The sequence below is a fragment of the Pseudomonas sp. GW821-FHT10B02 genome (assembly GCF_059415665.1).
Map to the genome: position 1 here is coordinate 1 of NZ_JBWKNR010000012.1, position 57140 is coordinate 57140.

50 protein-coding genes and 1 pseudogene (1 of these 51 running past the window's edge) are annotated in these 57140 nt (G+C 62.6%); 32 read left to right on the top strand and 19 right to left on the bottom strand.

The genetic code is table 11. The features are described from left to right. Nucleotides 1-155: 155 nt before the first annotated feature. Together AC07OF_RS18095 and aptA are read right to left on the bottom strand one after the other, a co-directional pair. Entirely contained in the window at nucleotides 156-1649 is a 1494-nt protein-coding gene (locus AC07OF_RS18095; protein WP_038614971.1) for a CoA-acylating methylmalonate-semialdehyde dehydrogenase, read from the bottom strand. 72 nt (nucleotides 1650-1721) lie between these two features. Beyond that, entirely contained in the window at nucleotides 1722-3068 is a 1347-nt protein-coding gene (aptA, locus tag AC07OF_RS18100; RefSeq protein WP_038614973.1) for an omega-aminotransferase AptA, read from the bottom strand. A 118-nt stretch (nucleotides 3069-3186) separates the two neighbouring features. Between aptA and AC07OF_RS18105 the strand changes: the two genes are divergently transcribed. The 5 genes from AC07OF_RS18105 (at nucleotide 3187) to AC07OF_RS18125 (ending at nucleotide 7914) form a co-directional block, all read left to right on the top strand. Next, entirely contained in the window at nucleotides 3187-4104 is a 918-nt protein-coding gene (locus AC07OF_RS18105; RefSeq protein WP_038614975.1) for a LysR family transcriptional regulator, read from the top strand. Between the two features lie 64 nt (nucleotides 4105-4168). Beyond that, entirely contained in the window at nucleotides 4169-4831 is a 663-nt protein-coding gene (locus AC07OF_RS18110) for a TetR/AcrR family transcriptional regulator (protein ID WP_157194338.1), read from the top strand. 10 nt (nucleotides 4832-4841) lie between these two features. After that, entirely contained in the window at nucleotides 4842-5426 is a 585-nt protein-coding gene (locus AC07OF_RS18115; protein WP_038614979.1) for an IMPACT family protein, read from the top strand. Between the two features lie 336 nt (nucleotides 5427-5762). After that, the gene (locus AC07OF_RS18120) at nucleotides 5763-6443 is read left to right on the top strand and encodes an SDR family oxidoreductase (protein WP_157194339.1); all 681 of its coding nucleotides are present in this window, start codon (nucleotides 5763-5765) and stop codon (nucleotides 6441-6443) included. A 115-nt stretch (nucleotides 6444-6558) separates the two neighbouring features. Continuing rightward, nucleotides 6559-7914 (top strand): 8-oxoguanine deaminase, encoded by a 1356-nt coding sequence (locus AC07OF_RS18125; RefSeq protein ID WP_157194340.1) that lies wholly within the window; start codon nucleotides 6559-6561, stop codon nucleotides 7912-7914. Between the two features lie 4 nt (nucleotides 7915-7918). Here the strand turns inward: AC07OF_RS18125 and AC07OF_RS18130 are convergent, their stop codons facing one another. Then, nucleotides 7919-8998 (bottom strand): calcium:cation antiporter, encoded by a 1080-nt coding sequence (locus tag AC07OF_RS18130; protein WP_157194341.1) that lies wholly within the window; start codon nucleotides 8996-8998, stop codon nucleotides 7919-7921. A gap of 146 nt (nucleotides 8999-9144) precedes the next feature. Between AC07OF_RS18130 and AC07OF_RS18135 the strand changes: the two genes are divergently transcribed. Beyond that, on the top strand, nucleotides 9145-10098 hold the full coding sequence (locus AC07OF_RS18135) for an adenosine deaminase (RefSeq protein WP_157194342.1): 954 nt from the start codon (nucleotides 9145-9147) through the stop codon (nucleotides 10096-10098). Nucleotides 10099-10160: 62 nt separating this feature from the next. On the opposite strand, the gene AC07OF_RS18140 is transcribed toward AC07OF_RS18135, so the two are convergent. Then, nucleotides 10161-10877, bottom strand: a complete 717-nt coding sequence (locus AC07OF_RS18140; protein WP_157194343.1) for an ArsR/SmtB family transcription factor — start codon at nucleotides 10875-10877, stop codon at nucleotides 10161-10163. Between the two features lie 478 nt (nucleotides 10878-11355). Beyond that, nucleotides 11356-12273, bottom strand: coding sequence for a transcription regulator VimR (gene vimR, locus AC07OF_RS18145; protein ID WP_157194344.1), 918 nt, complete (start codon nucleotides 12271-12273; stop codon nucleotides 11356-11358). Nucleotides 12274-12391: 118 nt separating this feature from the next. Here vimR and AC07OF_RS18150 point away from each other — a divergent pair, with 118 nt between their 5' ends. Together AC07OF_RS18150 and AC07OF_RS18155 are read left to right on the top strand one after the other, a co-directional pair. Continuing rightward, complete coding sequence (locus AC07OF_RS18150) at nucleotides 12392-13405, top strand: zinc-binding alcohol dehydrogenase family protein (RefSeq protein ID WP_157194345.1); 1014 nt, start codon at nucleotides 12392-12394, stop codon at nucleotides 13403-13405. Between the two features lie 126 nt (nucleotides 13406-13531). Further along, entirely contained in the window at nucleotides 13532-13696 is a 165-nt protein-coding gene (locus tag AC07OF_RS18155) for a hypothetical protein (RefSeq protein WP_167335130.1), read from the top strand. Here the strand turns inward: AC07OF_RS18155 and AC07OF_RS18160 are convergent. Both AC07OF_RS18160 and AC07OF_RS18165 read right to left on the bottom strand, forming a co-directional pair. Next, complete coding sequence (locus AC07OF_RS18160; protein ID WP_476446058.1) at nucleotides 13680-14861, bottom strand: multidrug effflux MFS transporter; 1182 nt, start codon at nucleotides 14859-14861, stop codon at nucleotides 13680-13682. The genes AC07OF_RS18155 and AC07OF_RS18160 overlap by 17 nt on opposite strands. A 116-nt stretch (nucleotides 14862-14977) precedes the next feature. Then, a complete protein-coding gene (locus AC07OF_RS18165) occupies nucleotides 14978-15175 on the bottom strand; it encodes a heavy-metal-associated domain-containing protein (RefSeq protein ID WP_038615001.1) in 198 nt (65 codons plus the stop codon). 147 nt (nucleotides 15176-15322) lie between these two features. Between AC07OF_RS18165 and AC07OF_RS18170 the strand changes: the two genes are divergently transcribed. Genes AC07OF_RS18170 through cueR form a run of 3 tightly spaced genes read left to right on the top strand, consistent with a single transcriptional unit; the run spans nucleotide 15323 to nucleotide 18566 of the window. Further along, a complete protein-coding gene (locus tag AC07OF_RS18170) occupies nucleotides 15323-15709 on the top strand; it encodes a hypothetical protein (protein WP_157194347.1) in 387 nt (128 codons plus the stop codon). Between the two features lie 53 nt (nucleotides 15710-15762). Further along, nucleotides 15763-18165: a heavy metal translocating P-type ATPase gene (locus tag AC07OF_RS18175; RefSeq protein ID WP_157194348.1), complete on the top strand. Its 2403-nt coding sequence runs from the start codon at nucleotides 15763-15765 to the stop codon at nucleotides 18163-18165. After that, the gene (gene cueR / locus AC07OF_RS18180) at nucleotides 18162-18566 is read left to right on the top strand and encodes a Cu(I)-responsive transcriptional regulator (RefSeq protein WP_038615006.1); all 405 of its coding nucleotides are present in this window, start codon (nucleotides 18162-18164) and stop codon (nucleotides 18564-18566) included. The genes AC07OF_RS18175 and cueR overlap by 4 nt, the downstream gene beginning before the upstream one ends. 4 nt (nucleotides 18567-18570) lie before the next feature. Here the strand turns inward: cueR and AC07OF_RS18185 are convergent, their stop codons facing one another. Next, nucleotides 18571-19464, bottom strand: coding sequence for a PA4780 family RIO1-like protein kinase (locus tag AC07OF_RS18185; protein WP_038615008.1), 894 nt, complete (start codon nucleotides 19462-19464; stop codon nucleotides 18571-18573). Between the two features lie 183 nt (nucleotides 19465-19647). After that, nucleotides 19648-20436 (bottom strand): AraC family transcriptional regulator, encoded by a 789-nt coding sequence (locus AC07OF_RS18190; RefSeq protein WP_157194349.1) that lies wholly within the window; start codon nucleotides 20434-20436, stop codon nucleotides 19648-19650. A gap of 87 nt (nucleotides 20437-20523) precedes the next feature. Between AC07OF_RS18190 and AC07OF_RS18195 the strand changes: the two genes are divergently transcribed. Then, nucleotides 20524-21543: a bile acid:sodium symporter family protein gene (locus AC07OF_RS18195; RefSeq protein WP_495073292.1), complete on the top strand. Its 1020-nt coding sequence runs from the start codon at nucleotides 20524-20526 to the stop codon at nucleotides 21541-21543. Here the strand turns inward: AC07OF_RS18195 and AC07OF_RS18200 are convergent. Continuing rightward, nucleotides 21530-22807, bottom strand: coding sequence for an acetyl-CoA C-acetyltransferase (locus tag AC07OF_RS18200; RefSeq protein ID WP_157194351.1), 1278 nt, complete (start codon nucleotides 22805-22807; stop codon nucleotides 21530-21532). The two genes, AC07OF_RS18195 and AC07OF_RS18200, sit on opposite strands and share 14 nt — an antisense overlap. 118 nt (nucleotides 22808-22925) lie before the next feature. On the opposite strand from AC07OF_RS18200, the gene AC07OF_RS18205 reads away from it, so the two are divergent. The 6 genes from AC07OF_RS18205 (at nucleotide 22926) to AC07OF_RS18230 (ending at nucleotide 27483) form a co-directional block, all read left to right on the top strand. Then, nucleotides 22926-24278 (top strand): 3-oxoacyl-ACP reductase, encoded by a 1353-nt coding sequence (locus AC07OF_RS18205; RefSeq protein WP_157194352.1) that lies wholly within the window; start codon nucleotides 22926-22928, stop codon nucleotides 24276-24278. A gap of 2 nt (nucleotides 24279-24280) precedes the next feature. After that, entirely contained in the window at nucleotides 24281-25135 is an 855-nt protein-coding gene (locus tag AC07OF_RS18210) for a MaoC family dehydratase (protein ID WP_495073293.1), read from the top strand. Between the two features lie 61 nt (nucleotides 25136-25196). Then, nucleotides 25197-25502: a MazG-like family protein gene (locus AC07OF_RS18215; protein ID WP_495073294.1), complete on the top strand. Its 306-nt coding sequence runs from the start codon at nucleotides 25197-25199 to the stop codon at nucleotides 25500-25502. Next, the gene (locus AC07OF_RS18220; protein WP_157194355.1) at nucleotides 25499-26248 is read left to right on the top strand and encodes a methyltransferase domain-containing protein; all 750 of its coding nucleotides are present in this window, start codon (nucleotides 25499-25501) and stop codon (nucleotides 26246-26248) included. Before AC07OF_RS18215 ends, AC07OF_RS18220 begins: the two co-directional genes overlap by 4 nt. A gap of 19 nt (nucleotides 26249-26267) precedes the next feature. After that, nucleotides 26268-26903, top strand: a complete 636-nt coding sequence (locus AC07OF_RS18225; RefSeq protein WP_495073295.1) for a DUF4136 domain-containing protein — start codon at nucleotides 26268-26270, stop codon at nucleotides 26901-26903. Nucleotides 26904-26922: 19 nt separating this feature from the next. Continuing rightward, nucleotides 26923-27483, top strand: a complete 561-nt coding sequence (locus AC07OF_RS18230) for a DUF4136 domain-containing protein (RefSeq protein WP_157194357.1) — start codon at nucleotides 26923-26925, stop codon at nucleotides 27481-27483. Between the two features lie 10 nt (nucleotides 27484-27493). Here AC07OF_RS18230 and AC07OF_RS18235 read toward each other — a convergent pair whose 3' ends face one another. Together AC07OF_RS18235 and AC07OF_RS18240 are read right to left on the bottom strand one after the other, a co-directional pair. Then, nucleotides 27494-28711, bottom strand: coding sequence for a PAS domain-containing protein (locus AC07OF_RS18235; protein WP_495073296.1), 1218 nt, complete (start codon nucleotides 28709-28711; stop codon nucleotides 27494-27496). After that, entirely contained in the window at nucleotides 28708-28836 is a 129-nt protein-coding gene (locus tag AC07OF_RS18240; protein WP_408635357.1) for a hypothetical protein, read from the bottom strand. The genes AC07OF_RS18235 and AC07OF_RS18240 overlap by 4 nt, the downstream gene beginning before the upstream one ends. A gap of 74 nt (nucleotides 28837-28910) precedes the next feature. On the opposite strand from AC07OF_RS18240, the gene AC07OF_RS18245 reads away from it, so the two are divergent. From AC07OF_RS18245 to AC07OF_RS18255, 3 genes are all read left to right on the top strand, one after another. Continuing rightward, nucleotides 28911-29381, top strand: coding sequence for a prepilin peptidase (locus tag AC07OF_RS18245; protein WP_157194359.1), 471 nt, complete (start codon nucleotides 28911-28913; stop codon nucleotides 29379-29381). A gap of 133 nt (nucleotides 29382-29514) precedes the next feature. Further along, on the top strand, nucleotides 29515-30297 hold the full coding sequence (locus tag AC07OF_RS18250; RefSeq protein ID WP_157194360.1) for a response regulator transcription factor: 783 nt from the start codon (nucleotides 29515-29517) through the stop codon (nucleotides 30295-30297). 68 nt (nucleotides 30298-30365) lie between these two features. Further along, nucleotides 30366-30776, top strand: a complete 411-nt coding sequence (locus tag AC07OF_RS18255; protein WP_157194361.1) for a response regulator — start codon at nucleotides 30366-30368, stop codon at nucleotides 30774-30776. Here the strand turns inward: AC07OF_RS18255 and AC07OF_RS18260 are convergent. Then, nucleotides 30767-32431 carry a ShlB/FhaC/HecB family hemolysin secretion/activation protein gene (locus AC07OF_RS18260; RefSeq protein WP_495073297.1) on the bottom strand — a complete coding sequence of 555 codons (1665 nt, stop codon included), beginning with the start codon at nucleotides 32429-32431 and terminating at the stop codon, nucleotides 30767-30769. The two genes, AC07OF_RS18255 and AC07OF_RS18260, sit on opposite strands and share 10 nt — an antisense overlap. A 119-nt stretch (nucleotides 32432-32550) precedes the next feature. Further along, a complete protein-coding gene (gene pbpC, locus AC07OF_RS18265) occupies nucleotides 32551-34884 on the bottom strand; it encodes a peptidoglycan glycosyltransferase PbpC (RefSeq protein WP_495073298.1) in 2334 nt (777 codons plus the stop codon). Nucleotides 34885-34988: 104 nt separating this feature from the next. Here pbpC and AC07OF_RS18270 point away from each other — a divergent pair, with 104 nt between their 5' ends. Beyond that, nucleotides 34989-35282, top strand: a complete 294-nt coding sequence (locus AC07OF_RS18270) for a hypothetical protein (RefSeq protein WP_038615042.1) — start codon at nucleotides 34989-34991, stop codon at nucleotides 35280-35282. A gap of 18 nt (nucleotides 35283-35300) precedes the next feature. On the opposite strand, the pseudogene AC07OF_RS18275 reads toward AC07OF_RS18270, so the two are convergent. Beyond that, a pseudogene (locus tag AC07OF_RS18275) lies at nucleotides 35301-40202 on the bottom strand (alpha-2-macroglobulin family protein); the annotation flags it as partial. 101 nt (nucleotides 40203-40303) lie between these two features. Here AC07OF_RS18275 and AC07OF_RS18280 point away from each other — a divergent pair. Next, nucleotides 40304-41644 (top strand): MATE family efflux transporter, encoded by a 1341-nt coding sequence (locus AC07OF_RS18280; protein ID WP_191830779.1) that lies wholly within the window; start codon nucleotides 40304-40306, stop codon nucleotides 41642-41644. 126 nt (nucleotides 41645-41770) lie between these two features. On the opposite strand, the gene speA is transcribed toward AC07OF_RS18280, so the two are convergent. The 4 genes from speA to AC07OF_RS18300 all read right to left on the bottom strand — a co-directional run bounded on the left by speA (nucleotide 41771) and on the right by AC07OF_RS18300 (nucleotide 46018). Continuing rightward, the gene (gene speA / locus AC07OF_RS18285) at nucleotides 41771-43684 is read right to left on the bottom strand and encodes an arginine decarboxylase (RefSeq protein ID WP_038615050.1); all 1914 of its coding nucleotides are present in this window, start codon (nucleotides 43682-43684) and stop codon (nucleotides 41771-41773) included. 153 nt (nucleotides 43685-43837) lie between these two features. Further along, entirely contained in the window at nucleotides 43838-44209 is a 372-nt protein-coding gene (locus AC07OF_RS18290) for a translation initiation factor Sui1 (protein WP_010221702.1), read from the bottom strand. A 195-nt stretch (nucleotides 44210-44404) separates the two neighbouring features. Next, complete coding sequence (locus tag AC07OF_RS18295; protein WP_476446067.1) at nucleotides 44405-44941, bottom strand: NUDIX hydrolase; 537 nt, start codon at nucleotides 44939-44941, stop codon at nucleotides 44405-44407. A 3-nt stretch (nucleotides 44942-44944) separates the two neighbouring features. Then, a complete protein-coding gene (locus tag AC07OF_RS18300; RefSeq protein WP_038615057.1) occupies nucleotides 44945-46018 on the bottom strand; it encodes a DUF2333 family protein in 1074 nt (357 codons plus the stop codon). A gap of 280 nt (nucleotides 46019-46298) precedes the next feature. Here AC07OF_RS18300 and AC07OF_RS18305 point away from each other — a divergent pair, with 280 nt between their 5' ends. From AC07OF_RS18305 to dusB, 9 genes are all read left to right on the top strand, one after another. After that, nucleotides 46299-47912: a response regulator gene (locus AC07OF_RS18305; RefSeq protein ID WP_157194366.1), complete on the top strand. Its 1614-nt coding sequence runs from the start codon at nucleotides 46299-46301 to the stop codon at nucleotides 47910-47912. Nucleotides 47913-49205: 1293 nt separating this feature from the next. Then, nucleotides 49206-49985 (top strand): methyl-accepting chemotaxis protein, encoded by a 780-nt coding sequence (locus AC07OF_RS18310; protein ID WP_371262012.1) that lies wholly within the window; start codon nucleotides 49206-49208, stop codon nucleotides 49983-49985. Between the two features lie 167 nt (nucleotides 49986-50152). Beyond that, nucleotides 50153-51943 (top strand): protein-disulfide reductase DsbD, encoded by a 1791-nt coding sequence (locus tag AC07OF_RS18315; RefSeq protein ID WP_495073299.1) that lies wholly within the window; start codon nucleotides 50153-50155, stop codon nucleotides 51941-51943. Between the two features lie 173 nt (nucleotides 51944-52116). Beyond that, nucleotides 52117-52569: a type II 3-dehydroquinate dehydratase gene (gene aroQ / locus AC07OF_RS18320; RefSeq protein WP_038615065.1), complete on the top strand. Its 453-nt coding sequence runs from the start codon at nucleotides 52117-52119 to the stop codon at nucleotides 52567-52569. 98 nt (nucleotides 52570-52667) lie between these two features. After that, complete coding sequence (accB, locus tag AC07OF_RS18325; RefSeq protein WP_157194369.1) at nucleotides 52668-53126, top strand: acetyl-CoA carboxylase biotin carboxyl carrier protein; 459 nt, start codon at nucleotides 52668-52670, stop codon at nucleotides 53124-53126. Between the two features lie 17 nt (nucleotides 53127-53143). Next, nucleotides 53144-54499, top strand: a complete 1356-nt coding sequence (gene accC / locus AC07OF_RS18330; RefSeq protein WP_038615071.1) for an acetyl-CoA carboxylase biotin carboxylase subunit — start codon at nucleotides 53144-53146, stop codon at nucleotides 54497-54499. Nucleotides 54500-54661: 162 nt separating this feature from the next. After that, on the top strand, nucleotides 54662-55540 hold the full coding sequence (gene prmA, locus AC07OF_RS18335) for a 50S ribosomal protein L11 methyltransferase (RefSeq protein WP_476446069.1): 879 nt from the start codon (nucleotides 54662-54664) through the stop codon (nucleotides 55538-55540). A gap of 40 nt (nucleotides 55541-55580) precedes the next feature. Then, on the top strand, nucleotides 55581-56855 hold the full coding sequence (locus tag AC07OF_RS18340; RefSeq protein ID WP_157194372.1) for a DUF3426 domain-containing protein: 1275 nt from the start codon (nucleotides 55581-55583) through the stop codon (nucleotides 56853-56855). 156 nt (nucleotides 56856-57011) lie between these two features. Continuing rightward, nucleotides 57012-57140: the 5' portion of a tRNA dihydrouridine synthase DusB gene (dusB, locus tag AC07OF_RS18345; RefSeq protein WP_038615079.1), read on the top strand. Its footprint extends 885 nt past the window's final position; only the first 129 of its 1014 coding nucleotides appear in the window; the start codon lies at nucleotides 57012-57014; the stop codon falls past the right edge of the window.

The window sequence follows — 57140 nt, forward strand, 5'->3', positions numbered from 1 at the left end:
CAAGGAGTTTTCCGTTCCGACTGCGCCGGAAGTGGGGCGAATTATAGAGAGATTAAACGGGCCGTCAAGGACTTATTCAATAAAACTGTCATAAAGGTCAAAAAGCCCCTAAAACAAAAGGGGAGGCCTGCCGGCCTCCCCTTCTTTACCCGGCCTTACAGGCTAGGGAAGGCGAACTGCGACGCCTCGTGGCTGGCACGTTGCGGCCAGCGCTGAGTGATCGCCTTGCGGCGGGTGTAGAAACGTACACCGTCCGGACCATAAGCGTGCAGGTCACCGAACAGCGAACGCTTCCAGCCACCGAAGCTGTGATAAGCCACTGGCACCGGCAGCGGCACGTTGACGCCAACCATGCCCACTTCGATCTCGTCGCAGAACAAGCGTGCCGCTTCACCGTCGCGGGTAAAGATGCAGGTGCCGTTACCGTACTCGTGCTCGTTGATCAGGCGCATGGCCTCTTCCAGGCTATCTACCCGAACCACACACAGTACCGGCCCGAAGATCTCTTCTTTATAGATGCGCATGTCCGTGGTCACGCGGTCAAACAGCGTGCCGCCGACAAAGTAGCCATCTTCATTACCGGCAACGCGGTAGCCACGACCGTCCACTACCAGCTGTGCACCGGCAGCAACACCGTCGTCAATGTAGCCAAGCACTTTGTCCCGGGCTGCGGCAGTCACCAGCGGCCCCATGTCCAGGCCACAGCTAGTGCCGGCACCAATCTTCAGAGCCTTGATTTGCGGTTCCAGCTTGGCGATCAGCGCATCGGCGACCTGGTCACCCACGCACACAGCCACGGAGATGGCCATGCAGCGCTCGCCGCAAGAACCGTAGGCTGCGCCCATCAGTGCGCTCACGGCGTTGTCCAGATCAGCGTCCGGCATCAGCACGGCATGGTTCTTCGCGCCGCCCAGTGCCTGAACGCGCTTGCCGCGCTTGGTGCCTTCGGAATAGATGTATTCGGCGATCGGGGTCGAGCCGACGAAGCTCAGGGCCTTGACCTCTGGCGCTTCGATCAGCGCATCGACGGCTTCCTTGTCACCGTGCACCACGTTCAGCACGCCCTTGGGCAGGCCGGCTTCGTGCAGCAGCTGGGCGATCAGCAGGGTCGAGCTAGGGTCGCGCTCCGAAGGCTTGAGGATGAAGCAGTTACCGCAGGCAATCGCCAGCGGGTACATCCACAGCGGCACCATGGCCGGGAAGTTGAACGGGGTGATACCGGCAACCACGCCCAGCGGCTGGAAGTCGGACCAGGCATCGATGTTCGGGCCGACGTTGCGGCTGTACTCGCCCTTGAGCACTTCTGGCGCCGCGCAAGCAAACTCGACGTTCTCGATACCGCGCTTGAGTTCACCCGCAGCGTCTTCCAGGGTTTTGCCGTGCTCTTCGCTGATCAGCTGGGAAATACGCGCTTCGTTCTGCTCCAGCAATTGCTTGAAGCGGAACATCACCTGGGCGCGCTTGGCCGGTGGCGTGTTGCGCCAGGCCGGGAAAGCGGCCTTGGCCGAGTCGATGGCCTGTTGCACGGTTTGCTTGCTGGCCAGGGCGACCTTGTGGATAGCCTGACCCGTGGACGGGTTGAAAACATCGGCGGTGCGCTCGTCGGCAGCAACCAGCTCGCCATTGATCAGATGTTGAACAGTGCTCATGCAAAACTCCAGAAAGGGGGTGAACCTGGACGCGAGCGCGCTCGCGTCCTCTTCTTATATAGGTGTAAAGAATCAGCTGACCTGGTTGATGGCCTCACCGACCGCATCGAACAGGCGATCCAGTTCCTGCGGCTGGCTGTTGAAGGTCGGGCCAAACTGCAGGGTGTCGCCACCGAAGCGCACATAGAAGCCGGCTTGCCACAGCTTCATGGCAATCTCGTACGGACGCACGATGGCATCACCGTCACGGGCGGCAATCTGGATGGCACCGGCCAGGCCGTAGTTACGGATGTCGATGATGTTCTTCGCACCCTTCACGCCGTGCAGCACTTTCTCGAAATGCGGCGCCAGTTCAGCGGCAGCCTGTACCAGGTTTTCCTTCTCCAGCAGATCCAGGGCGGCGATACCGGCAGCGCAAGCAACCGGGTGCGCCGAGTAGGTATAGCCGTGCGGGAATTCCACGGCGTATTCCGGGGTCGGCTGGTTCATGAAGGTTTGATAGATCTCGCTGCTGGCAATCACCGCGCCCATCGGGATGGCACCGTTGGTGACTTGCTTGGCGATGCACATCAGGTCCGGGGTAACGCCAAAGGCTTCGGCACCGGTCATTGCACCCATACGGCCAAAGCCGGTGATGACTTCGTCGAAGATCAGCAGGATGTTGTGCTGGTCGCAGATTTCCCGCAGGCGTTTCAGGTAGCCCTTAGGTGGCGGCAGGACGCCGGCGGAACCCGCCAGTGGCTCGACGATCAGTGCGGCAATGTTGGAAGCATCATGCAGCTCGATCAGCTTGAGCATTTCATCGGCCAGGGCGATACCGCCCTCTTCCGGCATGCCCTTGGTAAAAGCGTTGCTGGCCAGCAGGGTGTGCGGAATATGGTCGACATCGAGCAACTGGCCGAACAGTTTACGGTTGCCGTTGACGCCGCCCAGGCTGGTACCGGCGATGTTCACCCCGTGGTAACCACGGGCACGGCCGATCAGTTTGGTCTTGGTGGCCTGACCTTTCAGGCGCCAGTAAGCGCGCACCATCTTCACCGCAGTGTCAGCGCACTCGGAACCGGAGTTGGTGTAGAAGACGTGGTTAAGGTTGCCCGGGGTCAGCTCGGTGATCTTCTCGGCCAGCTGGAACGACAGCGGGTGACCGAACTGGAAGGCTGGCGAGTAATCGAGCACACCCAACTGGCGCGACACGGCTTCCTGGATCTGCTTGCGGGTGTGACCGGCGCCGCAGGTCCACAGGCCCGACAGCGAGTCATAGATCTTGCGCCCCTTGTCGTCGGTCAGGTAGCTGCCTTCGGCGGCAACGATCAGCCGTGGATCGCGCTGAAAATTGCGGTTGGCGGTGTAGGGCATCCAGTGGGCGTCCAGCTTGAGCTGGCTGGCCAGACCGACAGGAGCGTTTTCAGGCAGATTCATCGGGCAAGTCCTCGCAAGGCAATTGGGCAGCGACAAGTGTTGTTGCCACTAAGTTGTCACGGGGATAAAGTCTGGAAAACCCAACTTTTCTAATCTTCAGATAGACGACTACTAAACTATGAGCCGGCGCCCCGATCCCCTCGCGCAAGTCAGCGACTTTGATATCCGTCTACTGAAGATCTACCGCAGCGTAGTCGAGTGCGGCGGCTTTTCCGCGGCGGAGAACGTCCTCGGCATTGGCCGCTCGGCCATCAGTCAGCAGATGAGCGATCTGGAGCAGCGCCTGGGATTACGCCTGTGCCAGCGCGGGCGCGCCGGATTCTCGCTGACCGAAGAAGGCCGCGAGGTGTATCAATCGGCCCTGCAACTGCTCAGTGCCCTGGAGAGTTTCCGCACCGAGGTCAACGGCCTGCACCAGCACCTGCGCGGAGAGCTGAACATCGGCCTGACCGACAACCTGGTGACCTTGCCGCACATGCGCATCACCCACGCCCTGGCCCAGCTCAAGGACCGCGGCCCGGATGTGCGCATCCAGATTCGCATGATCGCCCCCAGCCAGGTTGAGCAAGGGGTACTCGACGGCAGCCTGCACGTCGGTGTGGTTCCGCAAACCAGTCCGCTGTCGGGACTGGAATATCAGCCGCTGTACAGCGAACGCTCGCTGCTCTATTGCGCCGTGGGCCATCCGCTGTTTTATGCCGACGACCGTCAGCTGGACGACGAACGCCTCAATAGCCAGGACGCCATCGCCCCGACGTTCCGCTTGCCGGCCGATGTCCAGGCGCACTATCAGGCACTCAACTGCACCGCCAGCGCCTCGGACCGCGAAGGCATGGCTTTTCTGATCCTCACCGGGCGCTATATCGGCTACCTGCCGGATCACTACGCCAGCTTCTGGGTACAACAAGGGCGACTGCGCGCACTCAAGCCGAACCAGCGCTTCTATGACCTGAGCCTGTGCTGGGTGACGCGCAAGGGGCGACGTCCGCATCTGGTCCTGGAAAGCTTTCTGGAAAGCCTGGCGGCTACTCGCTGAGGCTCGATGCTGTGGTAGGTTAGCCGATCAGAAGTGATACCCATTGCCTTGTCTGGAACCGTCCATGCCCTTCGAAGTCCCTGCGCATCGTGTCATCGCCCCGGGCAAGCCCGCCGGCCGCATTCGTCAGAAGAACGAGCAAGCCATCATCCAGGCTGCCGAAGACGAGTTCGCCCGTCATGGCTTCAAGGGCACCAGCATGAACACCATCGCCCTCAAGGCCGGGCTGCCCAAGGCGAACCTGCACTACTACTTCACCAACAAACTGAGCCTGTATGTGGCGGTGCTGAGCAACATCATCGAGTTGTGGGACAGCACCTTCAATGCCCTGAACGTCGAGGACGATCCGGCAACGGCGCTGAGCACTTACATCCGCACCAAGATGGAGTTCTCCCGGCGCAATCCCCAGGCTTCGCGGATCTTCGCCATGGAAATCATCAGTGGCGGCCAGTGCCTGAGCGACTATTTCAGCCAGGACTACCGCGAGTGGTTCAAGGGCCGTGCCGGGGTGTTCCAGGCCTGGATCGACGCCGGCAAGATGGACCCGGTCGATCCCGTGCACCTGATTTTCCTGCTCTGGGGCAGTACCCAGCATTATGCGGACTTTGCCACCCAGATCTGCCAGGTCACCGGCCGTAGCCGCCTGACCAAGCAAGACATGGAAGATGCCAGCAACAATCTTATCCACATCATTCTCAAAGGCTGTGGCCTGAAACTTCCCGACTGAACCTGCGTTTATGCCTTTTACCCTGCTCGACACCTGCGAATTTCGCGAAGAGATTCGCAAGAGCCGCTTCATTACCCTGGCAGCGCCGATCAACAGCGCTGCCGAGGCCATGAGCTTCATTGAACAGCACAGCGACCTGGCCGCCACCCACAACTGCTGGGCCTGGAAGCTGGGTGCGCAATACCGCAGCAGCGACGATGGCGAACCCGGCGGCACGGCCGGGCGCCCGATCCTGGCGGCGATCGAAGCCCAGGACTGCGATCAGGTCGTGGTCCTGGTGATCCGCTGGTACGGCGGTATTCAGCTGGGCACCGGCGGTCTGGCCCGCGCTTATGGCGGCGGCGCCAACAAGTGCCTGCAGCAGGCAGAAAAGCGCCTGCTGGTCAGCCGCAGCGAAGTCAGCTGCAGTTGCAGTTTCAGTGAGCTGGCCCTGCTTAAATTGCGCGTGGCGGAAGCCGACGGCCTGGTGCTGGAAGAACACTTCACCGCCAATGGCGTTGATTTGTTGCTGGCTTTGGGTGAAGAACAGATCGAGCCGCTGCAACGCCAGCTGGCCGACCTGAGCCGCGGGCGGATTCTGCTGGAGCGACGCTGAACAATTGCCCACATTCACTGTGGGCCCGGCTGTGGATAACCTCTGGGCATTCGCCTGAGCGCCTTGAACCACGTGGCTTTCAGGCAAACGATCATATTTTGATCAAGATTTGATGACAGCCACTCAAGCGTCGATAAATCAGTTAGTTATCCCCATTTATTACCCAGCGGAGGAAGCCTTCAGGCGCTTATACCCAGCGCTTGGGCTTGCTCACAGATACTGTGGAGCAAGCTGTGGATAAGCCGTGTACCCCTGCGTCAACAGCCTGTTCGGCCACGGTTTGACTAGACTGGTTATTCTTTGATCAACGACGTCCCCATTGAAAGGAGTTCCTTCATGCCCTCGAACAAAACCGCCCTGATCATCGGCGCCTCGCGCGGCCTCGGGCTGGGTCTGGTGCAGCGCCTGGTGGAAGACGGCTGGGATGTCACAGCCACAGTGCGTGACCCGGCCAAGGCCACCCAGCTGACAGAGCTACCGAGAGTCCAGGTGGAAACCCTGGAGATGAACAGCGGCACTCAGCTCGACGCCCTGCAACAACGCCTGCACGGTCAGGTCTTCGACCTGCTGTTCGTCAACGCCGGGGTCATGGGCCCAGGCGACCAAAACGCCGAACGCGCACAGTTGGCCGACGTCGGCGACCTGTTCATGACCAACGCCGTATCGCCGATCCGCGTCGCCCAGCGCTTTGCTCCGCAGTTGCGCAACGATGGCGTGCTGGCGTTCATGAGTTCGATCCTCGGCAGCATCACCATTCCCGACGGCAGCGAGCTGTGCCTGTACAAAGCCAGCAAGGCGGCGCTGAACTCGATGATCAACAGTTTCGTCACCCTGCAACAGCCACAGCAGACTGTGCTGGCCATGCACCCGGGCTGGGTCAAGACCGACATGGGTGGCGAGAATGCCGAAATCGACGTGCTCACCAGCACCCAGGGCATGCTCGAACAGGTCAAGGCCAACGCCGGCAAAGGCGGCCTGTACTTCATCAACTACAAGGGCGACAGCCTGATCTGGTGAAACCGTTCACGGTGGGTGTAGACTCGACACCTCGCCCACCGTGGCGGACCTGGATCAGCAGACAGGGCAACACTGAGCTGGCTAACCTGAACCCACTTTCAGAGGAGCCGGCACCATGCCTGCGACCCGTATCTGGTTGAAAAACCCGCTTGCCATCTTCACCGCCAACAGCCTCGATGCCCGTGGCGGCCTGGTCCTTGAAGACGGCCGTATCACTGAAGTCCTGGCCCTCGGCGAAACCCCGTCCAGCCCCTGTGGACAAATCTTCGACGCCCGCGAGCACGTGGTCCTGCCAGGACTTATCAACACCCACCACCACTTCTACCAGACCCTGACCCGCGCCTGGGCGCCGGTGGTCAACCAACCGCTGTTTCCCTGGCTCAAGACCCTCTACCCGGTCTGGGCCCGCCTGACCCCAGCCAAGCTGGAACTGGCCACCCGCGTAGCCCTGGCTGAATTGCTGCTGTCCGGCTGCACCACGGCGGCCGATCACCATTACCTGTTCCCGGATGGCCTGGAAAACGCCATCGACGTACAGGTCGAGGCCGTGCGCAAGCTCGGTATGCGCGCCATGCTCACCCGCGGTTCGATGAGCCTGGGCGAAGCCGACGGCGGTCTGCCGCCGCAGCAGACGGTGCAACAGGGTGAAGTGATCCTGGCCGACAGCCAGCGACTTATCCACAGCTACCACGAACGTGGCGAGGGCGCGCAAATCCAGATTGCCCTGGCGCCCTGCTCGCCGTTCTCGGTCACTCCAGAAATCATGCGCGCCAGTGCCAGCCTTGCCGAAGAGCTGGATGTGCGCCTGCACACCCACCTGGCCGAAACCCTCGATGAAGAAGACTTCTGCCTGCAACGCTTCGGTCTGCGCACCGTGGATTACCTGGACAGTGTCGGCTGGCTTGGCCCACGTACCTGGCTGGCCCACGGGATTCACTTCAACCCGGACGAAATTGCCCGCCTGGGCGCTGCCGGTACCGGCATCTGCCATTGCCCGAGTTCGAACATGCGCCTGGCCTCGGGCATCTGCCCGACCGTTGACCTGACCAACGCCGGTGCTCCGGTTGGCCTGGGTGTCGACGGGTCCGCCTCCAACGATGCCTCCAATATGATCCTCGAAGCGCGCCAGGCCCTGTACCTGCAGCGCCTGCGTTACGGCGCCGAAGCGATCACTCCGGAACTTGCCCTGGGCTGGGCTACCCGCGGGTCGGCGCAGTTGCTTGGGCGTACCGACATCGGTGAGCTGGCGGTCGGCAAACAGGCTGACCTGGCCCTGTTCAAACTCGACGAGCTGCGCTTCTCCGGCAGTCACGATCCGCTTTCGGCGCTGCTGCTGTGCGGTGCCGACCGTGCCGACCGGGTCATGATTGCCGGCCAGTGGCGAGTAATCGACGGCCAGATCGAAGGCCTGGACGTCCAGGGTCTGATCGCCGATCACCGCCAGGCTGCCGCACAGCTGATTGCCGGCTAAGGCGTCAGAGACCAAGAAACGCCAGCATGATGAAGGTGGCGAACAGCACGAAGTGGGTCATGCCCTCGATCGCGTTGGTTTCGCCATCGTTGAGATTGATCGCGCTGACGATCAGGGTGATGGCGATCATCACCGTCTGCACTGGCGTCATGGCCATCTGAAAGGGCTGGCCGGTGTAGAGCGCCATCGCCTCCATCAGTGGCACGGTCAATATCACCGTGGACAGCGATGCCCCCAGGGCGATATTGACCACCGACTGCATGCGGTTGGCCAGCGCCGCGCGCAGTGCGGTGAGGATCTCCGGCGCTGCGGAAATCGTCGCCACCACAATGGCCATCAGCACCGGCGGCGCACCACTGCCCTCCAGGCCGTAATCCAGAGGATGTGACATCGCCTCCGCCAGCACGCCGATAATCATCACCCCGACGATCAGGATGCTGATCGAACGCACCTTGCTTTCCGGGGCCGGTGATGGATCACGGCGTTTTTTCTGCGGGTAGCTGTAGCTGAAGAAATAGCTGTGGGGCCCCACCTGCATACGCAGGAACAATGCGTAGAGCAGCAGCATCGCGGCAATGGTGAACGCCGAATACAGCTTCCAGTGCTCACGCGCAATGAACTCGGGTACCACCATGGAAACGCCCATGGCGGTCATGATCATCACACTGTAAGTGCGTGCCGAATCATCGTTGTAGGGCTGCTCGCCGTGCTTGAGCCCGCCCATCAGCGCTGCCAGGCCAAGGATCCCGTTGATGTCGAGCATCACCGCCGAGTAGATGGTGTCACGTACCAGCGTGGGCGAGGCCTCATTGCTCATCATGATCGCCAGCACCAGCACCTCGACCATCACCGCGGACAAGGTCAGGATCATCGTGCCGTAAGGATCGCCGACATTCTCCGCCAGCCGTTCGGCATGTTGGGCCACGCGCATCGATGCACAGATGATTGCCACCACCAGCACCAGCCCCGCCACTAACGCGAGCGTGTGACCATGCCCCAGCAGCTGTCCCTGCAGCGGCCAGGCCAGGGCCGCCAGCAGCACAGCCAGTATCAACGGTTTTTCCTGGTTCAGGAGGCTAAGCATCGACGGCCTTGAGCAGGTGGTAGTGGGCAAAGTGACTGTAGTCACTGTAGAAGGTTTCCGGCAAAGGCCACCCGGTCAGCTTTCTCGGCCAGCAGCGAACAACCCTGTAGAATGTTGAAAACCGCACCTGATGAGAAACCGACTTTATGTACGACTGGCTTAACGCGCTGCCCAAGGCAGAATTGCACCTGCACCTGGAAGGATCGCTGGAGCCCGAGCTGCTGTTCGCCCTGGCCGAACGCAACAAGATCGCCCTGCCCTGGAACGACGTCGAAGCCTTGCGCTCGGCCTATGCGTTCAACAACCTGCAGGAGTTTCTCGACCTCTACTACCAGGGCGCCGACGTGCTGCGCACCGAGCAAGACTTCTACGACCTGACCTGGGCCTACCTGTTGCGCTGCAAGGCGCAGAACGTGATCCATACCGAGCCGTTCTTCGACCCGCAAACCCACACTGATCGCGGCATTCCCTTCGAAGTGGTGCTCAATGGCATCAGCGCTGCGCTCAAGGATGGCCAGCAGCAGCTGGGCATCAGCAGCGGCCTGATCCTGAGCTTCCTGCGCCACCTGAGCGAAGACGAAGCGCACAAGACCCTCGACCAGGCCCTGCCGTTTCGCGATGCCTTTATCGCCGTCGGTCTGGACAGCTCGGAAATGGGCCACCCGCCGAGCAAGTTCCAGCGCGTCTTCGACCGCGCCCGTAGCGAAGGCTTCCTGACCGTTGCCCACGCCGGTGAAGAAGGTCCGCCCGAGTACATCTGGGAAGCCATCGACCTGCTCAAGATCCAGCGCATCGACCATGGCGTGCGCGCCATTGAAGACGAGCGCCTGATGCAGCGGATCATCGACGAGCAGATCCCGCTGACCGTCTGCCCGCTGTCCAACACCAAATTGTGCGTGTTCGACCATATGAGCCAGCACAACATCCTCGACATGCTCGAGCGCGGCGTGAAGGTCACGGTGAACTCGGATGATCCAGCGTATTTTGGTGGTTATGTCACCGAAAACTTCCATGCCCTGCATACCCACTTGGGCATGACTCAGGATCAGGCCCGGCGTCTGGCGCAGAACAGCCTGGATGCACGGTTGGTGAAGCCGTAGGGATTAATGGCCGCATCGCGGGGCAAGCCCGCTCCTACAGAAGGAGCGGGTTTGTCTCGACGCTAACCGACTGATTTCAGCGTTAGCGGCTGGGCAATCCGGTTGATCTGATGCAGCCCCGCCGCACTGATCTGCAACCTGCGTGACGTCTCACTCTCGCGGATCCAGCCGGATTGCATGAACAGCTTCAGCAAGCTACTGCCCAATGCACCGCCCAGGTGCGGGCGGTGCTCGCTCCACTCGCTGCAGCAGCGGCAACTGCTGAATCTTCTGTGCTGATAGCGGGCCAACGCCTCAATGTAGATGCCATGGCGGGCAAACTGCGTACGTCCTTCCGGGGTCACTTCGATCTGCTGCTCCAGACCCTCCAGCCAACCGGCGTCGAACAGGCGCTGGTAAAGGTCCGCCGCCAGCTCACCGCCCAGATGATCACCGCACAACCGGGCCCGGCGCATGGACAGGGGAATGCCGACATCCTCCCGGGCCGTGAGCATTTCCCGGGTAGTGACCTGAACACTGGCCAGTGCTTCCACAGCAGCGCCGACTTCAGGCCCGGCAAGCCTGAAATACCGCTTTCTGCCGCGCGGCTCAAGCTTGAGCAAGCCACTGGCCGAGAGCCTTGCCAAATGTGCACAGGCCGAAGAAAGCGTCAGGCCGGTTATGTCTGCCAGTTCATCAGAGGGCCGCGCCATTCCGTCGATCAACGCCCAGAGCATCGCGCTGCGTTTGGGATCAGCAAGCAGGCTGGCAATCTGGCTGATACTTGTAACAGGTTTCATATCTCAACTCCCTGCGAGATCACATCTGAAATCGTTTGAATAACCATGTCGGCAGCATTTACTGCGAGGTTCCCGATGTCAGAACGGCTGGAAGTTGTAGGGTTGACTCACCAGCAGTCAGCCAGTGCTGTAAACCAGGCAAAGATTGAGAAGGAGCGATAACTTGCCGGCCGCTGACATGGAAGTTTCTCTCGCTGGAAACGACTGCTGGATCGATTATAAGCCGCCTCGGCGCAACAAACTCCGCGCTTGCCTGCAGGCAACCGGGTAAAACTACCCTGCTCTGCCAAACCATAGCCATAACGTGTTCGCAGAATGCGCTGGTTAACGTGCGATACGTTTGTTGTAGAACCGCACGCCATACCTGTTCGTTTCAACTTATAAATAACTGGCCATAAAAAAATCAGACACTAAGCCTACAGTTAATGCACTCAGAAACTACAAATAAATCGGCCGATTCTGTAGTACTAGTAGCGCGCTAAAGGCTCACACGCTGCAGTTGTTCAAGCAAAGTCTGGCAGCGCTCCCTGAGCAGATTGCGCAGCAACTGCACCGGCTTACCCAATTGCGCTCGATGCGTGCACATCAGGTTCAGCGGTGCGGCTTCGCCCTCCAGGTGCCCCAACAGCACCTTCAAGCGCCCTGCCTGCACGTCGAAGGCCACATCCAGCCAGGATTTGTAGGCGATTCCCAAGCCGGCCAGCGCCCAGCGGCGAACCACATCGGCATCGTCGCAAAAGCGGTCGCCGCTGACAGTTATCCCGGCTTCAGTTGCTCCCCGGCCAAATCGCCAATGATCGTGAACGCGGCTGCCCAACTGGTAGAGCAGGCAATTGTGCTGAGCCAGATGGGCGACTTCCTTCGGTTCGCCATGTCGGGCCAGGTACGCAGGCGAGGCGCACAGCACACGGCGGTTATCAGCGCACAGCGGCAGTGCCACCAGGCTTGAATCTTCCGGTGTGCCATAGCGCAGCGCAATGTCCGCCGCCTGGCGGAACAGGTCGGCATTGCGGTCGCCCAGCAACAGACGCACCGACAGCTTCGGATGCTCGCGCTGCAGTTCATCCAGCCAGGGCAGCAAGACATTGCGCCCGAAGTCCGACGGCGCAGACAGCTGCAACACGCCACTGACGTCATCCTGCCCCCGTGCCAACTGACGCCGCCCTTCATCCAGGCTGGCCAGGGCATTGCGCGCATGTAACAGAAAGCCCTCGCCTTCGGCGGTCAGGCGCAGGTTGCGGGTAGAGCGGGCCAGCAAGCGCGTACCCAATTGCTGCTCCAGGCGTTTGAGTGCGGCACTGGCCACCGCCGGGGAAAGGTCGAGCAGGCGTGCCGCCGCCGACAGGCTGCCCAGTTCGGCGGTGCGAACGAATAGCTGCAGGTCATCGATTCGCACGAAAAGGCCTCGGCATTATCAAAAAAACATTGAAAGTATCTGTCGTTCTAGCGGCTTTTAACAGGAAGTGAAAGCGCCAATGATGGCGTCCAACGATTTACCCTTGAGGACCTCACACATGAAAGCCATCGCCTACTACCATTCCCTGGCCATTACCGACCCGGCCTCCCTGCAGGACATCGAACTGCCAGTCCCTGAGCCAGGGCCACGGGACCTGCTGGTAGAAGTGCGGGCCATTTCCGTCAACCCGGTGGATACCAAAGTCCGCCAGAACGTGCAGCCTGAAGCTGGCATTGCCAAGGTGCTGGGTTGGGATGTGGCCGGTGTGGTCAAGGCGGTAGGCAGCGAGGTCAGTCTGTTTCAGCCAGGCGACAAGGTTTATTACGCAGGCTCCATCGCCCGGGCCGGAGCCAACAGTGAGCTGCATGTGGTCGACGAGCGCATCGTTGGCCATATGCCCAGGACCCTGAGTTTCGCTGAGGCCGCCGCCCTGCCGCTGACGGCGATCACCGCCTGGGAACTGCTGTTCGAGCGCCTGCAGATTGCTCAAGGGCAAGAGGATTCGGGCCAACGTCTGTTGATCGTCGGCGCCGCCGGTGGCGTCGGCTCGATCCTGACCCAATTGGCCAGCCAGTTGACCGGGCTCACTGTGATCGGGACCGCCTCGCGTCCACAGACCCAGGAATGGGTCCGTCAACTGGGCGCCGACCAGGTGGTCGACCATAGCCAGCCGCTCGCCGAAGCGCTCAAGGCGCAGGGTATCGATTACGTCACCCATGTCGCCAGCCTGACCCAGACCGACCAGCACCTGGCACAACTGGTCGAGGCCTTGGCCCCGCAAGGCAAGCTGGCGCTGATCGATGACCCCAAGCAACTGGACGTCGGCCTGCTCAAGCGCAAAAGCCTGTCGCTGCACTGGGAGTTCATGTACACCCGCTCGCTGTTCGAAACCGCCGACATGATCGAGCAGCACAAGCTGCTCAACCGGGTTGCCGAACTGATCGATACCGGTACCCTCAAGACCACCCTGGGCGAGCATTACGGCACCATCAACGCCGCCAATCTGCGGCGTGCCCACGCCCTGCTGGAAAGCGGTGCGGCCAAGGGCAAGATCGTTCTCGAAGGTTTCTGAAACAAGGTGCCCACTGCGATTTCGGAGTGGGCACGACCGTCAGTCCGACAACTGACTCAGGTCATATCCCTGCAGTACGGCAGCGCTACAATTCTTCAGCCAACGCTAAACCGCAGGTATGCCACGATGATTATTCAAGTCAGTGCATCAGCCCAGAAACCCGGCTGCCCATGGCAGGTTCGGCTGGACCAGCAGGTTGTGAACTTTCGCAGCGAGGCCGAAGCCCGCGCCTTCGTCAACACCTTGCAGGCCCGCTTGCAGGCGCCGCACCCGCTCAAACGGGTCGGCTGAGCTGTACCCGACGGGTGGCCGTCGCCATCGCAACCGCCCCCAGCCCACACAGGCTGATGACCAGCGCCATGGGTACTGCGCTGCCATCGTGCAACACGCCGACCAATGCCGCTGCGCCCGCCGCGACACTGAACTGAATACAGCCCAGTAGCGCCGAAGCGCTCCCGGCCCGTGCGCCTTGTCCGTTCATGGCGCACGCCGAGGCATTGGGGATGATGCAACCGAGGCTGGCAATGCAGATGAACAACGGAATCAGCAACGGCCAGAGTTTGGCCGGTTGCAAGGCGCTGATCGCCAGCAAGGTCAAGCCCGACGCCAGGTACACCCAGACTGCTCGTCTGAGCAAAAAGGCTGGCCCGCGCCTGGCCAGCAGCCGCGCATTGATCTGCGCCACCAGAATGAAACCCGCCGCGTTGCTGCCGAACAGCCAGCCATAGTGCTCCGCGGGCACCCCGTAGAGTTTGATGAAGACGAACGGTGAACCGGCGATATAGGAAAACATCCCGGCAATGGCGATGCCACCGGTCAAGGCGTGACCGATGAAGACCCGATCCTTGAGCAGGCGCCCGTACTGGCGCAAGGCACCGGAAAGCGGCTGGCGTGGCTGGCTGGCCGGCAGGCTTTCCGGCAAGCCCAAAGCGACGGCCAGGGTGCACAGGGCACTGAACAGGGTCAGGGCGACAAAGATCGATTGCCAGCCATACACATTGACCAGCACACCCCCGAGCATCGGTGCCAGGATCGGTGCCAGGCCCATCACCAGAACCAACTGGGAAAACACCTTGGCCGAGGCTATCGCATCGCACTTGTCACTGACGATCGCCCGTGACAGCACCATGCCGGCGCATCCGCCCAGCGCCTGGACGAAGCGTGCCGCGATCAACGCATCGAGGTTGGGCGCAAAGGCGCAAGCGAGTGACGCCAGGGTAAACAGGCAGACGCCAACCAGCAGGGGAACCCTGCGACCGAAACGATCGGCCACCGGCCCATAGGCCAGCTGACCAATGGACAAACCCAGGAAGTAGGCGGCCAGAGTGGTCTGGATATGTTTTTCGTCAGTACCGAAGGCCAGCGCCATCGCTGGAAAGCCTGGCAGGTAAAAATCGATCGCCAGGGGCCCGAACGCACTCAGGGCGCCCAGAATCAGGATGGTTCGCAGGTTCATCGGGAATCCATAGCAGGCTAAGCAAGTTTGCTAGTTTAACCGTCCTGCCGGGGTTTCGCTGCGAAGAGTTGGGCCCGCGCAGTGAATCTTTTATCCACCGCGCGGGCCCGCAGGGGTCAGAGCGCTTCGGCCTGATAGCCTTCTTCGCGGATCAGTTGAAGAATCTGTGGCGCCTGCAGCGAACTTTGCACCTTCACTTGTTTCTGCGCGAGGTCGACTTCAACCACGGCTTCTTCATCCTGAGCCTGCACTGCACGGGTCACGGCCTTGACGCAATGGCCGCAAGTCATTCCTTGAACGTTGAACACTTGCATGGGGACTGCCTCCTGTGGGTTTTGACTCAGTTTCAAGCTTGCCACCGGGGCAAGGTCAAGATCCGCTTGACGCTGCCGGGCTGGAAATCATCGCTCGGGTCGGCCAAGCTGCGAGCCTGACGATTGACGATGCAGGAGTTTCATTTCATGCGCAGGGCAGCTTTCGGCCTTTTCGGTCTGCTGGGTATTTTCGCTGGGCTTCCCCAGGCCAGCGCCGCGGGGCCAAGTGACTACAGCATTCTGATCATCTCCCGCGAACGCCTGGAAGTGGCGACCTCGTGCGAGATCGGTGTGTACATCAATGATCAACTGGCCGGGCGCGTGTTCCAGGAGCAATCGACCTCGTTCAACCTGCCGCCGGGCGACCTCGATGTGCGCCTGCGCTACCTGCCTGGCCAGGCGCCAGGGTGCCAGCCAGGGATCGAGAATCAGCGCAGCAACCACTTGAAGCTGTTGGCCGGGCAGATCAATAAATACCGGGTTGCAGCCGATCAGAATGGCCTCACATTGATCAGAGCCGGACTGGGCTATTGACCTTACCCGCATGGCAAGGTTGATGCTGGTGGCCTGTCCAAGGAGGAGTGCCCATGTCTGCATCTACCACTTTCGATCTGCCGATTGTCGGCATGACCTGCGCCAGCTGTGCTGGCCGGGTCGAGCGCGCCCTGCGTAAAGTCAGCGGCGCCGAACAGGTCAGCGTCAACCTCGCCACCGAACAGGCACGCATTCAAGCACCGGCCGATAGCCTGCCGGCCCTGGTCGAGGCGGTCGAACAGGCCGGCTACCATGTGCCCAACCAGAGCCTGGAGCTGCAAATCGGCGGCATGACCTGCGCCTCCTGCGCCGGCAGGGTCGAACGGGCACTGGCCAAAGTACCCGGCGTACAACAGGTCAGTGTCAACCTGGCCAACGAACGTGCGCACATCCAGATGCTCGGCCAGCTCGACAGCAGCCGCTTGATCGACGCCGTCATCCATGCCGGCTACTCGGCCAGCCTGCCGCAAAGCACCCAGGTCAATCAGGCCGATGCCGAACGCCGCCTGCGCAAGGAGCGCTGGTCGGTGGCCCTGGCGGTATTGCTGGCGCTGCCCCTGGTACTGCCGATGGTGTTGCAGCCTTTCGGTATGCACTGGATGTTGCCGGCCTGGGCGCAGTTCGTCCTCGCCACACCGGTGCAGTTCATTCTCGGCGCACGTTTCTATGTCGCCGCCTGGAAAGCCGTGCGCGCTGGTGCTGGCAACATGGACCTGCTGGTCGCCATCGGGACCAGTGCCGGTTACGGCCTGAGTATCTATGAATGGGCCCAGGCCAGCCCCGGGGTGATGCCGCATCTGTACTTCGAAGCCTCTGCCGTGGTGATTGCCCTGGTGCTGCTCGGCAAATACCTGGAAAGCCGCGCCAAACGCCAGACCGCCAGCGCCATCCGCGCCCTCGAAGCCCTGCGTCCGGAGCGCGCCTTGCTGCTGGTCGATGGCCAGGAACGTGATGTGGCGATCAGCGAACTGCGTCTGCACGACCTGGTCGTGGTCAAACCCGGCGAACGCTTTCCGGTGGATGGTGAAGTCATCGAAGGACAAAGCCATGCTGACGAGGCACTGATCAGCGGCGAAAGCCTGCCGGTACCGAAACAGTCGGGTGACAAGGTCACCGGTGGTGCGATCAACGGCGAAGGCCGCTTGATCGTACGCACCCTGGCCCTGGGTACCGAAACGGTCCTGGCGCGCATCATCCGCCTGGTCGAAGACGCACAAGCGGCCAAGGCACCGATCCAGAAACTGGTGGACCGGGTCAGCCAGGTGTTCGTCCCGGCAGTCTTGGTGCTGGCGCTGATTACCCTGGTCGGCTGGTGGCTGGCCGGCGCACCGATTGAAACCGCCTTGATCAACGCCGTCGCCGTGCTGGTCATCGCCTGTCCCTGCGCACTTGGTCTGGCCACGCCAACGGCGATCATGGCCGGTACCGGGGTCGCCGCTCGCCACGGCATTCTGATCAAGGATGCCGAAGCCCTGGAGCGTGCCCATGCGGTCAACCGGGTGGTGTTCGACAAGACCGGCACCCTGACCTCCGGCAGCCCGCGCATCGTCCACAGCAAGGCGGCGGTCGGCGAACCGGCTCAACTCCTGCAACTGGCCGGCGCCCTGCAGCGCGGCAGCGAGCATCCACTGGCCAAGGCCGTACTCGATGCCTGTGCAGAACAAGGGCTGCTCGTCGCCGACATCAGCAACAGCCAGTCACTGACCGGACGCGGGATCGCCGGCAGCCTGGACGGTCGTGAACTGGCCTTGGGCAACCGTCGTATGCTCGACGAGAGCGGCCTGCAAGCGGGCGACCTGCAAGCCAGTGCCAAAGACTGGGAAGCCGAAGGCCGGACCCTGTCGTGGTTGATCGAACGCAGCCCGCAGCCGCGTGTGCTGGGCCTGTTCGCTTTTGGCGACAGTCTCAAGCCCGGCGCCGGACAGGCCGTGCAGCAACTGGCCGGGCAAGGCATCAGCAGCCACCTGCTGACCGGTGACAACCGCGGCAGCGCCATGGTCGTCGCCCAGGCCCTGGGCATCAATGACGTGCACGCCGAAGTACTGCCTGGCGACAAGGCCGCCCACGTCGCACAGCTCAAGCAGTCGGGGGTGGTGGCGATGGTCGGTGACGGCATCAACGACGCTCCGGCCCTGGCCGCAGCCGATATCGGTATCGCCATGGGAGGTGGCACTGACGTGGCCATGCAGGCCGCCGGCATCACCCTGATGCGCGGTGATCCGCGCCTGGTGCCGGCCGCTCTGGAGATCAGCCGCAAGACCTATGCGAAGATTCGCCAGAACCTGTTCTGGGCCTTCATCTACAACCTGATCGGGATTCCGCTGGCCGCTTTCGGCATGCTTAACCCGGTACTGGCGGGTGCGGCGATGGCGCTGTCGAGTGTCAGTGTGGTCAGCAACGCGCTCTGGCTGAAAACCTGGAAGCCCGAAACCCCACCACAGGACAACGCCCAATGAACATCGGCCAAGCCGCTCGCCGCTCCGGGTTGAGCGCCAAGATGATTCGCTACTACGAGTCGATTGGACTGCTCAAGCCGGCCCTGCGCAGCGACAGCGGTTATCGCTTGTACCAACAGGAAGACTTGCATCGCCTGGCCTTCATCAAGCGCTCGCGCGACCTGGGCTTCTCTCTGGAAGAGGTCGCCCGTCTGCTGACCCTGTGGCAGGACCGCCAGCGCGCCAGTGCCGACGTCAAGGCCCTGGCCAGCCAGCATATCGATGACCTCAACCGGCGCATCGAAGAGCTGGTGAGCCTGCGCGATACCCTGAGCGAACTGGTTGCCCACTGCCAGGGCGACGATCGTCCCGACTGCCCGATCCTCAAGGACCTGGCAGCCGGGGGCAGTTGTTGTCACTGACGGCTTACTGCAACCAGGGTGGAGTAGGCTCTTCTTCCTTGCTCGAACCCCGTTCGGCGTCCTCTCTGATGGCGCGCCGACGGGCTTCGTCAAAGCGCGCGGCATCGATTTCGCGCATAACCCCGTCGATATCGGCGCTGTGCTCGTCCTGGGCGAACTGACCGGTAAGCTCGCTTTCCGGCAACAATTCACCAGCCTGGTACAGGGCCCACATTTCCTGGGCGTAACGGGTGTCCCTGAGCTCCGGAGCAAAACGCCCGAAATAGGCCGCCATGTTGCCGACATCGCGCTCCAGCATGCTGAAGGCGTGGTTGTTGCCTGCCGCATCCACTGCCTGCGGCAGGTCGATGATCACCGGGCCATCGGGCCCGAGCAGCACGTTGAACTCCGACAGGTCACCATGCACAAGGCCGGTGCAGAGCATCAGCACAATCTGGCGGATCACGAACGCGTGGTATTCGCGAGCTTGCTCAGGCTCCAGGTACACATCGTTGAGCCGTGGGGCGGCATCGCCGTACTCGTCGGCCACCAGCTCCATCAGCAGCACGCCGTCGAGAAAGTCGTAAGGCCGTGGTACGCGCACGCCGGCATTGGCCAGGCGGAACAAGGCCGCCACTTCGGCATTCTGCCAGGCGTCCTCGGCTTCCTTGCGGCCGTACTTGGAACCTTTGGCCATGGCCCGGGCCTGGCGGCTATTGCGTACCTTGCGCCCTTCCTGGTATTCGGCGGCCTGGCGGAAGCTGCGTTTGTTGGCTTCCTTGTAGACCTTGGCACAGCGCAATTCCTTTCCGCAGCGCACCACGTACACGGCGGCCTCCTTGCCACTCATCAACGGTCGCAGTACTTCGTCGACCAGTCCATCTTCAACCAGTGGTTCAATGCGTTTTGGAGTCTTCATCGGCTTTTGTCGGGGGTCCTGTTCTGCCAGACACGAGATTTTTTGTAGGTCACCGGTGCTGCACCGGATTGTCGCTGTAGCAAGACCGCACTGCGTTGTAACGGCAATCGGTCAGACTTGCCATAGTTTTTGTAAATGTTGGTGCCCAATCGTTCACAAAAATCACCAGATTTCTTTACCGCACTACAGTCGCATGCCTCCCGGGGTGAAACCGAACAGGCTTTTGAACGCTGCAATGTAGGCCGAGGTGGAGTCATAACCGCAGCCCAGCGCAGCTTCGGTGACGCTCTGCCCGGCCTCCAGCGTTGTCAGCGACGATAGCAGGCGCATGCGCTGGCGCCAGCCACGAAAGCTCAGGCCGGTCTCGCGCTGGAACAGGCGCATCAGGGTCTTTTCCGAGGTATTCAAGCGCTGTGCCCACTGCCCCAGGGTTTGTCCCTGGTCCGGGTGGGCGAGCAATTCGTTGCACAGTTCAAGCAAACGTGGATGCTGCGGCAACGGCAAGGAAAAGCCCACCTCCGGCAAGGCCTGCAACTGGTCCAGCAACACCGCCACCAGCCGCGCCTCAGCGCTGTCGCCTTCGGCATAGTCGACCGGCAGCAGACAGAACTGCTTGATCAGCTCGCGCGCCAGTGGCGTGACTTCCAGCACCCGGCACTGCCCCGGCGCCCAGCAAGCTTCTTCACGGCGCACATACAGGCTGCGCATCTCGGCCTGCATCGAGGTCACCACCTCGTGTTCAACCCCAGGCGGAATCCAGACGCCCCACTGCGGCGGCGCGAAGTAGCTGCCCTCGGCGGTGTACACCCCCAGCACACCACTGATCGCGTAGGAGAACTGCACCCAGTCATGCTGATGACGTGGCGTCCAGGAGCCGGCCCCGAGGCTTTCCGCCCGCGCATATAGCGCCCGCGGCAGGCGCTCGAGCACAGGAATCGGACGCGGTGAAGGTTGTTGTCCGTTTATCGGCATCACTTGGCCTTATGTCGCAAGACGGCAATCATGCGTCGAGCGTAGCCTTTGCGCTCAATGATTACAAAATGATTCGAAGGCCCGCCGATGCAAGCGCTCAAACACCTTAAACGCGTGGTAACCGACTGGTTCCTCTGCGGCATGTTCCTCGCCACCTTCCTGGCCTGGCTGTTCCCCGATGTTGGCCGCAGCGGCGGAGCAATGCATGCCGAATACCTGATCAATGGCGGGGTGTTCCTGGTGTTCTTCCTGCACGGTATCAACCTGTCCAGCGAGCAGATTGGCCGCGGCCTGAAGAATGGCCGCCTGCATCTGATGGTGCAGGGTTTTACCTTCGTGGTCTTCCCCCTGCTCTGGTGGCTGGCGGACAAGCTGCTTGGCAGTCATGTACCGGCGCTGCTGATGCTGGGCTTTTTCTATCTGTGCGCCCTGCCCTCGACCATCTCGTCTTCGGTGGCCCTGACCGGCAGCGCTGGCGGCAATGTGCCGGCGGCGATCCTCAATGCCAGCCTGTCCAGTGTCCTCGGGATCTTCATCACGCCCTGGCTGGTCAGCCTGGTGGTCGGCACCGGCAGCAACGGCATCGACCTCGGCGCCACCCTGCTCGACCTCTGTGCCTTGTTGTTGCTGCCGCTGGTGCTCGGCCAGTTGTTGCGTCCCTGGCTGGGGCGCTTCTTCGCCCGGCACAAGCGTTACACCAACATCCTCGACAAACTGGTGATCCTGCTGCTGGTCTATGCCGCCTTCTGCAACTCGATGGTTTCGGGCATGTGGCAGCAGCAAGGCAGTGCAGTATTGCTTACCGCGTTTCTGGGCAGTGCCCTGTTGCTGGCGCTGATTCTCTGGTTGACCACCCGCACTGCCCGGGCCCTGCGTTTGAGCCCGAGCGATGAAGTGGCAGCGGTGTTCTGTGCCAGCAAGAAATCCCTGGCCGCCGGTGCACCGATGGCCGCACTGATCTTCGGCGCGCATCCGGGCCTGGGCCTGATCCTGCTGCCGATCATGATCTATCATCCGCTGCAGCTGATCGTCTGCTCGATCATGGCCGAACACTATGCCAATCGTCCGGCCCCCATCACTGCGGGCACATTGCTCAGCGCTCGATGATCGCCGTCACGCCCTGACCACCGGCGGCGCAGATCGAAATCAGGCCACGGCCCTTGCCGGCGGTGGCCAGCAGTTTGGCCATGTTGGCCAGGATGCGCCCACCGGTAGCGGCAAACGGGTGCCCGGCCGCCAATGAACTGCCCTTGACGTTGAGCTTGCTGCGATCGATCGCCCCCAGCGCTTCGCCCAGCCCCAGGCGGCGCTGACAGTAGTCGGGATCTTCCCAGGCCTTGAGGGTGCACAGCACCTGAGCGGCGAAGGCTTCGTGAATCTCGTAGTAATCGAAATCCTGCAGACTCAGACCGTTGCGCGCCAGCAAACGTGGCACCGCGTAGGCCGGTGCCATCAGCAGCCCTTCCTGACCTTTGACGAAGTCCACCGCAGCGGTTTCACCGTCGACCAGATAGGCCAGCACCTCAAGCTGGTGTTCATGGGCCCACTCTTCACTGCCCAGCAACACCACAGAAGCGCCATCGGTGAGCGGCGTGGAGTTGCCGGCGGTGAGGGTGCCCTTGTCGCTACGCTCGAATACCGGCTTGAGGCTGGCGAGCTTCTCCAGGGTCAGGTCGGCGCGCAGGTTGTTGTCGCGGGTCAGGCCGAGAAAAGGCGTGAGCAGATCGTCATGCCAGCCCTCGGCATAGGCCGCTGCCATGTGTTGGTGACTGAGCAGCGCCAGCTGGTCCTGATCTACTCGGGGAATTTTCCAGGTCTGCGCCATCAGCTCGCAATGCTGCCCCATGGACAGCCCCGTGCGCGGCTCGCCATTGCGTGGCAGCTCCGGCTTCAGGTGCCCTGGACGCAACTGTAGAAACGCCTTGAGCTTGTCTGCCAGGGTCTTGCCGCGATTGGCCTGAAGCAGTATCCGGCGCAAACCTTCATTGACCGCGATGGGCGCATCGGAGGTGGTGTCGACGCCACCGGCAATCGCGCTGTCGATCTGCCCCAAAGCGATCTTGTTGGCCACCAGCAAGGCGGTTTCCAGCCCGGTGCCACAGGCCTGCTGCAGATCGTAAGCCGGGGTTTGCGCCGACAGCCGCGAACCGAGCACGCACTCGCGGGTCAGGTTCATGTCCCGTGAATGTTTGAGCACCGCCCCGGCGGCGACCTCGCCCAGTTGCAGGCCATGCAGCCCGAAGCGCTCGATCAGCCCTTCGAGGGCTGCCGTGAGCATCGCCTGGTTGCTGGCTGTGGCGTAGGCACCGTTGGAACGGGCGAAAGGAATCCGGTTGCCGCCAATGATTGCGACCCGGCGCAATGAGCGCATGCGAAACGTCCTCTTTGCACGAAGCAGTCCGCTACAGCGTAGGTGTTTTTTCAGCGTTCGAACGACCAACGGCCAAAGATGGTCCACACTTTGAAGCTTATTTCAGGGAGAGCCGCACATGAGCGACCGCTATATCGACTTCGCCAACTCCGATCTCGGCCGCCGCCTGGTCGGTGCCGTCGGTTTGCCCAGCCCTGCTCGCCTGGAACGCTGGCAGGCCGGCCGTCTGCGCCCGGTCGAAGGCGCGTTGCTGCTCGGCGGCGGCCCCCTGGCGAACAAAGTCGAGGCGTTTGCCCAACGCCTGACCGATGAAATTTACAGTTTCGCCAGCCCCGACCTGAACGCCACCGAATGGGTCGCGGGCCTTGGCCCCAAGCTCAAGGCCGTGGTGTTCGACGCCAGCGAGCTGGACGACATTGACCAGCTCAAGCAACTGCGCGAGTTCTTCCAGCCGCTGCTGCGCAGCCTGGCGCCCTGCGCCCATGTGGTGATCCTCGGGCGGGCGCCGGAACAGCTTGATGACCCGCTGGCGCAAGTCGCCCAACGCGCCCTGGAAGGCTTCAGTCGTTCACTGGCCAAGGAGCTGCGCGCCGGGGGCACCCTGCAGTTGCTGTACGTCAGTGACGATGCTGAAGACCAGCTCGAAGGCGCCTTGCGCTTTTTTCTCTCGCCCAAGAGCGCCTTCGTTTCCGGTCAGGTCCTGCGCCTGCAGTCCTGCGCCACGCAGGTGCAGGACTGGACCCGGCCGTTGGCCGGGCGCAAGGCGCTGGTCACCGGGGCGGCGCGCGGCATCGGCGCGGCCATTGCCGAAACCCTGGCCCGCGACGGCGCCGAAGTCGTGCTGCTTGATGTACCCCAGGCCAAAACTGACCTTGAGGCCCTCGCCGCACGCCTCGGCGGGCGCAGCCTGGCGCTGGACATCTGCGCCGCCGACGCCCCCGCGCAACTGCTCGAAGGGCTCCCGGGCGGCATCGACATCGTCGTGCACAACGCCGGCATCACCCGCGACAAAACCCTGGCCAATATGACCCCCGAATACTGGGACTCGGTGCTGGCGGTCAATCTCAAGGCGCCGCAGTTGCTGACCCAGGCGCTGTTCGACAGCGGCGCCCTGCATGACCACGCGCGCATCGTGCTGCTGGCCTCGATCAGCGGTATCGCCGGCAACCGCGGCCAATCCAACTACGCCGCCAGCAAGGCCGGGCTGATCGGCCTGGCCCAGGCCTGGGCGCCGAAACTGGCTGCGCGCGGTAGCAGTATCAACGCGGTGGCCCCCGGTTTTATCGAAACCCGCATGACCGCCGCCATTCCCTTCGCCCTGCGCGAAGCCGGACGGCGCATGAGTTCCCTGGGTCAGGGCGGCCTGCCCCAGGACGTCGCCGAAGCCATCGCCTGGCTGGTGCAACCTGGCTCCGGCGCGGTCAATGGCCAGGTGCTGCGCGTCTGCGGCCAGGCCGTGATGGGGGCCTGAACATGACTCGACACTGGCAGGACCTGAGCAGCACAGCGGCACTTTCCAGCCTTTACCTGCGCGCCGCGCGCAAGCGCAAGATCACTGGCGACACTTTGCCCGACAGCGGATTGCGCTGTTACCTGGAGGTTCGGCCGCAGCAGCTCGAGGCCTATCGCAAGCTCTGCCATTTCAGCGACGATGGACGCTTGCCGCCGACCTTCCCGCACGTAATGGCCTTCGCCTTGCAGTTGCAGGTGCTGACGGCCAAGGCGTTCCCCTTCCCCTTGCTGGGCATGGTCCATCTGCACAACAGCATCCGCGTGGTACGCCCACTGGGGGGTGTCAGCCGCCTGCGCTTCTCGGTGCATGTGGAGAACCTGCAGCCACACGAGAAGGGTGCCACCTGCGACATGATTACCGAAGCTGAGGATGGCTTGGGTCTGCTCTGGTCGGAAACCAGCCGTATGCTCTGCCGTGGCGTGAAGCTGAGCGGGGAGCCTGTGGCCACTGCAGAGCCGGTCAACGAGCCTCTGGATGAACTGACCCGCTGGTACGCCGACAGCGATATCGGTCGCCGTTACGCCAAGGTCTGCGGCGACTACAACCCGATCCACCTGAGCGCCACCAGCGCCAGACTGTTCGGCTTCCCCTGCGCCATTGCTCATGGCATGTGGAGCAAAGCCATGACCCTTGCCGCGTTACGCGGACACCTGCCGGTCAGTGGTTACGAGATTGCAGTGGACTTCCTCAAGCCGGTGCGCCTGCCCAGCGAAGTGATCCTCAACGCCAGCCCCACCGCCGCCCAGGGTCAGCTACGCCTGGATGGTCATGGCGAGCTGGTACATATGCACGGCAGCTGGCGGCCACTGGACTGATACGCCGCGCTTGCGTTGCACAGCGGCCCGCCTGAAGCTATGCAGCTTGAGGAGAGCCTTGATGAACCTGCACGAACTGACCCAACGCCTGCACCACATCCGTGACAACAACGACTGGCGTGGCTTTCACAGCCCGAAAAACCTGGCCATGGCCGCCAGTGTTGAAATGGCCGAATTGGTGGAGATCTTCCAGTGGCTGAACGAAGACCAGTCACGCCAGCTGACGCCTGAGCAACTGGAGCACGCCGGCCAGGAGGTCGGCGATGTGGTGCTGTACCTGTTGTTGCTGTGCAGCGAGCTGGGCCTGGACATGGAGCAGGTGGTGCGCGCCAAGCTGGCCGACAGCGAAAGGCGGTTCGCCCGATGAAAGACCGCCATTTCGATGCCCTGGCCACGCGCTTTGCCGAGAAAATCTACGGCGGTGCCAAAGGCGCGATCCGCCTTGCAGTGCTGCAGGCCGACCTCGCCGAGACCCTGCCCGAGCGCCCCTTGCGCGTCCTCGATATCGGTGCGGGCCTGGGGCACATGGCCTTGTGGCTGGCCGAGCGCGGCCATCAGGTCACCCTCGCCGAACCTGCCGCGCCCATGCTCGAAGGCGCCCGCGCGCGATTTGCCGAAGCCGGCCAGCAGGCGACGTTCATCCAGGCCCCCTGGCAAGACCTGCTCGGCCAGCTGACCGAACCCTATGACCTGGTGCTGTGCCATGCGGTGCTGGAGTGGCTGGCGGAACCGGAAACCATCCTGCCGGTGCTGCACCAACTGACCCGCAGCGATGGCTTGCTGTCACTGGCGTTCTACAACCGTGATGCGCTGGTCTATCGCAACCTGCTCAAGGGCCATTTCCGCAAACTGCGCCGCGACGACATGGCCGGTGAAAAGCAAAGCCTGACCCCGCAAAAACCGCTTGATCCACGCACGCTCAGGGTGCAACTTGAAGATCTGTGGCAAGTCGAAACAGAAAGCGGAGTACGGGTGTTTCACGATTACATGCCAAGCGAGTTCCAGGCCAGGGCCGAGTTGCCCGACCTGCTGGAAATGGAACTGGCGCATCGGCGCCATCCCGCCTTTGCCGGGTTGGGGCGTTACCTGCACTGGCTCTGTCGACCACGCTGAATCACGCCGGGAGGGTGACATGCCGTACCGTTTGACCCTGGGCCTGTTATGCCTGGCACTGACAGGCTGCCAGAGCAGCAACCCTTATGTCGCCAGCTCCCGCCCGCTGCCTGCGGCTCCGCCGCAAGCGGCCACTACCTTCGATGCCAGTGCTTATCCTGCACCGCCACGGGACTTTGGCCGCTACCGCAGTTGGGCCTGGCAGGACGGCCAGCTACCGGCTGGCGGCGCCCTGGCGGAACCTGCGCAACTGGCCGAAGCGGTCAGCAACGCCCTCGACCAGCGCGGCCTGCGCCCGGCACGCAATGGCCAGGCGGGCGATCTGCTGGTCAGCGCCAACGTGCAACTGGAGCGCCGCCTGCAGCAGGTGCGCGAAGATTATTACCCCTATGGAGATTATCCCTATGGCGGCTACGGCGCTTATGGCAGCGCCGGCCGTTACCACAATGGCTATGGGGTGTATGCCAGCGCTCCGCTGGTGCGCACTTACGAAGTCGAAGTGATGGTGGTCCGTGTCGACCTGTATGACGCCCGCGACGGTCAGGCCGTCTGGAGCGCCAGCGCCGAGACCGCCAGCCAGGGTTCCCAGGGCGAACGCGAAGAGGCCCTGCGCGAATCATTGAAAAAGGCCCTCAACGGCTATCCTCCCAGCTAAAGGCAATTGGAGATCCATCATGTTGTGCCGTCTCGCTTTACTTTCACTCGTGGTGTTGCTGGGTGCCTGCCAGAGCCACAACATCACTCAGGACTACGACGCCAGCCGTGACTTTACCGCCTACCGCAGCTGGGTCTGGCAGGAACCGGCACTGCAGTACCGCCCCGACGATCCGCGGATCAAGAGCGACCTGACCGAACAGCGCATCCGCCAGGCCGTTACCGGCCAGCTTGATCAGCGTGGTTTGCGCCCGGCCCAGGGCAGCAGCAAGGGCGATCTGAAAGTGCAGACCTACCTCATCGTCGAGCAGCGTCAGCAGCAGATCACCACCAACTATGGCGGCGCCTGGGGAGGCTACTGGGGTAACTACTGGGGCGGGCCGATGTACAACGAAACCCGCAGCGTTGACTACAAGGTGGCGACCATCCAGGTCGATATGTTCGACGCCAAGGATGGCAAGCTGGTGTGGCGTGGCAGTGCCGAGCAGATCATGAACAACTACCCGCCAAGCCCCGAAGAACGCAGCAACGCAATCCAGCAAACCGTGATGAACGCCTTGTCGAACTATCCGCCGCGCTAAAGGCGCTGACCTAGCGTTGCTGGCTCTTGATATCACTGATATCGAGCATGAAACCTTGCAGCCGGCGTTGCTGGCCACTGCCACGCACCTGCCCGCACAAGCGATACCAGCGGGCAGTGGCCGGCAGGTTGTTGTCGAGCAGACGCAGGCTCAAGTGCAAGGCACAACCGTCACGCTGCAGCTCAGCAAGGGCCAGTTGCACCGCATCGCGGTCGCTCGGGTGCACGCGGCTCAGCCACTGATTGATGGTCAACTGGCTCGGCATCCCCAGGCTGCTCGCCAGGCCGGGGTCCAACTGCAGTGTCGCTTCGTTCAAACGCCACTGCCACCAGCCGGCGCCGAGCTGCAGTTGCAGGCTGTCCAGGCGCTCACTGTGTTGTTGCAGATTGAATGCAGCCAAACGGCCAACCAGGGGTTCGGCATAGGCGGCACAGGCACTGAGCGCATCCGCCGCAACCAGTGCCTCAAGCGGGCCGACGCAGATCAGCCAGGCCTGGACAATGTGCCCCTGGGCATAGGGCAGCAGATAAGTATCGAACTGCGGCAGTAGGGCCTGCAGGTCTGCATGATCGGTACTTGAGACCATCTGCCCCGGGGCCAGTCGATCCAGCAGATGTCCGATCGCATCATCACTGGGCCAATGCAGTGGCGCGTTGCTGCTGGCATAAGTCTGCCAGCCCTGCTCCCCCGGCAGCAGGATCCGCCCACCGCTGGCCCGCCAATGACGGACCAGCCATTGCAATTGCTCCTGGGCCACCTGCCCAAGACGCTCGATGCTGCAATTGCGTAGTTCGCAGGCCAAATGGCTCATCAGGTGGCGCTGGCGCTCTGCGCCCAGCGACTGCTGACGGTGTTGCAACAGATCGCCGATGTCGAACAGCTGCAACAGCCAGTTGCCGGGCTGCCCCAGCAGCCAGCCTCGGGTATGCAGCGTACCGCCACCGACCGCCTTGAAATCCAGATCCAGCGGCTGCGCCTGCCAGTCCACGGGCTCTCCCTCAAGCACCACCAGACTGTAGGGCTGCACATAGTCCTGCAATCGCACCTCGCTGTGCGCCGGCAACGCCAGCGCCGCACGCAAGGGGCCGGCCAGGCGCTGTACCCTGGCACCGTCGTCGAGCCATATCTGCAACCCCACGGCGGGCATACTGGCCGGCGCCTGCGGCTCGGCAATGACCGGTGTGGAGCGCCCACGCAAACGCCCGAACAACCGTGCTACGCCACTCACCGTTGCCGGCTCGCCTGGAGCTTGTAGCTGACCGCACTATGGAACAGCGCTAAAAAGATCACGAATACCGCAACGAACTCCAGCGCCGCAGCGCCTTTTTGCCTTCCGACCAGGCTTGCTTTCATGATCGCGTCTACCCTGACAGTGACACCTGACTGACAGCATAGAATCATTCACCACAAAGGGATGCATTTCGCCAATGCAAAGCATTGTTCTTCTGCTGTGGCTTGCCTTGTGCGCTGAACAAGATATGCGTGAGCGCCAGATCGCCAACACCCTGACCCTCGGCGCGGCGGCCTGCGCCCTGGCCTATTTGTTCATGACCGGACACACCTGGATCGGCGCCGACGCCAGCGAAGGCGGCTGGGCGCTGGCAATCGTCATGCTCCTGACCCTGCCCGGCTACATGCTCGGCCGCTTTGGCGCCGGTGATGTGAAGTTACTCGCGGCCCTGGCACTGGCGACCGATCGCATGTACGTGCTGGGCACCTTCATCGGCGCCGGAATAGCCGTGCTGATCTGGCTCTCCAGCCGTCGCTGGCTGTGGTCTCTGTTGAGTCAAAAGGTCAAGAACCGCATCAAGCAATTAACTGACGAATCTGCAAACAAGCAACCCTTTGCCCCCTTCATACTGGCGGGTTTCGTGCTCGCCAGTGTATGGATCCATTAGTCGCCCAAGCCTGTCTCCAACCCGTGCCTGGCTTGTACATGGGCGCAAAGTACGACTACTTTCTAGTGAGTTGACCAGCGATTGCAAGACCCCAGGCTCCGGGCGAGAGGGGCTTCTCAGCAGGGAGTAGCGTGTGAACAGGATCCTCAGTGAAGTAAAGGTGCTGGTCGTCGATGGCCAGCCCTTAGTCGTCGAACAGCTGTGTGAGCTTCTCGAGCGCAACGGCTACCGTTGCCTGCCGTGCCTGTCCAGTAACCAGGCTATCGAAAACTTTGCCGCCGACCCGTCGATCGGCCTGGTGTTGTGCGATCTGCACATGCCGGAATGCGATGGCGTTGAGCTGTTCGGCGCCTTGAAGGTGATTGCCGGGCAACAACGGATTTTCGAGGCGATCATGCTCACCGACAGAGCCGACAAACAGGATGTAATCAGGGCCTTGCGCGCAGGCTATGCCGACTACTACCAGAAACCCCTGGACCTGAACGAACTGCTCGAAGGCGTGCAACGCCAAGAGGCCGCACTGCAGGAACAACAGCAATGCCAGCAGCGGCTGGGCAACCTGAACCAGAAACTGCAGTACCTGGCCGATTCGATCGACGACCTTTACCAGGACCTGGAAAAAGCCCGGGGGCTGGGTGCACAGCGTCGCGCCACAGACGTCGACAGCGAGCCGGTCGCCGAGAACCTTCCGGGCAACTTCGAACAACTGTCACCCCGGCAACTGGAAGTCGCACGCCTGGTCAGCCAGGGCAAGACCAACTATCAGATCGCCTGCGAACTGGGCATCACCGAAAACACCGTCAAGCTCTACGTGTCCCAGGTACTGCGCCTGACCCATATGCACAATCGCACGCAGCTGGCGCTGGCGCTGTCATCGAGCACTTCGCCACTGCACCTGCGGGTAACAGCGCACTAGGCCCGCCTCCTGGCTACGGGCTTCATGGACTGAACGGCCTGACCTTTGACCTGTTATGGAAACACACCATGCCAAGCTCCTCTCTGCGCGAACAGATTCTCCTGGTGGATGACGAAGAGGAGGCGTTGCTGGACCTTGCCGAACTGCTTGAGGCCGAGGGTTTCCGCTGCCACACCGCCAGCTCGGTAAAACTCGCCCTGCAGCAGCTCACCCGCCACCCGGACGTGGCTCTGGTGATCACCGACCTGCATATGCCGGAAGAGAGTGGCATTTCACTGATCAAGCGCTTGCGCGAGCACACTGCCCGCCAGCACTTGCCGGTGATCGCCACCTCCGCTCATGCCGACATGGACGACATCAGTGACCTGCTACGTCCGCAGGTGCTGGACCTGTTTCGCAAACCGATCTATCACATCCGCCTGCTGGAAACCCTGGATAACCTCTTTCCCAAGCCACGCTCGCCACGCGATTACAGTTGAAAACTGAAACTCAGGGTAAAGCGTGGCTGCCGGTCGAGGCTGTCGAGGGCGATGTCCGACATCGGTTTGGCCGCTTCCAGGGAAATGTTGTAGTGGCGTGCATCGCCAACGCGCACCCCCAGTGCTGTCGAAGACAAGCGTGAGTCGCGAATTTCAAGCTCGTTGAACCAGCTGCGTGCGGCATCCACTACCACATAGGGCTGCACCCGCTTGAACCAGTGGCCATCGCTGTTGAAACTGTAGTTCAGCTCATATGCCACACCCCAGCCCTTGTCACCCGAAGCCTGATCGGCGGGATAACCACGGGCGAAACTCTGGCCGCCAAATACTGCACGCTCACTGTCCGGCAAACTGTCGTTGCTCCAGTTCAGCGCCGCCGAAACCACACCCTGCCAATTGTCGAAATAGCGATCACTCTGCAACCCGGACACCCGCAGGCGCAGAAAGTCCAGGTCGACATCACTGTCGGTGTTTGCCCCCAGGTAATCCATGCCCTGATAGGCGCCGACACTGAGGATGCGCAATTGCCGGGGATCGGTCTGGCGCCAGTCGCCTTCGAAGGCCAGGGCGCGCAGGTCGGTACGGCTCCGACTCTTGAATGCAGTGTCGACAGCCTGATAATCGGTGTCGTCACTCACTGCATAAAGGCGCCCGGTAACGTTGAGCCACTCCTCGGGGGAAGCCGTTACGACCTGGCTCAGACCAATCGAATAGCGCTCATGCTCACGATGCTGCTTGAGGTCGGTGCCGTTGTTCAGGCGAACCAGGGCGCCTGGATCACTGCGGTAGCGCGTGGCCGACAGGTTCAGCCGACTGCCTTCGCTGTCCAGGTACTGGGCGTAGTCCAGGCGGTAGTAATGCTCATGCTCATCACCGGGAGGAAACAGTGCAGTGAAGCTCACTTGCTCGGCCAGCGCAGTCTGCGCATTGCTGCTGACAGCCAGCAGCGCCTGCGGGTCCTCGCGGTTGCCATCGCTGAGATCCAGCGTCGAGCTGAAGGGCTGGCGCGAAGCCTGAACAACCAGGGTGCTCGCACCATTGGCGTCGCCAGGCGGCACCTGGGCCTGCAATGTAACGCCAGGCACCCGGCTCATCAGGGCGGTATAGCGTTGCAAGGTCTTGCGTGTGAGCGGGCGCTCGGCCTTGAGTTTGCCCGCGAGCGTGTGCAGATAGGCGGACGCCGGTCCGATATCACCTTGCAGTTCATAGTCGCGAATGTAGCCCTCGACCAGCACCACCTGCACACGCCCATCGGTAAAGTCCTGTGGCGGCAGGTACGCGTAGGACAACAGGTAACCATCCTGCTGATAACGCCGGGTCAGGCGCTGGGTGGCTTCGACCAACTCACCCAGGGTGATCTCGCGATTGACCAGCTGTTGATAGTTGTCGCGCAGGTCGCTCAGCGGATAGAGGGTGCCACCGACAAAGCGCACCTTGTGCAACAGGATCCGCGTGTTTATCGGCAGTTGCAGCGGCGGTGCTGCGGGTGTGGCGACATGCAAGCCCGGCGTGCCGGGGCGATAGCTGTCGGCGGGCAGGTTTGGCGCGGGCAGGCTGCGTTCGACTTCATTGCTATCGAGAAACACTGGCAGCGATCCGGCGCTCAGCCCGCTTGCCCAAGAAAGACTGAGAACCGCGACGGCCAACGGACGCATTTGACGCTCCATGATCCCGGCAGATACAAGAGCACCAGGACGGCTCCCTCGTCTGGTTCAAGCGTAGGTGGTGTGCGCATCGTCGTCTAATCAGAATGGAGGGCTGCCATGCAGCCCGTTCATTCATTGATCTGAAACTCGACCCGCGCGGTCTGGCCGCTCTCGTCCAGCGCGCTCAATTCCACCCGCCCGCTCTGCTCGAAGCGAGCGCTCAAGTGCTCCTGGCCCTGCGACTCACCCAGCGGTGCGCCATTGAGGAACCACCAGCGCCGACCACTGCCGCCCAGCGCAGAAACCTCAAGACGCAACGGTTCGCTGCTGGTGGCCGGACGGCGCAGTTGATCGCCCTGGCGCACGCCGACGATGGACAGCGGCGGTGCGGTGGCCGGTACTTGCGGTGGGCAGTGCGGATCAACCGGCGGCAGCCGCGCTTCGCGACGTTCCACGCGGGGCAACCAGGGCTCCAGCGGTGCCGGCCACAAGGCAATTTCCCTGGCCTGGGCGCCCGGGCAACTGGCATCCACCCGCTGTCCTTGGGTGTTGACCCAGACTGTTTCGCGCAAACCGACGCTCAAGGGCTGGTCGGCCGCCTGCAAGGTTGGCGGCGTGGTGCCGTCCAGGGTCCAGGCAAAACGCTGACGCCGACAATTGCTGTCCTGACGGGCCAGCGGTTGGCCCAGCGGCCAGCAGATCGCAGCCACCCCGACATTCTCCGGCACTGCGGCCACCGGCACGGCAATGCCGCGCTGGCTGTCACGGTTGCTCAGCACATCATGGACCTGCAGCATCAACGGTGCCGCCGAAGCCAGGCCGAACTGTCCGGGCACCGGGGTGCCATCCGGACGACCGATCCAGATACCGATCAGATAGCGCGGCCCGACACCAATCGACCAGGCATCGCGAAAGCCATAGCTGGTGCCGGTCTTCCAGGCCAGCAGCGGACGCTGTACCAGCTCAGCATGCGGATCGCGGTCCGGGCGCGCCTGTCCACTGAGAATGCGCCGGATGATCCAGGCGCTGCCCGGCGACAGCAGCCGGTGTTCGAGCAGTGGTGCGTCCGGCTGCAAGCGCATGGGCGCACTCATTCCACCGCGTGACAGCGCGCCGTAACCGGCCACCAGGTCTTCCAGGCGACTGCCAGCGCCGCCCAGGATCAGCGACAGGTTCGGCTCGGCCAACGGTGGCAGGGTCAACGGCACACCGCCATTGCGCATTTGCGCGGCAAAGCGCTTGGGACCATAGGCTTCGAGCAACTGCACCGCAGGCAGATTGAGCGACAGCGCCAAGGCGGAACTGGCCGCCACCGGGCCGCTGAAGCCCATGGAGAAGTTCCCCGGGCGATAATCGCCGTAGCGTCTGGGCACATCCTGCAGCAAGGATTCGGAATGAATCAGGCCATCGTCCATGGCCATGCCATAGAGAAAAGGCTTGAGGGTCGAACCGGGGGAACGCAGCGCGGTGATCATGTCGACATGCCCGAAACGGCGTTCATCATTCAGATCGACCGAGCCAAGGTAAGCGCGTACCGCCATGGTCTGCGCCTCCACCACCAGGATCGCCGCCGAGGTGCGCTCGGGCAGGCGGGCGCGCCACCCAAGCAGCAAGTCTTCCAGGCGCCGTTGCAGCGCGGCATCGACAGTGGTGCGGATCAGCGGCGGACTGTGCGGCCGGTTCAGGCGTCGCGCCAGCAACGGTGCCAGCGCAGGCTCCTGACGCGGTGCCAGCAACAATGGCTCTTCCATCGCCTCAATGACGCGTTGCTGCGGCCATACCTGGTACTCGGCCAGGCGCTTGAGCACTTTGTCGCGGGCCACTTGCGCGCGTGCCGGGTGACGGTCCGGGCGCAAGCGGCTCGGCGCCTGGGGCAGTACCGCGAGCATGGCCGCTTCAGACGGGGTCAGGTATTGCGGCGACTTGCCCAGGTAGGCCCAACTGGCCGCTGCCACACCCTGCAAGGTACCGCCGAACGGCGCGCGATTGAGGTAGATTTCAAGAATCTGCGCCTTGCTCAGGTGCCACTCCAGCTGGGCGGTACGCCACAACTGACGCAGCTTGCCAGGCACCGTGCGCGAATGCGGATCGAGCAGACGCGCGACCTGCATCGACAGGGTACTGCCGCCCGACAGCACCCGCCCGCCACGCAGGTTTTGCCAGGCAGCACGGCCCAGGGCCAACGGATTGACCCCTGGATGCTGGTAGAACCAGCGATCCTCATAGGTCAGCAGCGCCTGCAGATAATAGGGCGACACCTGATCGGCACTGACCGGATACCGCCAGACCCCATCAGCATCGGCGAAACGCCACAACGGCGTGCCGTCCTCGGCCAGCACCACACGCGCCAGGTCATCGGCCGGCAGCGGCAAAGGCCACAGGCGGTCGGCAGCCCACAACAGCGCGCCGCACAACAGCACGACAGCCGATACGACGCTCAGGCGTTTAGCTAAGATGGGCATCAGGCCTCCGTGTCGCTGGCGATGGACAGGGAACCGAGCAGGCCAATACACAGCCAAAGGTTTGGCAACGGCCAACGAGCCGATACGATCATCAGGAAGCAACTATGCATGTAGAAGGTTTTTTCGAGTGGCTCGGCCAGGCGTTGGGAGCACTGATCCGCTTTGTCGTCGATGGCCTGAGCGGTTTGTTCAACCTACTGGCCAACGCCGGTGGCAACTTCATCGATGGCCTGGCGCGCACATTGGGCATGGACACCTCGCTGGTCAGCATCGTTGCCCTGATCATCGGCTTGATGCTGCTGTACTCGGCCATCCGTGCCTTCATGCGTGCCTCGATCATCCTCGGCATCATTTGGCTGGTGCTGGGGTTGTGGGTGCTGAGCTGGATCATTCACTAGCACAACGACCTTGTGGGAGCGGGCCTTGATCACCATCTCACCTGCCGACTCACCCACCGACTGCAGGTTCGGTCGATACATCGATTCCACCTGCGGCGGCGGCACCCGGTAAGTACCCGGGGTCACTGCACGCGCCAAATACAGCAGGTGCGTAGTGCCGTAGCTGTCCACAGGCAATGCCGCGACATAACGATCATCACGGAACTCCTGGTGCACGACGTTGGCGTTCTGCATCGAGTCGCGCCACTGTTTGACCGCACTGCTGGCGTTGTCCAGGCTCGCCGCGCTCTGCGCCAGGTTCTGGTTTTCCAGCTCGAGGCCGGCAGGCAGCAGGTCGACCACCAGCGCATCCGGTACCCGGGACGTAGCAGTCACGGCCAGGTGCACCAGCACCAGGTCACCACTTTTGAGCGCACGGATATCCAGAGTCCGACCGTTCAAACCCAGGTACTCACGACGAATGTTCATGCCGGAGCTGCTTGGCGCCGGGGCGTAGCGTGGGTAACCGGACAGGGTCAGTTGCTGATACAAGGTGTCGCTGCCCTGATTCTGCACCGTCAGCGGCGAAGCCAGCAGTGGCCCTTCCAGTTTCAGACCCGATTGCGCGCTGTCCAGGTCGCGCAGTTCGCCCGCACTGTCCAGACGCGCCGACCACTTGCCCTCTGGCTTGTTCAGCAAGCCGCGGCCGGCGAGGAACAAGGCGTTGCGTTCCTGGGTCGACAACCACTGGCTGGCCGCAACCTGGTCGGACAACTGGAACAGCCGTTGATCCAGCTGGGTGCTGGCCAGGTTGTTCTCTTCGAGCAAGGCCAGAATCAAGGCCTGGTCGCGCACCGGGCTGCCGTAGTCGCCTAGCCAGTCCCTGTCGTTGCGACTGACCGCCAGCCCCGCTTGCAAGGCTTGCTGGGCGCGGGGCTTGTCACCCATTTTTTCCAGGGCAATGGCCAGCTGCACCAAAGGCAAGCCGGAGCGGGCATCGCTACGCCGCTCGAACAGGCTGCGCAGCGCACCCAGCGGCGCCTGCTGCGTACGGGCCAGCACCAGAGCGGCATAGGCCTGCACGGCAAAACGGCTGTGCTCGGCGTTATTGCTGTAGTTCACCTCGATCAGGTTGCGCTCCTGCAGATAGCGCAGCAGGCGTTCGCTGGCCTTCTTCAGGGCATCGGCAGGCACCGCGTAGCCCTGCTCGCGAGCCCGCAGCAGGAAATCGGTGACATAGGCCGTCAGCCAGTACTCCTCCTCGGAATCCGAACTCCACAGGCCGAAGCTGCCGTTGTAGCGCTGCATACCCAGCAAGTGCTCGATGCCCATCTCGATCTTGCGCTTGCGCACCTCGGCGGGCTCGCCAGTGATGCCCAGACGCTTGAGGGTCGCGGCATCGGCATACAACGAGGGATACAGACCACTGGTGGTCTGTTCCAGGCAGCCATAAGGGTAGGCTTCCAGGGCGCGGATCTGTTCGGCCAGGTTCAACGGCGGACGGCTGGACAAGGCCAGCATCGCCTCCAGACCGGCCGGCTCGAATGCGGCCAGATCAGCCTCCGGCAGGCTCCACGGCTGATCGTTAAGCGCCACCCGGTAGTGCTTGAGCATGGCCGGGTAAGCCGGACGCACGCCCAGAGTCCATTCGCGGCTGAAGGCTGTGGCCGTTTCACCCGGCAGTTGCAGCCCCAGCACCTCGACCTTGACCTTGCCCTGGCCCAGACCACCGTTGGCCTGCACCGGTACCAGCAGGGTGACACGCTTGCCCTGGGTCAGTTCGAGGGTTTGTTCGGCTGCGCGCATAAGGCTCAACTGGCCTTCGGTGCTCAGGCGCACGTTGAGCTTTTGCGCCTGCCCGGACAGGTTCGAGACATCCAGCGCCAGGGTGGTGCTGTCACCACCGGCGAGGAAGCGCGGTGCCGACAGCTCGGCGATCAAGGGCGCGGCGACCACCGTCTTGCCTTCAGCCACGCCGTAGCGCTCATCAGTCCAGGCCTGGGCCATCAGGCGCAGTTCACCGTTGAAGTCGGGGATATCGACGTTGGCCTCGCCTTCGCCGTTTTCGTTGAGGGTCACCGGCGCGCTTTGCTGGGCGACGATGGTGACGCTGGTGTTCGGTCGCTTGCCGCCCTTGGCCATCGCCGCATCACCACCGAAGGCCAGGCTGGCCAGACGGCCCTGACCGGCTTCGATCAACTGGCCATAGATGTCCAGCTGGTCGGCGCCGTAAGCCTTGCGGCCGAACATGCCGGTGAACGGATCCGGCGTCGTGTAATCGGTGATATTGAGAATGCCCACGTCCACCGCCGCCAGCAGCACATGCACCTGCTTAGGCACGCTGCCGTCGGCATTGCGGGCCTGGACCTTGACCGTCAACGGCTGCTTGGGACGCATCTTTTCCGGCGCGCTGAGGGTCACCGCCAGCTTGCGTTCGCCACGGTCCAGCGGCAGGTGCAGCACCCCGACCGCACGCTTGGGCGTGGCATTGACCTTGCGCTCGCCCGGACGAATCACCAGGGCGCTGACATACAGGTCATGGCGCGCCCATTTACGGTCGAGGTTGATGGCGAAAGTCTTGCCTTCGGCCGGCACGTCGATCTCCTGCCACCACAGCGGTCCTTCACTGGATTCGACCATCAGGTAACCGGTACCGGCCGCAGGTGGCGTGACCGTAACGTTGGCGGTAGCGCCATCGGCGTAGGACGGTTTGTCCAGGGCCAGCTTGACCTGATCCGGACGCACGGCACCGCCGTCGGCGTTGTCCTGGGCACGGTAGCCGGCCCAGAAGCGCGCGCTGGAGACCAGGCCGGTCTGCGGGTCTTCGACCTCGACGCGGTACGGGCCCCATTCAACCTGGAAGGTCAGCTTGGCGGTCGAACCCGCCTTGATGTTGACCGTCTCTTCACTCTGGGTCAGGAACTTCTCGTTGAAGTTGTAGCTCCAGCCGTCACTTTGCGAGTAGTTCCAGTAGTAGTCACGGCGCTCGCGAATCAAACGCACCTTGAGGCCGTTGGCCGCCAGCTTGTTGCCGTCACGATCGGCAACCAGCATTTCGAATTCCACCGGAGCATCGCTGTCGGTTTCTTCACCGTCGAACAAGCCGCGCAACCCCGGCAGGCGTTCGGCCGGCCAGATCGGCTGCTCCAGGCGCCGGGTGATCGGTCGGCCACCGGACTCCTGCAAGCTGGCCTGCACCGTCAGTTGCAGCGGCGAACGGGCTTCGGACCATTTGCTTTCGATGCTGATGGTGGTCTTGCCGTTGGCGTCCAGGGTGACTTCATCCAGCTCCAGGTCCTGGCTCAGCTCCTGCTCGGTGATCGAACCGAACTGATAGCCCGGCAACGCCGCTACCGCTTCGCGCAGCGGGCGGACATACGCCTGGCCGCTCAAGCGGTTGCCCGAGGCCGGGGCGCCGTAGAGGTAGCGGCCATTGACGTCGATCTCGGCGCTCTGTTCAGGACTCAGCGGCTCATCGCTGCCTTTGAGCTCCAGGGCCAGGCGCTCGGGCAGGAAGTCTTCAACAAGAAACTCGTAGATCTGCTTCTTGCCACCGCCGAGGTCAAACAGCAACTGCCAGCGCCCGGTCGGGGCTTCCGTGGCCAGTTGCAGCTGGTACTGGTAGAGGCCGTTACTACCCGGTTCCCAAACGAACTTGCGGCTGATCTGCTCATCGGGCCGGCGCACTTCCACGGTTACCGGCTGCGGCTTCAGCGGACGACCGTCCTGATCGCGCAACAGGCCATTGAGCAGCACAGTCTCGCCTGGGCGATACAGGTCGCGTGGACCGAAGACGAAGAACTGCAGGGGATTGGCCTGGGGACCTGTGATGTCGAATTCCGCCAGGTCCAACGCCGCACTGTTCAGGCGCAGCATGGTGGTGTGCACGCCCTGATGGGCCAGCAGGGTTTCCGCCTTTGGCGGCATCGGCAGCTGGGCATGGCCGTCGCTGTCGGTCTTGCCTTGGCCAAGCACCCGGCCTTCGGCGTCGAGCAGCTCAAGGTTGACGCCACCCAGCGCCTTGCCACCTTCCAGCCCCTGGGTGAACACGTCCATACGGTTCTGGTAGCGGTGCGCGGACACACCGATGTCGCTGAGGGTGAACAGGGTGGCTGGCTGCGAGTAGTCGTAAGTGCCCGAAGCACGCATCACCGCCAGGTACACGCCCGGCTCCTGCAGCGGCTTGATCCCGGCGATCGGCAGCAACACGGTTTCGCGGGTGTTGCGCGCCGGGTTGAGGTCGAAACGGCCGCTGTAGACCAGCTCGGCCATGTCCAGGGTTTCTTTCGACTGGTAGTAGTACAGGCTGCTGTTGCGGCCCCAGGCGCTGAGGAACGATGACAGCGACTCAGGCTTGATGCGGAAGAACTCGACATCGACCTTGTTGACGTTCAGGGCGATCACCGGCAGCCCTTCGGCCAGGCGCGTCGGCAACAGCGAACCGCGGCTGGCGAAGCCGATGGTGGCCTGCATGTCGCGGGTTTCCAGGCGGCTTACCGACTCGGCGGCCAGGCGTTCACCGTTAACGGCCTGCAGGCCGGCATCGATGGTCAGCACCAATTTGCGTTGCGGCTCGAGGTGGCGCAGGCGCAGCTCCATACCGTTGTCGGAGAGCTCCCAGGCGCCATCGACTTTGCCTTTGACGGTGTCGACCAGGTGCACCCGGTCGGCAAAATTCTGCTGCGCATCCAGTGGCACCGAGAAGCTCAAGGACAGTGCGCTGGCACCATCGACCTGAACTTCCGAGACATCCACCACGCTCAGTTCGCGACCGGCATAACGCTTGGCCAGGGTCGCGGCGTCTTCACGGGCCGGCTTGGCGGCTTCCTGAGTCTGCGCAGGCGTAGAGGCCGGAGCCGGGGCTGGCTTGTCTGGGGCAGACGAGTCGCAGGCGCTGAGCAAGGCCAGCACGCAGGCCAGCAACAATCCTTTGTTGAGCATGGAAAAAACTCTTTGGCAGCAGGTTCTGAGGGAAGAACTATATATCAACCAGGCCGTCTCCGTGCGCTGCGGCTACAATGTCCGGCTTGCCTGGAGCCGACATGTCCCGATTGTTGACCGACTGGCGCGACCGCCCGACCCACCGCAAGGTCTGGGCCCTGGCCGCGCCGATGATTCTCTCGAATATTTCCGTCCCCCTGGTGGCGCTGGTCGATAGCGCGGTGATCGGTCACCTACCGCATGCCCACCAGCTGGGTGCAGTCGCCGTGGGTGCCAGCCTGTACACCTTCCTGGCCTGGGTCATGGGTTTTCTGCGCATGGGCTCCACCGGCTTTGCCGCCCAGGCGGCCGGGCGGGCCGACGGCGCAGCCTTGCGCCAGGTGCTGGTGCAGGGTTTGTTGCTGGCGCTGCTGTTCGCGTTGCTGCTGGGCCTGCTCGCCCTGCCCTTCAGTCACCTGGCCCTGCAATTGATGCAGCCCTCGGCGGCGCTGGAGCAATCGACCCAGGACTTTTTCCAGACCCGTCTGTTAGGCCTGCCGGCAGCGCTCGCCAGTTTTGCCCTGGTCGGCTGGTTCCTCGGCACCCAGAACGCCCGGGCGCCGCTGGCGATTCTCTTGACCACCAACCTGCTCAATATCGCTCTCAACCTGTGGTTCGTGCTGGGCCTGGACTGGGGCGTGATCGGTTCTGCAAGGGCCTCGGTGATTGCCGAATGGAGTGCTGCCCTGCTCGGCCTGGCCCTGACCCGCCCGGCCTTGCGCGCTTATCCGGGGCAGGTTGCCTGGGCCCTGCTGGCGCGCTGGCAAAGCTGGCGACCGCTACTGGCCGTCAACCGCGACATCTTCATCCGCAGCCTGGCCTTGCAGGCGGTGTTCTTCCTGATCACCGTGCAGGGCGCACGCCTGGGCGAGGCTACCGTGGCTGCCAATGCCCTGCTGCTCAATGGTCTGCTGCTTACCGCCTATGCCCTCGATGGCCTGGCCCATGCGGTCGAGGCTTTGTGTGGCCATGCCATCGGTGCCGGAGATCGCCAGGCCTTGCGTCGTTCGCTGACCGTGGCTTGCGGCTGGTCGCTGCTGGCCAGCAGTGGCTTTGCCGTGTTGTTTCTGTTTGGCGGGCACCTGTTTATCAACATGCAGACCGATATCGAAAGCGTGCGCGCAACGGCCTATCAGTACCTGCCTTATCTGGCGCTGTTGCCGCTGGTGGCGGTGTGGAGTTACTTGCTCGATGGTCTGTTCATCGGGGCGACGCGGGCGCGGGAGATGCGCAACGGCATGTTGCTCAGCGTAGCGATTGCCTTGCCTGTGGCCTATGCCGCCAGGGACCTGGGCAACCATGGCTTGTGGCTGGGCTTTCTGCTGTTCATGGCCTTGCGCGGGGTGACGCTGGGGGTGATGGGCTGGCGGTTGCAGCGGCGGGATGGGTGGTTTACCCGCTAAAGCCATCGCTGGCAAGGCCAGCTCCCACAGGGTTCTAGTGGATCTGATAAGAAACTTGTGGGAGCCGGCCTTGCCGGCGATGCGGTCAACGCGCAGTCAGTGACTGCGCGCGACCCGCATCAGTGATCAGCTCGACAGGTACGAAGAGCGGGTCAGCCCCAGACGCAAGGCATCAAGGAACTGGGTCTTCTCACGCGCGGTGATTTTGGCGCTGGCGCACTTGTCGCGGTAATGAGTCATCAACTCCTCCGGCGACAGGTGCACGTAGCGCAGCATGTCCTCGATGGTGTCGTGGGTCTCGATACCGGCGTGGTACACGCTGCCGTTGGGGTTCTGGTAGATGTTCACCGAGTCGGTGTCACCGAACAGGTTGTGCATGTCACCGAGAATCTCCTGGTAGGCACCGACCAGGAAAATCCCCAGCAGGTAGTCCTCACCCTCGTTGATGCCGTGCACCGGCAGGCTGGTCTCGATGCTCTGCTCGTCGACGTACTGGTTGATCTTGCCATCGGAGTCGCAGGTCAGGTCCTGCAGCACCGCGCGGCGCATCGGCTCTTCGTCGAGGCGATGCAGCGGCAGGATCGGCAGGACCTGGCCGATGGCCCAGGTGTCCGGCAGGCTCTGGAACACCGAGAAGTTGCAGATGTACTTGTCGGCGAGCTTGTCGTTGAGCTCGTCCAGCACCTGGCGGTGCGAACGCTGACGGGCCTTGAGCGAGTTGTGCAGGCGACGGCACACGGCGAAGTAGCACTGCTCGGCCAGGGCTTTCTCGGCCAGGGTGATCTTGCCGTCGGCGTACTGCGCGGCCACGTCGCTCATGTAGTGCGTGGCACGCCAGTAAGTCTCGGTGACCATCTCGATATCGGTCGGGCCGAGCAGATCGGCCAGCCACTGTACGGTCTCGGGCAGGCTTTCCTTGTTGTCGATCACCGGCACTTCGTCGTTGTGTTTCTCGACGTCGGTGACCTGTACCACCAGCATGGCGTGGTGGGCCGTCAGCGAGCGGCCGCTCTCGGAGAAGATGTGCGGATGCGGCAGGCCCTGGGCATCGCAGAATTCTTTGAGCATACCGACCACGACACCGGCGTAATCGTCCATGTCGTAGTTGATCGAGCTGGCATTGCGCGAGTGGGTACCGTCGTAGTCGACACCCAGGCCACCGCCGACGTCGATGTGATCGACCGGCAGGTTCAGGGCGCGCAGCTCGCCGTAGTAACGGATCGCTTCCTTGAAACCATGCTGGTAGTCGGCCAGGTTGGCGATCTGCGAACCCATGTGGAAGTGCAGCAGACGAATGCCCTGATCCAGGCCGGCGTCACGGAAGCGCTGGACCACCGAGATCAACTGCGCGGCCGACAGGCCGAACTTGGATTTCTCGCCACCGGTATCGGCCCACTTGCTCGACGCCAGCGACGACAGGCGCACGCGCAGACCGACCTGCGGCTTGACCTTGAGCTCGGCCGCTTCTTCGATCACCAGCGCCACTTCCGACTCTTTCTCGATGACGATGAACACGTTGTGGCCCAGCTTCTGGCCCATCAGCGCCAGACGAATGAACTCACGGTCCTTGTAACCGTTGCAGACAATGGTCCCGCCTTTTGGCGCCAGCGCCAGTACCGCCAGCAGCTCAGGCTTGGAACCGGCCTCAAGGCCGATGGACACGTTCTGGGTGGCGATGATGTTTTCCACCACCGCTTCCTGCTGGTTGACCTTGATCGGGTACAGCGCGGTGTACTGGCTCTGGTACTCCAGGCGCGCGATGTTGGCGTCAAACGCACCGGTCAGCTGGCGCACGCGGTCTTGCAGGATGTCTGGGAAACGCACCAGCAGCGGCAGCGACAGGCCGCTCTTGCGCAGCTCGTCGACTTGCTCGTACAGATCGATCGGTGCGCTGCCAGGCCCGTTGGGGCGGACTTCGACGCGGCCGGCCTCGTTGATTGCGAAGTAACCGGCCCCCCAATGGCGAATCCCGTAAACACTGCGGCTGTCCGCAACTGTCCATTGGCTGCCATCATCTTTGCGTGTGCGTCGTACGGACATTGAAGTCCCCTATATAAAAAGTCGAATAACACCGGCCCACGGACGGCGGGCGCAGTGTAAAACCTGGAAATGACGATTTTCCGTGTTCAGGGATAGACCCTTCCTACGGGAACGAGTTTAGAAAGCGAATTGCAAAAAATCGCGATGCAGTCTTCAGCCGCCGGACTTTTTCGCTTTGAAGCCTTGTTTGATCAGCTCTGCCAACAACAGCTCGACGTGATCGCCCTGGATTTCGATGACCCCGTCTTTCAACGCGCCGCCGGTTCCGCAGCGACGCTTGAGCGTGCTGGCCAGATCCTTGAGCTGTTCCAGGGGCAGCGGTACACCGCTGATGGTCGTCACCGTCTTGCCGCCACGGCCTTTGCTTTCGCGGCGCACGCGAGCAATGCCATCGCCTTCGGGGATGAGCGTCTGTTTGCAGATGCAGGCATCTATGGGTTTGCTGCAGTCCGGACAATGCCGACCTGCATCAGTGGAGAACACCAGGCCACCGAGGGCGGCGAATGATGCGGCTTTTTTGGCCACTTTTGATCCTCGTACGGTGAGGACAAAAACTGGTCGGCGCCCCGGGCAGGGTACCGACCGCGAAGCCCCACTCTGGCAGGGGCAGCGCAACTGCCGCACCCAGGGTACGGCAGCCTTAAAAGGCCGCGCAGTGTAACGATAATTTGTGCAGATGCTAAGTACAAAACTGCGCCAATTTGCACAGGATTCGCGACTTCAGGCCCGACGGTCGATGTAGCGCTGCAACGCCGCCAGGGAATCGGGGCAATACGGCTGTTGCCGGCTGTCGGCCAAGGCCTGTTCGAGCGGCAGAAAGCGCGCTTCGCTGACCTCCTCGGGCTGCAGGCGCAAAGGCCCGTCCCAGACCGCCGAAAACACCGCGCACCAGAGGCGGTTGCCGGGTTGGTCGAAGAAAAAACGCTCGTGGGCGGTCAACTCGACTCCGGCCACCCCCAGCTCTTCTTCCAGTTCACGGGCAGCCGACTCGGCAAAGCTCTCGTCGGCCTGGACCATGCCACCGGCGGCCACATCCCAGTAACCCGGGTAAATGGCCTTGCTCTCGGTACGCCGGTGTACGCACAACTCACCGGCCGAGTTGAACAACAGAATGTAGGTACCGCGTCCGATCAGGCCCTTTTCACGCAACTCGGCGCGCGGCAATGCACCCAGCAGCTGATCGTGCTCGTCGACCCAGGCGATCAGTTCGGCATCCGAGGCAGCGCGGTGCGCCGCCTCTTGCTCGGAAATGCTCACCGATCAGCCTTGCGACAGCAGTTGGCGCAGGTCGATCACCGCCGCGTTGGCGCGGGAGATGTAGTTGGCCATGACCAGCGAGTGGTTGGCCCACATGCCGAAGCCGCTGCCATTGAGCACCATCGGGCTCCACAGCGGCTCCTGGGAGGCCTCCAGCTCGCGAATGATCTGGCGCACGCTGACCGTGGCGTTCTTCTTCGCCAGTACATCGGCAAAGTCCACTTCGATGGCGCGCAGCAGGTGCGACAACGCCCAGGCCTGACCACGGGCTTCATAGAAGACGTTGTCGATCTGCAGCCACGGGGTCTCGACCACTTCTTCATCCAGCTGCGGCGCCTGGCCGGCAACCACCGACTCGGTCTTCAGGGTGCTGTTGAGCTTGACCCGGCCAACGCTGGCCGACAGGCGCTGCGACAACGAGCCCAGACGGGTGGCGACGTCACCCAGCCAGTTGTTGAGGTTGTCGGCACGGGTGTAGAACAGCGCGCCTTGTTGATCCGGCGAGGCCAGACGCTTCTGATAGCGGGTCAGGGAGTTGATGCCTTCCTGGAACTCCGACTCGCTCGACGGCAGGATCCAGCTCTTGTTGTCGAAGTTGAAACGCGGTTCGGCCTTGGCCAGGTCGGCGTCTTCAGCGGACTGCGACTGCGAGCGGGCGAAGTCCTTGCGCAGGGCCCTGCTCAAGTCGCGGACCTGGACCAGCACGCCGTATTCCCAACTGGGCATGTTGTCCATCCACAAGCCAGGCGGAAAGCGGTCGTTGGAAATGTAGCCGCCCGGCTTGTGCAGCAAGGTACCGGCAACGGTCTTGAGGGTTTCTACGGTGGTGTAGCCTACGACCATCTGCTGGCCGGTCATCTCGGCGGCAGCCTGGGCATTCTGCTGGACCGGGAACAGGTCCGGCTCGGCACTCCAGTACCAACCCAGGCCAATGCACACCAGCAGGTACAGGCCAATCAGCGTGCCCAGGGCACGGCTGAAGAACAATCCGCCGAAATAGCTGCGGGTGGCGGCACTGCGGGGCTCGACCCGCTCGCGCGCTTCGGCTTTGCCTGTACGGTTTTTCCAGTCCAGCATGGCGTTGTCCTTTCTGTCACGTCGGTTCAAGGGGTTCGACCGCAACCCCCGGGCTTCGTGCCAGCGCTGTGTGGTAATTCCACGGCGCGCCGCCTGCCGGGGTCGGCAAGTATCGTTGCACTATAAATCAAGCGGGTCGGTTCGCATAAGCGACTATCGAGTCAGCAAATGAATAACAAACCTGTACAGATAATTGATACAAGGCACTCGATTGTCCAGAAAGTGGTGCTAGCATAGAGCCATCACTCGAACTGCCTCACCCCTTACAAGTAGTCAGGACATGACCGAGCCAGAAGACCCCAATCGTGAACGCCTCAAGCAACATTTTGCCCAGCGGGTGATTCACCAGGCTCGGCAGATACTCGAGATCTGGCAGCGCCTGCAGCGCAGCGAGTGGTCGACTGGCGATCTGGGCGAACTGTGCGAGGCCAACCTGCGTCTACAGCGCTACGCCGCACGTTTCGAACAACCTGAGCACAGCGAGCTGGCCGAGGCCATCGGCCATACTCTGGAGGCCGTCGAGGCCAACAGCGCGCGCTTGAGCAGCCACCTGATCAGCGAACTCAACCGGCTGATGCAGCGTCTGTCACGCACCGGCCTGCGCCAGGGCGACCTGCTCGAACAGGTGCCTTTGCCGCCGTTGCGCAAGCCGGTCTACATCATGCTCCAGGACCACGACCGCGCCGAGCGCCTGGCCCAGCAACTGGAGTTCTTCGGCCTCGGTGTACAAGCCTTGTACAGCGCCGAGGCGTTTCGTGCCTCGATGAGCGAGCGCTTGCCAGCGGCGATCGTCATGGATGTCGACTTCACCGGCAGCGGTGTCGGCCTGCAACTGGCCGCCCAGGCCCAGCAAGGTCTGGAGCAGCGGGTGCCGTTGCTGTTTTTCAGCCTGGATGAAACCGACACGCCCACACGTCTGGCCGCGGTGCGCGCTGGCGGCCAGGAGTTCCTGACCGGCACCCTGGAAGCCTCCAGCCTGCTGGAAAAGGTCGAACTGCTGACCAGCGTCACTCAGTACGAACCCTTCAAGGTGCTGATCATCGACGACTCCCGGGCCCAGGCCATGCACACCGAGCGCCTGCTCAACAGTGCCGGTATCGTCACCCGGACCCTGACCGAGCCGATCCGCACCATGGCCGAGCTGGCCGACTTCCAGCCCGACCTGATCATCCTCGACATGTACATGCCCGACTGCACCGGTACCGAGCTGGCCAAGGTGATTCGCCACAATGACCGCTACGTCAGCGTGCCGATCATCTACCTGTCCGCCGAGGACGATCTGGACAAGCAGCTCGACGCCATGAGCGAAGGCGGCGATGACTTCCTGACCAAGCCGATCCGCTCGCGCCACCTGATCACCACCGTGCGCAACCGCGCCGCGCGTGCGCGCAATCTCAAGGCGCGGATGGTTCGCGACAGCCTGACCGGCCTGTACAACCACACCCATATCCTGCAACTGCTCGAAGACTGCAGCTTCCGCGCCCGCCGCGAAGCACAACCACTGAGTTTCGCCATGCTCGACATCGACCACTTCAAGAAGGTCAATGACAGCCATGGCCACCCCATGGGCGACCGGGTGATCAAGAGCCTGGCGCTGTTTCTCAAGCAGCGCCTGCGCAAGACCGACTTCATCGGCCGCTACGGCGGTGAAGAGTTCGCCATCGTCATGCCCAACACCGACCTGACGGCAGCGCACAAAGTGCTGGATGAAATCCGCCGCCGCTTTGCCGAGATCCACTACCCGGCGCAACCGCGGGATCTGTCCTGCACATTCAGCGCTGGCGTGGTGCAATTGAGCGATGAGCTCGACGCCCTGAGCATGGCCACCGCCGCCGACGAAGCCCTGTACCGCGCCAAAGGGGCCGGTCGCAACCGGGTGCAACGCGTCGACTGATCAAGGCAAAGTGCCACTTTATTTGCCCGGACACCTGACTTCGTCATAACCCGGTCACAAAAACGCAATAACTTCAGGGGCTTACCATTCGGCCGTTGGTAGACCCCGGACATGCGCCTGAAGCTGCTCACCAATTTCAACACCCTGTTGCTGGTTACCGTCTGTATCGCCTTGGGCGCCACCCTGTGGTGGTCGCAGCGCGCCCTGGAACGCCCCTACCAGATCATGGAGCGTTACCTGTCGCTGTCGCAGCAGTTCCAGAACCAGGCGGCCCGCAACATCCTCGACTACCTCAACAGCGGCGACGCCTTGCGCCACGCCACTGCGGTTCAGGCCACCGGCGCCCTGCAGGAGGAACTCAAGCAACTGCCTGCGGCCCTGTCCGCCTCCTTACGCCCGAGCCTGGACAGCCTGCAAGGGTTTGCCGGCAACGAGTTGCTGGCGGCCGGCAAACTGGCCGGCGACCCGCAGGCCTTGTTACTCCAGGCTGAACGCGAGCTCGGCGCAAGTCTCGATCAACTGGCCAGCTACGCCCAAAGCAGCACCAGCGGCGATGCCGGACGCTATGGCGCGCCGCTATTGCGCGCCGCACTGCACCTCTCGCGGCTGTCGCTGGCCCGCGACAAGCTGGTCAGCAGTGGCCGCAGCGAACTGGCGGACGAAGTCGAGCGTGAGCTGCAGCAGATGGTCGCCCAGGCCCAGGCGCTCGATGAACTGCCGCTGCTTGGCGTCACCGCCGCCCGTGAATCGAATGCCGATGACTTTGCCGCCCTGATGGGCCTGGAGACGCAAAGCGACAGCGCGGCCGAAGACACCGGCGTCGCCCTCAAACGGGAACTGAACAGCCTGCTCAAACGCTACCCTGGCGAACTGCAACGCACCCGCGAACAGATCCAGCGTCGCAGCGAACTGGCCGACCGCACTCATCAGCAGATAGACGCCGTGCAGCAAGCGATTGCCGCCCTTGAGCCGCTGGTGCGCAGCCAGCACGCCACGATCCAGGGAGAAGTGCGGCTGATCCAGGGCTTGATGATTGGCCTGATCCTGTTGATCGCCCTGCTCATCGACACTTTGCAACGGCGCCTGGCACGGGTGCTGACCAACCTGGCGCCAGCGCTTTCACGCTGGACCGAAGGTGACTTCGGCCAGGCCATTGCCTTGGGCAAAAGCAACCGTGAAATGCATGACATCCAGGATTCACTCAACCGCCTGCGCCTGTACCTGGTGGAGTTGGTCGGAACCATCCGCAGCAACGCGGAACAGGTCGCAGGCAGCAGCCATGCCCTGGCCGGCATGAGCAGCGCGCTGCATGCAGGCGCCGAGCGTCAGGCCGGGGACACCGCGCAAATCCGCGATGCCCTGGGCGAGCTGGAAGCAACCATCCTGCAGGTCGCCGGCGATGCCAGCCAGGCCGCCGATGCCAGCCGCGATGCCGGACGCGCGGTGGAGCAAGGCCAGGCGGTGATCGGCCAGAGCCTGACCGGCTTGCGTGCGCTGGTCGATGAAGTGCAAGGCAATGCCCAGATGATCGAACAACTGGCCGAGGAGTCGGCCACCATCGGCGGTGTGCTCACGGTCATTCGCTCGATTGCCGAACAAACCAACCTGCTGGCCCTGAACGCTGCGATTGAGGCAGCACGTGCCGGGGAAATGGGCCGCGGCTTTGCCGTGGTGGCCGAAGAAGTACGCTCGCTGGCTCAGCGCACCACGGGTGCCACTGGCGAGATCCAGACCTTGATCGGCCGCCTGCAGCAAGCTGCACGAGAATCGGTAGAGGGCATGCGTGCGCAACTTGAGCATGCCGAGGCAACCGCCGACAAGGCTCAAGCCGCCGACGGCGCGCTGGATGAGATCGTCGCGGCAATCCAGACCATCTCCGCCACGGCGGTACGGATTGCCGACGTCACCGCCCAGCAAAGCGGTGCGGTGAGCGAGATTCGTGACCACAGCGAGCGGATTCATGATTTGGGAGAGGACAACCTGCAGCGTATTGGTGAAGGGCGTGAACAAGGTGAACAGCTGCTCCGGCTGGGCGGCGAGTTGAACACGGCGGTGCGGGCGTTTCGGGTCTGATCCAGAATCGTGTCGACTCCATCGCCGGCAAGGCCGGCTCCCACAAATGCCGTACCGATAACCTGTAGGAGCCGGCTGTGCCGGCGATGAAGGCACCGCGTATCGCCTGACTGCACGCATCGGCTCAGTCCGTTATCATGCAGGCACTTCTGTACAGCGAGACCGCCATGCGCCGCCTGCTTTGCCTGATTTTCCTGCTTCTGGCCCTGCCCGCCGTCGGCGCCGGCCTGCTCGACAACCGCCCCAGCGCCACCCTGGGCGCCCCGTCGCTGAACAACAGTGCCGACTTTCTGCCGGTGCACGAAGCCTTCAAGCTCAGCGTGGTTCAGAGCGATGCGCAAACCATCAAGCTGCGCTTCGTCGCCGCTGATGGCTATTACCTGTATCGCCATCGCTTCCATTTTCGTAGCGAACCTGCCGACATCGCCCTCGGTACTGCACAGATCCCGCCCGGCGAAGCCAAGCACGACGAGTTCTTCGGCGACGTCGAGGTCTACCACGGCATCCTCGACATCGATATCCCGCGCCCGGCCAATGACGCGCGCGCCTTCACCCTGTTGGTGGGTTACCAGGGCTGCGCCGATAAAGGCCTGTGCTACCCGCCGGAAACCGAACGCCTGAGCATTGAAGGCAGCGCTGGCGCATCGGCCGCCAACGCACCGGGAGCGACGGCAAAAGCCTGGACCTGGAAAGAACTGCTGCTGTTCTTTCTCGCCGGTGTCGGCCTGACCTTCACCCCTTGCGTACTGCCAATGCTGCCGATCCTCTCCGGTGTGGTCCTGCGTGGTCAGGTCGGTGGCCTGCGCGGTTTCAGCCTGTCGCTGGCCTACGTGCTGCCGATGGCCGCCTGTTTCGCCCTGCTTGGCGCACTGATGGGCCTGTTCGGCGCAGGCATGAACCTGCAGGCACGCCTGCAGTCAGCCTGGGTGCTGGTGCCGTTCTCGCTGTTTTTCGTGCTGTTCGCCCTAGCCATGTTCGGCCTGTTCGAATTGAAGCTGCCTCATGCCATCAGCCATCGCCTGGAGCGCCTGGTCGGCCAGACCAAGGGCGGTTCGCTGCTCGGTGCGGCGATTCTCGGGGTGTTTTCGAGCTTGCTGGTATCGCCCTGCGTGTCGGCACCGTTGGCCGGCGCGCTGCTGTATATCAGCGCCAGTGGTGACGCAGTGGGCGGTGCATTGAAACTGTTCGCCCTGGGCCTGGGCATGGGCGCCCCGCTGCTGCTGGTGGCCACCGGTGGTGCCGCCTGGCTGCCAAAAAGCGGCCCTTGGCTGGTGACGGTGAAGAATGCCATTGGCGTACTGCTGCTGGGCCTGGCCATCGGCCTGCTCAGCCGGGTAATGCCCGGCCAGGTCACATTGCTGCTGGTGGGCCTGTTGAGTGCCGGTGTGGCGGTATTCCTCGGCGCGCTGGAGTTCACCGTGAAAACCACCCTGCAGCGTCTGGCGCAATTGCTCGGCCTGTTGCTGCTGGTCTACGCCCTGGCCTGTTGGTATGGCGCACTGAGTGGCCAGACCGACCCGCTGCGTCCGCTGCCTCAGGCCGCCGTCTCCGGCGGTGCTGGCAACCTCCAGGCCAGGTCCGAAAACGCCTGGCAGACCGTGACCACCCCCGCCGCGCTCGACAATGCCCTGGCCCAGGCCAAGGCCGATGGACAACCGGTGGTACTGGACTGGTACGCCGACTGGTGCATCAGTTGCAAGGTCATCGAGCACGAGGTGCTGACCGCCCCTGCGGTCCAGCGTCAGCTTGAGGGCTACAAGCTGCTGCGCTTCGATATCACCGAAAGCAACGCCGAACAACGCGCCCTGCTCGACCGCTACCAGCTGTTCGGTCCGCCAGCGCTTTTGTTCTTTGCCGCGAACGGCAGCGAAAAAACCAGCGCTCGCGTGGTAGGTGAGACAAACGCCGGCGAATTTGCCGAGCATCTGACGCGCATTCGCGCCGATCTGGGTCTATAACTTCTTCTGGCCGCTGAAAAGCCATCATCAATGACCGAATTTAATAAATTAGTCACATATTTGGCGTGAATCTCGGTCATCGTGCTGGCTATTGCAGGCAACTGGACACTGCCCGCCGGTTTACGGCATAGTCGCCGCGCAACGTTTGTGCCTAACGATAAAAGGAACCACAGATGGCAACGCTACTGGTGCTGCACGGCCCCAACCTGAACCTGCTCGGCACCCGTGAACCGGGGGTCTACGGCGCCGTTACCCTGGCCCAGATCAACCAGGACCTGGAGCAGCGCGCCCGTGCCGCCGGCCATCACCTGCAATACCTGCAAAGCAATGCCGAGTATGAATTGATCGACCGTATCCATGCCGCACGCGGCGAAGGGGTCGACTTCATCCTGATCAATCCGGCGGCTTTCACGCATACAAGTGTCGCATTACGTGACGCATTGCTGGCAGTGAGCATCCCATTCATCGAAGTGCACCTGTCCAACGTGCACAAGCGTGAACCTTTTCGCCATCACTCCTACTTTTCTGATGTCGCTGTAGGAGTGATCTGCGGCCTGGGCGCCAGCGGTTACCGCTTGGCCCTGGAGTCTGCCCTGGAACACCTGGCTGCTAACGCAAAGCCCTGATGACGAGAACCTGGCCTGTAGGCCGGGGCTCACAAGAAACGTTTGCTAACACGTTTTTATATTTACGCCCCTGACCGAACCTTGGGAGTTGATGATTAATGGATATCCGTAAAGTCAAGAAACTGATCGAACTGCTGGAAGAGTCTGGCATCGACGAGCTGGAGATCAAGGAAGGCGAGGAATCCGTACGGATCAGCCGTCACAGCAAGACCCCGGCCCAGCAGTACTACGCGCCGGCTCCAGTTGCCGCCGCTCCAGTAGCCGCGCCTGCTGCCGCCGCCGCACCTGCTGCTGCCGAAGCCCCAGCCGCGCCAAAACTGAACGGCACCGTTGCCCGTTCGCCAATGGTCGGTACCTTCTACCGCAAAGCCTCGCCTAGCTCGCCAGCCTTCGTTGAAGTCGGCCAGACCGTGAAGAAAGGCGACACCCTGTGCATCGTCGAAGCCATGAAGATGATGAACCACATCGAAGCTGAAACCAGCGGTGTGATCGAATCCATCCTGGTAGAAGACGGTCAGCCGGTTGAGTTCGACCAGCCGCTGTTCACCATCGTTTGAACCGCGGAGAGCCAACGATGTCTGCGAAGCTCGAAAAAGTCCTGATTGCCAACCGTGGGGAAATTGCCCTGCGGATCCTGCGTGCCTGTAAAGAGCTGGGCATCAAGACCGTCGCCGTACACTCCACGGCTGACCGCGAACTGATGCACCTGGGCCTGGCAGACGAGTCGGTCTGCATCGGTCCGGCTTCGGCCAGCCAGTCCTACCTGCACATCCCGGCGATCATTGCCGCTGCCGAAGTGACCGGTGCTACCGCCATTCACCCAGGCTACGGCTTCCTCGCGGAAAACGCCGACTTCGCCGAGCAGGTCGAGAACTCCGGTTTTGCCTTCATCGGCCCGAAAGCTGACACCATTCGCCTGATGGGCGACAAGGTATCGGCCAAGGACGCGATGATCAAAAGCGGCGTTCCTACCGTGCCGGGCTCCGACGGCCCGCTGCCGGAAGACGAAGAAGAAGCCCTGCGCATCGGCCGTGAAGTCGGCTACCCGGTGATCATCAAGGCCGCCGGTGGCGGTGGTGGTCGCGGCATGCGCGTGGTGCACAAGGAAGAGGACCTGATCGCCTCGGCCAAGCTGACCCGCACCGAAGCCGGCGCCGCGTTCGGCAACCCGATGGTCTACCTCGAGAAGTTCCTGACCAACCCGCGTCACGTGGAAGTTCAGGTACTGTCCGACGGCCAGGGCAACGCCGTGCATCTGGGTGACCGCGACTGCTCGCTGCAGCGCCGCCACCAGAAAGTACTGGAAGAAGCACCGGCCCCAGGCATCGATGAAAAAGCCCGCCAGGAAGTCTTCAAGCGCTGTGTCGATGCGTGCATCGAGATCGGCTACCGTGGCGCTGGCACCTTCGAGTTCCTCTACGAAAACGGCGCGTTCTACTTCATCGAAATGAACACCCGTGTTCAGGTGGAGCACCCGGTTTCGGAGATGGTCACCGGTATCGACATCGTCAAGGAGATGCTCAGCATCGCCGCTGGCAACAAACTGTCGTTCACCCAGGATGACGTGGTGATTCGCGGTCACTCCCTGGAGTGCCGGATCAACGCCGAAGACCCGAAGAAGTTCATCCCGAGCCCAGGCACCGTCAAGCATTTCCACGCTCCAGGCGGCAACGGCGTTCGCGTCGATTCGCACCTGTACAGTGGCTATGCGGTACCGCCGAACTACGACTCGTTGATCGGCAAGCTGATCACCTACGGCAAAGACCGTGACGAAGCCATGGCCCGCATGCGCAATGCCCTGGACGAGATCGTCGTCGACGGCATCAAGACCAACATCCCGCTGCACCGCGACCTGGTGCGTGATGAAGGTTTCTGCAAAGGTGGCGTCAACATTCACTATCTGGAGCACAAACTGGCTAGCCAGGAGTGATTCGGCAAGTGATGTGAAAAAGACCCCGGCCAATGGCCGGGGTCTTTTTTTTGGGGCTCCGCCCCCACTGGGTTGTTTCCACAAACCCTTCGCACTCAAGTAAACTGGCGCGCTTCGCGCAGCCTAGGGCTGCCCCTGTAGAATTTTCCAAAGGTGCCCGCCATGCCTTGGCTGCAAGTACGTCTGGCCATCAGCCCGGAACAAGCCGAAACCTATGAAGACGCCCTGCTCGAAGTAGGCGCGGTTTCGGTCACCTTCATGGATGCCGAAGATCAGCCGATTTTCGAACCGGACCTCAACACCACGCCGCTGTGGTCGCACACCCACCTACTGGCCTTGTTCGAAGCCGATACCGACGCCGCCGCGGTGTTCGCTCACCTGCAGCTGCTGACCGGCGCCGCACTGCCGGAACACCAGGCCGAAGTCATCGAAGACCAGGACTGGGAACGCAGCTGGATGGACAACTTCCAGCCGATGCGCTTCGGTCAACGCCTGTGGATCGTGCCGAGCTGGCATGCCGCCCCGGAGCCAGAGGCAGTCAACCTGCTGCTCGACCCGGGCCTGGCGTTCGGCACCGGCACCCACCCGACCACCGCGCTGTGCCTGGAATGGCTCGACGGTCAGGAGCTGAAAGACACCCAGGTGCTCGATTTCGGTTGCGGCTCGGGGATTCTGGCGATTGCCGCCCTGCTGCTCGGCGCCCGTGAAGCGGTCGGCACCGATATTGACGTGCAAGCCCTGGAAGCTTCCCGCGACAATGCCGGACGCAATGGCATCGCCGACGATAAATTTGCCCTGTACCTGCCGGAGCACATGCCGGCGATGCAGGCTGATGTGCTGGTTGCCAACATCCTGGCCGGCCCGCTGGTCTCGCTGGCCCCGCAACTGTCTGGTCTGGTGCGCCCAGGTGGCCTGCTGGCACTGTCTGGGATCCTCGCCGAACAGGGCGAAGAGGTTGCCGCAGCCTATGCCAAGGACTTCGACCTGGACCCCATCTGCGTTCGTGACGGCTGGGTACGCATCAGTGGTCGCCGCCGTTAACTGCGCCTAGAATAACTATCTGTATAACCCGGACCGCCGCATGACCGACAGTTTCGTCACTCAGTGCCCGCATTGCCAGACCAGCTTTCGCGTCAGCCACAATCAGTTGAGCGTGGCTCGCGGCGTGGTGCGTTGCGGCGCCTGTCTGCAGGTGTTCAACGCCGCCAAGCAGCTGCTGGAGCAAAGTGCGGCGCAGCAGCCTGCTGCCGAGGCAACGAGCACTGAGCCAGCAGCGCCGGAACCGGTGACACCGGTCAGTCAGCACGCATGGAGCACCACCGAGCTGGACCTCGACCAGCTCGATCTGGATCAGGAGCTGGCGCGCCTGGAACAGCGTGAGATTCAGCCAGTCACCGAGTTCAAGCCCGGCGCCCCTCGTGAAGACAGCCTCAGCGCCCACCGCGACGAGCCGGAAAACGACGACCAGCACTGGCCCGACAGCCTGTTCAGCACCCCGGCCAGCGAGCGTGACACGCTGATCGAGGCGCTCGAAGAGCCGCAGCCGCCGCTGGTTGAACAGGAGCCCCTGGACCTTGCGCCAGCGCCGGGTGAACGCACCGAACCGTCGCTGTCACTGGACCCGGACGTCCTCGATGGCGATCTGGACGACCCCCTGCACCATCAGCAGCCGATCATGGCCGAGCTTGACGAACCGCCTGGCGAACACCTGTCGGCAAAAGACCCGGACGACGACCTCGACGCCCCGCACAGCAATCTGGACGAGCGCCACGAACCTGGCCTGGGCCCGGTCTCCAGCCGCCCGGCGCGCAAGGAACCGCTGCTCGACCTGGTCGACGACCCGCTGCAACTGGACTGGAAAAAGCCCAAGGCCCACTGGGGCAAACGCCTGCTGTGGTTTTTCCTCGTCCTGCTGGCCGCCGCCGCCCTGGCGGGTCAATACATCTGGTATCACTTTGACGAACTGGCCCGTCAGGACCAGTATCGCCCCTGGTTCCAGCAGATCTGCCCGCAGGTCGGCTGCGATGTACCTTCGCGTGTCGATATTGCCCGGATCAAGAGCAGCAACCTGGTGGTGCGCAGCCACCCGGACTTCAACGGCGCACTGATCGTCGACGCGATCATCTACAACCGCGCACCGTTCACCCAGCCGTTCCCGCTGCTGGAACTGCGCTTTGCCGACCTCAACGGCCAGTTGATCGCCAGTCGGCGCTTCAAACCCGCCGAGTACCTCAGCGGTGAACTGGCCGGCAAGGGTGAAATGCCCAGCCAGGTGCCAATCCACATCGCCCTGGACATCCTCGATCCAGGGCCCAAGGCGGTCAATTACAGCCTGAGCTTCCGCTCCCCCGAATAGCGCCTGGCTTGCCTGCCCGACCGTCCAAACTGTCGGGCATAACGTCGCAGCTGTTCAGATTTTATCCAAATCCATCTTTATCCGGTCACCGAGAGCGGGTATCATGCCCACCCTTTTTCGAACTCTAATGATCCGGCCCCACAACAGGGAACTCCTATGTCGGCGGTACGCATCGGCCCATACACACTGCAGAACAACCTGATCCTCGCGCCGATGGCCGGGGTCACGGACCAGCCATTTCGTCAGCTCTGCCGACGAATGGGTGCAGGCCTGGTGGTGTCGGAG

What these genes read in the sequence shown, in the direction of transcription:
- AC07OF_RS18095 (WP_038614971.1), bottom strand. Translation starts at nt 1,649, where the DNA reads ATGAGCACTGTTCAACATCTGATCAATGGCGAGCTGGTTGCTGCCGAC.
- aptA (WP_038614973.1), bottom strand. Translation starts at nt 3,068, where the DNA reads ATGAATCTGCCTGAAAACGCTCCTGTCGGTCTGGCCAGCCAGCTCAAG.
- AC07OF_RS18105 (WP_038614975.1), top strand. Translation starts at nt 3,187, where the DNA reads ATGAGCCGGCGCCCCGATCCCCTCGCGCAAGTCAGCGACTTTGATATC.
- AC07OF_RS18110 (WP_157194338.1), top strand. Translation starts at nt 4,169, where the DNA reads ATGCCCTTCGAAGTCCCTGCGCATCGTGTCATCGCCCCGGGCAAGCCC.
- AC07OF_RS18115 (WP_038614979.1), top strand. Translation starts at nt 4,842, where the DNA reads ATGCCTTTTACCCTGCTCGACACCTGCGAATTTCGCGAAGAGATTCGC.
- AC07OF_RS18120 (WP_157194339.1), top strand. Translation starts at nt 5,763, where the DNA reads ATGCCCTCGAACAAAACCGCCCTGATCATCGGCGCCTCGCGCGGCCTC.
- AC07OF_RS18125 (WP_157194340.1), top strand. Translation starts at nt 6,559, where the DNA reads ATGCCTGCGACCCGTATCTGGTTGAAAAACCCGCTTGCCATCTTCACC.
- AC07OF_RS18130 (WP_157194341.1), bottom strand. Translation starts at nt 8,998, where the DNA reads ATGCTTAGCCTCCTGAACCAGGAAAAACCGTTGATACTGGCTGTGCTG.
- AC07OF_RS18135 (WP_157194342.1), top strand. Translation starts at nt 9,145, where the DNA reads ATGTACGACTGGCTTAACGCGCTGCCCAAGGCAGAATTGCACCTGCAC.
- AC07OF_RS18140 (WP_157194343.1), bottom strand. Translation starts at nt 10,877, where the DNA reads ATGAAACCTGTTACAAGTATCAGCCAGATTGCCAGCCTGCTTGCTGAT.
- AC07OF_RS18150 (WP_157194345.1), top strand. Translation starts at nt 12,392, where the DNA reads ATGAAAGCCATCGCCTACTACCATTCCCTGGCCATTACCGACCCGGCC.
- AC07OF_RS18155 (WP_167335130.1), top strand. Translation starts at nt 13,532, where the DNA reads ATGATTATTCAAGTCAGTGCATCAGCCCAGAAACCCGGCTGCCCATGG.
- AC07OF_RS18160 (WP_476446058.1), bottom strand. Translation starts at nt 14,861, where the DNA reads ATGAACCTGCGAACCATCCTGATTCTGGGCGCCCTGAGTGCGTTCGGG.
- AC07OF_RS18165 (WP_038615001.1), bottom strand. Translation starts at nt 15,175, where the DNA reads ATGCAAGTGTTCAACGTTCAAGGAATGACTTGCGGCCATTGCGTCAAG.
- AC07OF_RS18170 (WP_157194347.1), top strand. Translation starts at nt 15,323, where the DNA reads ATGCGCAGGGCAGCTTTCGGCCTTTTCGGTCTGCTGGGTATTTTCGCT.
- AC07OF_RS18175 (WP_157194348.1), top strand. Translation starts at nt 15,763, where the DNA reads ATGTCTGCATCTACCACTTTCGATCTGCCGATTGTCGGCATGACCTGC.
- cueR (WP_038615006.1), top strand. Translation starts at nt 18,162, where the DNA reads ATGAACATCGGCCAAGCCGCTCGCCGCTCCGGGTTGAGCGCCAAGATG.
- AC07OF_RS18185 (WP_038615008.1), bottom strand. Translation starts at nt 19,464, where the DNA reads ATGAAGACTCCAAAACGCATTGAACCACTGGTTGAAGATGGACTGGTC.
- AC07OF_RS18190 (WP_157194349.1), bottom strand. Translation starts at nt 20,436, where the DNA reads ATGCCGATAAACGGACAACAACCTTCACCGCGTCCGATTCCTGTGCTC.
- AC07OF_RS18195 (WP_495073292.1), top strand. Translation starts at nt 20,524, where the DNA reads ATGCAAGCGCTCAAACACCTTAAACGCGTGGTAACCGACTGGTTCCTC.
- AC07OF_RS18200 (WP_157194351.1), bottom strand. Translation starts at nt 22,807, where the DNA reads ATGCGCTCATTGCGCCGGGTCGCAATCATTGGCGGCAACCGGATTCCT.
- AC07OF_RS18205 (WP_157194352.1), top strand. Translation starts at nt 22,926, where the DNA reads ATGAGCGACCGCTATATCGACTTCGCCAACTCCGATCTCGGCCGCCGC.
- AC07OF_RS18210 (WP_495073293.1), top strand. Translation starts at nt 24,281, where the DNA reads ATGACTCGACACTGGCAGGACCTGAGCAGCACAGCGGCACTTTCCAGC.
- AC07OF_RS18215 (WP_495073294.1), top strand. Translation starts at nt 25,197, where the DNA reads ATGAACCTGCACGAACTGACCCAACGCCTGCACCACATCCGTGACAAC.
- AC07OF_RS18220 (WP_157194355.1), top strand. Translation starts at nt 25,499, where the DNA reads ATGAAAGACCGCCATTTCGATGCCCTGGCCACGCGCTTTGCCGAGAAA.
- AC07OF_RS18225 (WP_495073295.1), top strand. Translation starts at nt 26,268, where the DNA reads ATGCCGTACCGTTTGACCCTGGGCCTGTTATGCCTGGCACTGACAGGC.
- AC07OF_RS18230 (WP_157194357.1), top strand. Translation starts at nt 26,923, where the DNA reads ATGTTGTGCCGTCTCGCTTTACTTTCACTCGTGGTGTTGCTGGGTGCC.
- AC07OF_RS18240 (WP_408635357.1), bottom strand. Translation starts at nt 28,836, where the DNA reads ATGAAAGCAAGCCTGGTCGGAAGGCAAAAAGGCGCTGCGGCGCTGGAG.
- AC07OF_RS18245 (WP_157194359.1), top strand. Translation starts at nt 28,911, where the DNA reads ATGCAAAGCATTGTTCTTCTGCTGTGGCTTGCCTTGTGCGCTGAACAA.
- AC07OF_RS18255 (WP_157194361.1), top strand. Translation starts at nt 30,366, where the DNA reads ATGCCAAGCTCCTCTCTGCGCGAACAGATTCTCCTGGTGGATGACGAA.
- AC07OF_RS18260 (WP_495073297.1), bottom strand. Translation starts at nt 32,431, where the DNA reads ATGCGTCCGTTGGCCGTCGCGGTTCTCAGTCTTTCTTGGGCAAGCGGG.
- pbpC (WP_495073298.1), bottom strand. Translation starts at nt 34,884, where the DNA reads ATGCCCATCTTAGCTAAACGCCTGAGCGTCGTATCGGCTGTCGTGCTG.
- AC07OF_RS18270 (WP_038615042.1), top strand. Translation starts at nt 34,989, where the DNA reads ATGCATGTAGAAGGTTTTTTCGAGTGGCTCGGCCAGGCGTTGGGAGCA.
- AC07OF_RS18280 (WP_191830779.1), top strand. Translation starts at nt 40,304, where the DNA reads ATGTCCCGATTGTTGACCGACTGGCGCGACCGCCCGACCCACCGCAAG.
- speA (WP_038615050.1), bottom strand. Translation starts at nt 43,684, where the DNA reads ATGTCCGTACGACGCACACGCAAAGATGATGGCAGCCAATGGACAGTT.
- AC07OF_RS18300 (WP_038615057.1), bottom strand. Translation starts at nt 46,018, where the DNA reads ATGCTGGACTGGAAAAACCGTACAGGCAAAGCCGAAGCGCGCGAGCGG.
- AC07OF_RS18305 (WP_157194366.1), top strand. Translation starts at nt 46,299, where the DNA reads ATGACCGAGCCAGAAGACCCCAATCGTGAACGCCTCAAGCAACATTTT.
- AC07OF_RS18310 (WP_371262012.1), top strand. Translation starts at nt 49,206, where the DNA reads ATGAGCAGCGCGCTGCATGCAGGCGCCGAGCGTCAGGCCGGGGACACC.
- AC07OF_RS18315 (WP_495073299.1), top strand. Translation starts at nt 50,153, where the DNA reads ATGCGCCGCCTGCTTTGCCTGATTTTCCTGCTTCTGGCCCTGCCCGCC.
- aroQ (WP_038615065.1), top strand. Translation starts at nt 52,117, where the DNA reads ATGGCAACGCTACTGGTGCTGCACGGCCCCAACCTGAACCTGCTCGGC.
- accB (WP_157194369.1), top strand. Translation starts at nt 52,668, where the DNA reads ATGGATATCCGTAAAGTCAAGAAACTGATCGAACTGCTGGAAGAGTCT.
- accC (WP_038615071.1), top strand. Translation starts at nt 53,144, where the DNA reads ATGTCTGCGAAGCTCGAAAAAGTCCTGATTGCCAACCGTGGGGAAATT.
- prmA (WP_476446069.1), top strand. Translation starts at nt 54,662, where the DNA reads ATGCCTTGGCTGCAAGTACGTCTGGCCATCAGCCCGGAACAAGCCGAA.
- AC07OF_RS18340 (WP_157194372.1), top strand. Translation starts at nt 55,581, where the DNA reads ATGACCGACAGTTTCGTCACTCAGTGCCCGCATTGCCAGACCAGCTTT.